This is a genomic window from Nocardia sp. CA-129566 (genome assembly GCF_050956075.1).
Taxonomy (GTDB): Bacteria; Actinomycetota; Actinomycetes; order Mycobacteriales; family Mycobacteriaceae; genus Nocardia.
The window spans coordinates 3,675,013-3,732,683 of the sequence record NZ_CP192085.1 but is presented as its reverse complement, the minus strand read 5'-3'; the positions used below and the strand labels follow the sequence as shown (position 1 = coordinate 3,732,683).

Genomic DNA, 57,671 nt, shown 5'->3' with positions numbered 1-57,671 from the left:
AATCCGCCTACCGCCGCCCCGCCGATATCACCGCCGACCTCGTGCGCGATCCGGTCACCGCGACCGCGCGCATCCTGGTCTCCTCGGGAGTCGCCACCCCGGCCGAAATCCTCGAACGCTACGACGATATCGGCGCGCGGGTCACCGCCACGGCCGAATCGGTCTGGCGCGAACCGAAACTGACATCCGCGGCCGACATCATGGCACCGTTGGCGCAGCTACACCCGGACCTGGTGCGCGCCGACGTCTTCCGTCGAGGTTCGCTCCGGTCCGATATTCCCAACGGTGCGCGGCCCGGCCAGCGCGACGAAAGGCCGCGCGGCAATGGACAACCGGGCACCGCCACGCCGGTCGCCGACGTCACCGCCAGGGAAACGACGCGGGACCGCACGAATACTCGCGACACGGCAGGCACCACCGCAGGCACTCGCGACACCACAGCCGCAGACGACACCGGAAGCGACAACACGTCCGCCCATGACACGATGGAACAACCGACGGCCATTGGTGATCCGGTGACCTTTGCGCAGGCTGTCAATCAAACGCTCGCGGACCTGTTGGCGCGAGCCTGCGATGTGCTCGTGTTCGGCGAGGATGTCGGGCACAAGGGTGGCGTGTACGGCGTCACCAAAGGGCTGCGGAAGCAGTTCGGAGCGCGACGGGTATTCGATACGCTGCTCGATGAACAGAGTGTGCTCGGAACGGCTTTGGGGGCAGGACTCGCCGGATTCGTACCGATTCCGGAGATTCAATACCTCGCCTACGTGCACAATGCCGCCGACCAGTTGCGCGGGGAAGCAGCAACCCTGTCGTACTTTTCGCAGGGGCGATACCGGAATCCGATGGTCGTCCGGATTGCCGGATATGGTTATCAGAAGGGGTTCGGCGGTCACTTCCACAATGACAATTCCATTGCGGCACTGCGCGATATCCCGGGTCTGATCATCGCCTCCCCCGCCCGCGCCGATGATGCCGCCGCCATGCTCCGCACCTGTGTCTCCGCCGCCCGTGTCGACGGCCGGGTCTGCGTCTACCTCGAACCCATCGCCCTATACCACTCCCGCGACCTGTACCGCTCAGGTGACAACGCCTGGCTCGCACCAACTTCCGAGACCGATCACATCGCCATCGGCAGCGCCCGCATCTACGGCGACGGCCGCGACCTCACCATCGTCACCTTCGCCAACGGCGTTCCCATGAGTCTGCGCGTGGCGCAACGCCTCTCAACGCAAGGCATCGATGCCCGAGTTCTCGACCTGCGCTGGCTCAACCCCCTGCCCGTCGACGACCTCATTCATCACGCCCGCGCCACCGGCCGCGTGCTCATCGCCGATGAAACCCGCCGCACCGGCGGCATCTCCGAATCCATCTGCGCCGCCCTGATAGACGCGGGCTTCGACGGCCCCATCACCCGCGTGACCAGTCAAGACAGCTTCATCCCCCTTGGCCCCGCCGCCACCACCGTCCTCTTGGACGAACCCCAAATCGAGTCGGCCGCCACCAAACTGCTGACCGCCCGCTGAACCGCCCTTGCCCGTGTTTGCGGGACGGCATGGGCCGTCAATTTCCGCGGACCCGACGAATCGGACACCGGCGGATCCGACACGCGCAAGCCCCACTTCCGGTGAATCGGATTCGGCGGCGCCCATGGGGAAATACAGTGGAACCTACGGTGACCAGCAGCGGAAGGGCACGGCTATGACGATGATGTCCATGCTCGGCGAGGTACGACCCGAACATGATCGGGCGATCGACGGGGAGCTCGTGCTCCTGCACTTTCTCCGATCCTTCCGGATGCCCGTACTCGACGTATGGTCCGCCTGCACCGAACGCCGCCAGCTCGACCGCTGGTTCGGTGCGGTATCCGGCGGCAATGGCAATCTGACCATCGAACCGACCGACGGCCCGGTCCCCGGCCCGATCGCGATTCGCGTCGACGACTGCCGCGCACCGCACGATCTGGTCATCCACATCGATGGCGGCATTCTCGAACTGCATATGACCCAGGTCGGCGTCATTACCAATGTCGAACTGATCCGCCGCCACGTCTGCCCGACCGACGCGTGTTCCGTCGGACCCCGCTGGCAATACCTGCTCGACCGCGTCACTGCCTACCTCGAGCGCCGCCCCCTGCCGTCCTGGGCCGACTACCCCGAACTCACCAACGAATACCGCTGACCCGACGGCCGCGCGCGAGTTCGGACGGGAGGGGTCCGCCGCCGATGCCAGTGGCGGTTACGCGCCGACGTCCGCGGAGTTCGGGACCAGATCGCGCAAGTGGTCGAGGATCAGCGTATTGACCTCGTCGGTGCGTTCCAGCTGGACCAGATGTCCCGCGTCCGCCACCTTGGTGACGGCGCGCAGATCGGTGACGTTGGCGCGCAGGGTGGCCAGTGGGTCCCGGCCGCTGAAGCCCTCCATATCCGGATCCCGGTCGCCGTAGAGGAAATAGGTGGGGACGGCGATCTGGGCGTCGGCGAATTCGGCGGTCAGTTCCCAGTTCCGGTCGAGGGCGCGGTACCAGTTGAGGCCGCCGGTAAAGCCCGTGTGCTCGAAATCCTGTGCCAGAGTGTCGAATTCGGCGATCGAGAGCCAACGCCACGGCAGCAGTGGCGCTTCGGGGAGTACGTCGAGGTAGCCGGTCCCATCGGCGGGGAAACGCCAGGTGTCGAGATAGTGATAGTCGGCGCTCAGGGAAAAGTAGACGCGCGCCAGGAATTCCCTTGTGCGGCCGCCGAGTTCGGCATCGGCAATACCGGGCCGCTGAAAATAGTCGAGGTGCAGGAAGTGGCGTTCGGCGGCCTTGGCCCACAGCCGCGATGGCGCACGCGGCGGGCGCGGGGCATACGGATTATTGAGCACGATGACGGCGCTGACCCGTTCCGGTGCGCGCAGCGCCAGCTCCCACACCAGGGCCGCCCCGAAGTCCAAGCCAACGAAAACCGCTTGTTCGGCTCCGATGTCATCGAGCAGGCCGAGCAGATCGCCGATTACGGCCCGGTTGGTGTAGTCGTCGATATCGGCAGGCACCTCTGTGCGCCCATAGCCGCGCAAATCGGGCGCGATGGCCCGGTAACCCGCCGCGGCGATGGCCTCGAGCTGGCGATGCCACATGAACCAGGTATGCGGGAAGCCGTGACAGAAGATCACCGGATGCCCCTCGCCCTGCTCGGCGACGTGCATGCGGATGCCGCCACCCGTCACGAACCGATGAATCAAGTCCACAACGACCTCCAAAACCTAGAACGCGTTCTTGTTTCACGGTAGTGTCCCAGGATCGTGGACGGAATACCTCAGGTTCTCCGCGACAAGGTCGCGGTGGTGACCGGCGCGAGCCGCGGGATCGGCAAGGGCATCGCGCTGGAATTGGGCGCGGCGGGCGCGACGGTGTACGTCACCGGACGCTCGGCCACCCCCGGACGTCTGCCGGGGACCGTGCACGCGAGCGCTGCGGAGATCGACGCGCTCGGCGGCACGGGCATTCCGGTCGTCTGCGATCACCGAGACGACGATGCGGTCGAGCGCCTCTTCGAGCGGATCCGCACCGAGCACGGCCGGCTGGACGTGCTGGTGAACAATGTCTACAACTCCCCCGCCGCCGCACGCTGGCTCGGCAAACCGTTCTGGGAGGTGCCGCCGACGGCCTGGGACGAAACCTTCGACGTCGGCGTCCGCTCGCATTACACGGCAAGCTTTTTCGCGGCCCCCCTGCTGATCGAATCGGCGGGACTGATCGCCAATATCTCATCCCCGGGCGCGGAGCGGTACATGCACAACGCGGTGTACGGCGTCGCCAAAGCCGCGTTGGACCGCCTCACCTCTGATATGGCCGACGATCTCGCCGACACCGGCGTCACCGTGGTATCGCTATGGCCGGGCATCGTCGATACCGAACTGCTGCAACTGGTTCCACTCAATGCGGACGGCCGTCGCATCGTCACCCTTCCTGGCGAGGGCACCTTCGACCTCGACGCCGCCGAATCCCCGCGCTTTCCCGGCCGCGCCGTCGTCGCACTGGCCGCCGATCCGAATCGCTGTGATCGTTCCGGATCAGCTTGGCGCATAGCGGATCTCGCCGACGAATACGGTTTCACCGACGTCGATGGGCGTATCCCACGCAGCGACTGACACCGTTCACGCGACGCCGAGGAAGCGCTGTACCGAACGCAAGGGCGTCGGCTTCACCCGCCAGGTCAGATAGATATGCGACCGTGGGGCATCCACAATGTCGACATAGACCACGCCCGGATGCGGCGCACGGGTGCGCGCCAGCGCGGGCACGATTCCGATACCGCGTTCGGCCGCGACGAGTTCGATCCACTCGTCGAAATTCGTGCAGGTAATGACGGTCCGGTTCGGATCGGGCGGATTCCACGATTCGGCGTTGGTGGTGCCGGAGACGGTATTGGCCACCAACGGACAGTGCGCGAGCTGGGCCCAGCGCACCGCACCCGCATGCGCCAGCGGCGAGTGCACCGAAACCGCCAATACCCGCTGCTCGGAACCGATTTCGCGGGATTCGAGGTGGTGCGGCAGCCAGATATCGTTGCGGTGGATGGCGATATCGATCGACCGGTCGTCCAGTGCCGCCATCGGATCCTCGACCCGGCGCAGCGAAATCCGACCCCCGAGGGCCTCGTATCGGGTGCGGGTCGCGGTGAACCAAGCATCGGGCAGCAGCCAGGAGAACCCGACCTCGATCGTGGCGCGCCTGCGCAGATCCGCCTGGACGGTGTCGATATCGCCGATGATCCGCCTGCTGTGCTCCAGCAATTCCTCCCCCTCTTCGGTCAGCTGGAAGCGCCGAGAGGTCCGTTCGATCAACCGACATTCGACGAGGCGCTCCAATTGCTGAATCGTTCGAGTCAGCGCGGGCTGGCTGAGGTGCAGCCGGGCGGCGGCGCGGGTGTAGTTCGTTTCCTCACAAAGTGCGAGGTACGCCCGTAGGTGCCGCAGCTCGATATCCATGCGTCGAGCGTATACATCGTGCACAGAAAGCATTTCACAGCCTTGCCGACGAACCATACCGTCGGTGCTTGTGACCGGATCAGCCCTGCTCGACACCCCGCGCCGCACCCTCGGACCAGCGCTCGCCGCCGGCACTGGCCTCGCCGCAGCCGTCGGTGTCGGCCGCTTCGCCTACACACCCCTGCTGCCCGCGATGGTGGATGCGCACCGCATCGACGCCCATGACGGCGCGCTCATCGCCGCCGCCAACTACGCGGGCTATCTCGCCGGCGCGGTACTGCTCGCGCGGCGACCGAATCTCAACAGCCGCATGTCTTTTCGCGTTGCGGCCGGAGCACTGGTGGTCAGTGAGGCGCTGGTCGTGCTGCCGAGTCCCACCCTGATTCCGACACTGCTGCGACTGATCGCGGGCGTGGCCAGCGCGGTGATATTCGTCGGCTGTGCAAGTGCGATCGCGCAGCTCGGCGGGCACCGGGCGGGTATCGCCTTCGGTGGGGTCGGCTTCGGTATCGCTCTCACCGGGTTGCTGGCGTTGCTCGCGCGGCCGGTGCTGTCCTGGCAGGGGCTGTGGCTCGGCGCCGCCGGACTGACCGCGGTATTGCTGCTCCCGGCATTCCGACTCGATATCCACGGTATTCGGACTGCCGAGGTGGTCGGCACCGATCGACCGAGCACAGCCTGGCGGGCGCTGCTCATCGCATATTCGCTCGAGGGTGTCGGCTATATCGTGATCGGCACATTCCTGGTCGCCGCCGTAGGCGCGCACAGTGCGGCGCTCGGCTCGGCGATATGGGTGATCGTCGGGGTGGCCGCCGCACCGGCGGTGCTCTGGGGCTTGATCGCGCGCCGCTGGTCGCCGGCGACCGCCCTCGTTCTCGGACTACTCGCGCAGTGCGCGGCGGCGGCGCTGCTCGCCGGGTCGAGGACCACCTGGCCCGCGATTGTCGCGGCGGCGCTGTTCGGTGGCACGTTCATGGGCATCACCATGGTGGCGATCCGGCTCGGCACCGAACTGACCGGCCAGCGGGCCGCGGCCACCCTCACCGCGGGCTACGGCGCGGGGCAGACGCTGGGTCCCCTGGTAGTCGCACCGGTAATCGGCGACGGTTATGCGCTGGCGTTCGGGGTCGCGACCGCCGTGCTGGCGGCAGCGACGGTGGCGGCCGTCATGGTGTGCTCGCGATTCGCGCGAAAAGATATCGCGCGGCAACTCAAGCGAACTTGATCTCCAGGCCGATGCCGAGGATGGCGATGAGCCAGATCAGGCCGGTGAAGATGGTGATGCGGTCGAGGTTCTTCTCGACGACGGTGGAACCGGACAGGCTGGACTGCACGCCGCCACCAAACAAGCTGGACAGACCTCCACCCTTGGCGCGGTGCAGCAGCACCAGCAGCACCAGCAGCACGCTGGTGATGATCAGGAGGATATCCAGGAACATCCGCATGCCGGACAGTCTATGGGTGTGCATCCGTACCTGCATAATCACCCCGGCTGGAGACGACCTACGGAGTCTGCACCGCGACGAGGTGGGTGGTGGTGTCTCGGCCGATCATGAACTCCGCGACGGCGCGTTCCCGCAGTTGATCTTGGGCGGTGAGCCGCACCTGATGCTGGTGCATATGCTCCGACCAGGAGCGCACCACGAAGGCCTCCACGTAGCGGTCGACCACGCCGACATCCCGATACAACCGCCATTCCATCGCACCGGTGCGCTGCATGGACCGTCCGACGAACACCATGGCGGCCAGATATTCCTCGACCTTCTCCGGCGGAACGTCGTAGGTGCGCAGCACCAGCACCGGACCGTCCTCGGGATCCGGTTCGACGACCAGTTGCGGTTCGGGCCAAAACGCGCTCGGGCTCAGGTCCAGTTCCTCCGCGTTATGGCGGATCGGCAGCCAGACCGAACTCAGCGCGGATCCGGCCAACAGCACCGCGGCGGCGAGCAGCGCCGTCACCGGCCCCACCGCGCCTGCGACCAGACCCCACACCAGCGACCCGAGCGCTTGGCCGCCCATGAACACCAGCATGTACACCGACAACCCGCGTGCCCGTACCCATGCGGGCAGCAGTAGCTGCATGGTCGAGTTCATCGTCGACATCGCCAGCAGCCACGCGAATCCGGCTCCGACCAGCAGCACCATGACGACCGGCACACTGCGCAGCACCGCGGCACCCACCGAGGCCGTGCCGAACAGGAGCGCGGCCGCGGTCAACCGCTGGGTGGGTGTCAGCAGGGCGCGGACCCGCGACAAACCGACCGCACCTGTCACCGCGCCGAGTCCGAGCGCACCGAGCAGCAGACCGTAGCCCGATGAGGACAGCCCGAGTTCGTCGCGGGCGATGACCGGCAGCAGCGCCCACACCGCGCTCGCCGGAGCGATGAACAGGATCGAACGCAGCAGCACCCGGCGGATCGCCGGGGCGGCCCGAATGAATCGGGTACCCGCCTGCAATGCCGCCAGCGGCCGCTCACTGGGCAGCTTCCGTTCCTTGGCCGGCCTGCGCCAGCTGAGCAGGACCGTGACGATGCCGACGAACGACACCGCGTTCAGCGCGAACACCAGGGTCGGCCCCGACAGCGAGACCAGCACACCCGCGATCGCGGGTCCGACGGCCCGCCCGATATTGATATTCATGCTGCCCAGCGCCGCTGCGGACGGAATCTGCTCGCGCGCAACGAGTTCCGGTTGAATCGCCTGCCACGCCGGCGCGGTCAGCGCCTGCCCGCAGCCGAGCAGGAACAGCAAAGTCAACAACACACCGGGGGTGGTATGCCCGGTCGCCGTCGACACCGCGAGCACCGCCGCCAGTACCGCCATGGCCGACTGCGCCCCGAGCAACAACCTGCGTCGATCCAACAGATCCGCGAGCACACCCGATGGAATCGACAACAGCATCACCGGCAAGGTGGTCGCCGTCTGCACAAATGCCACCAGCGTCGCGGCATTCGGCGCATCGACCAGAATCCACTGCGCCCCAACCGTCTGCATCCAGGTTCCGAGATTCGACACCAACTGCGCGGTCCACAGCGCCCGATAGATCCGCGACCGCAACGGCGCCCAGGTCGATAGCGGAGCATGGGCATCAACAGTGGTCACGCGGCCGAGCATAGTAGCGGCGACTCACCGCACTTCACCATCGCTGAACGCATCCATCCCGGCCACGCACAGCTGAGCAGGCCCGCGACCGATTCGATCATCAAGATCGAAAAGCACCCCGCCGTGTTCTTGACGAAGAACAGCACGAGTCCCAGGACCCCCGCGATGGTGCCCAATGCGCGCCACCGATGATGCCCAGCCAACCGGCGATCTCGCTGCGGCGTGACCTTCCGACCCCACGCGCCCCCACTTCCGGGGAACCAACTGGCGGCAGCATACGCTCGCGAGCACTGCCCACCACTGTCTGAGGCGCAGGCACCGAGTATTTCGCATCGGCAGTGCCGAGCCCTGTCGCGCGTAGACACGGTGATCTCGCGCAGGGCCTGGCTGGAGGATTGGGCTCGCGCAGGAAGCGCAGTGCGGTATCGAGTGAATCATCCTGGGCGCCAAGGTGTTCCATGAGCGTACGGTAGGCCGCTGGTCGGCGGGCGAAACCTCCTCGGAGGTGCGGACAACCAGATCCCGTTCGACCAGGCCCGGCGGATCCCGGGTTACACCGTTTCCACAGACAGCCGCCGTACCATCGGCTACATGTCAGCTACAACGGTGCGCGTCGGAATCATCCTGGCCATCGCGGCGGGGCTGCTGGCCGGTTGCTCGAGCGAGGACAAGACGGGACACAATTCGGCGGCCACGCCGATGGGCCACACCTTCGTCTCGATCGGAGTCGAGGGTCAGCAGATACCGGGTGGTGGACCGATGACGCTCACCTTCGCCGAAGGCAAGATCACGGCCAGTTCGGGCTGCAATACCGCCACCGGGACGGTCGACCTGGCCGAGGGCATTCTGCACGTCGACACCCTCTCCAGCACCCTGATGGCCTGTCCGGATGAGCGCAGCCAGGCCGACAGCTGGCAGGAAAACGTGCTCACCTCGCTGCCGAAATGGCGACTCGACGATGCGACACTGACGCTGACCGGGAAGGACACAACCGTCACCTTGCTGGACAAGAAGGTCGCGCAGCCCGATCAGCCGCTCATCGGCACCACCTGGATCGTCAGCGCCCTGCTGACGCCCAACGCGCAGATCCGGTCACAGACCTTGGACGAGGTGAAACCGACACTCACCGTCGCACCTGACGGCGCGGTGTCCGGCAGCGCCGGATGCAACCGCATGACCGGACACGCCACACCGTCGCCCGCCGGCAATGGGTCCGATGTCACCTTCCAGATCGACGCCACCAAGACGATGTGCGCTCCGGAGATCATGGAGGTGGAGCAGGCCGTACTGAAGGCACTCGACGGCAAGACAACGGCCACCATCGACGCGGACATCCTGACCCTGCGCAATACCAACGGCTTCGGCCTGACACTACGCGCGGCCTAACCGTGGTCGAGTACCGAAACAATTCCCGCACACCAGGTTTCCGCCGTCCGGTCGGCCGCACCTGGCAGGTCGAAGTCGGCCCGTGGCCGGATCTCCCGTCGGCCCATATCGAGAAGCTGCCCGCGCCGCCGTCATCGGTGACGCTCATCCGCTACGTCGAGCTCTATACCGCCGCCGGACTCATCCGCCGCGACGAATCCGGCCACTGGGATGCGGACACCATCGCGGCGCTACTCGCCGAGCGAGACGAATTCCTGCACACCACCTTCTCTTTGGGCTATATCGACGCCGATGGCGCACTCCTGGCCGAATGCTCGGTCGGCATCTCCGATACCGTGGCCAAGCTGTACGTCGTGCACGCCACCGAGCAGCCCGCCGAACTGGCCCACCTGCTCCGCGGCACCCTGTACCGACTGCATGCGCACTACCCGGACGTGCGGACCGCCGAAGTCACGATGGACCCGCGCGACGAGCCGTTCGAGCTGGCACTCACCGCCACCGGCTTCACGGTGCACAACCACACCGCCTGATCCCGAATGCCGATGTCCGGCACGCGATGACATCGACTACTTGCGCGTCAGGATCACCCGGTCCGCGATTCGCTCGGCCTCCCCTGGCGGCGCGAAGTAGATCTCCATGGTCGCCCGATCGGCCGACTCCAGCTTGATCTCCGTTCGCATCGGAATCGTCTTGCCGACGAACTGCGGGCCCAGCACACCCGGATCGGTGAACTCCCCCACCATCACGATATCGGCAGCACCGCCGCTGGCCTTTGTGCCCTTGTAGGTCATCATCATCGGCGTCACGCTGTCCACCGTCGACCATTCGTAGCGGTCGTCGGTCGGCGAATAGCCGAGTGTGCCCAGTCGGTAGTACGGCTTGCCGCCGAAGCTGCCCTCTGCCTCCTCCTGCATGAAGTTATTGCCCGTCTTGCCGATCCAGTGCCACCGCGAGGTGATATCGCTCTTGATCGGATTGTCCGCGGTACCACCGGCGATGAATGTCGACTTCGCACCATTCCACTCACCGACCAGCTGATCCAGCTTCCGATGCCCGCCATCCTGCTGAGCCGGACTCGCCTCGGCACTCGTGGAGACCTGCGAGGAGGAGGAATCGCTGGAGCATCCGGCCCCGAATGCGGTGAACGCCATCAGCGCAACCGTGACCAGTGCGCGCGCCTTAGTTGATCTCACGGGAAAATCCTTGTCGGCCTTGCTGATCAGAGACCCGAACAGCATCGCATCCCGGCGCTGGGACGGCTCGCCCCGAGCGGGAAGTCCGAACCGACCACCAACGCGAATCAGCCCGGCACCACGCGATCACACGTGATACCGGGCTGATCAAGCATGCACCCGTCAGGGCAGCGGACCACCCGCGGCAATAGCGGACAGCGTCGCGAATTCGTCGCCCTTGAGCGACGCACCGCCGACCAGCGCGCCGTCGATATCGGTCTGCGCGACCAACTCGGCGACGTTCTTGGCATTCACCGAACCGCCGTAGAGCACCCGCACACCCGCGGCAACCTCGGGCGACGCCAATGCCGCCAGCTCCGCGCGAATCGCACCGCAGACCTCCTGCGCATCGGCAGGCGTGGCGACCTTACCGGTGCCGATGGCCCAGACCGGCTCGTAGGCGATGACGATCTTCGAAATCTCTTCGGCCGTCAGACCTTTGAGCGAACCGCGCAACTGCTCGAGGTTGTATTCCACGTGGGTCTTCGCTTCGCGGACATTGAGCCCCTCGCCGATGCACACGATCGGGGTGATCCCGTACTTCAGCGCCTGCTTGGCCTTGGCCAGCACGGTGGCGTCGTCCTCGGAGTGGTACTGCCGCCGCTCCGAATGGCCGACCACCGCGAAGGTGCAACCCAGTTTGGCCAGCATGGCACCGCTGATCTCACCGGTGTAGGCGCCCTCGTCGTGAGTCGACACATCCTGCGCACCATAGGTGATCAGCAGCTTGTCGCCCTCGACGAGGGTCTGCACGCTGCGGATGTCGGTGAACGGCGGGATGACCGCGACATCGACCTTCGCGAAGTACTTCTCCGGCAGCGCGAATGCGATCTTCTGCACCAGGGCGATGGCCTCGAGGTGATTGAGGTTCATCTTCCAGTTGCCCGCGATGAGCGGTTTGCGTGCCATGGTTCAGTCCTCCAATACCGCGATACCGGGCAGTTCCTTGCCCTCGAGGTATTCCAGCGACGCACCGCCACCGGTCGAGATGTGCGAGAAGCCGTCCTCGGGCAGGCCGAGCGCACGCACGGCCGCGGCCGAATCGCCACCGCCGACAACGGTGAACGCACCCTTACCGGTCGCGGTCACGATCGCCTCGGCGACACCACGGGTGCCCGCGGCGAAGTTCTCGAACTCGAACACACCCATCGGGCCGTTCCAGAACACCGTCTTGGCCTCGGTGAGCAGTGCCGCGAACCGGTTCACCGACTCGGGACCGATGTCCAGCCCCAGCCAGCCGTCCGGAATCTCGTTGGCGGGCACCACCTTCGAGTCCGCGTCGGCCGCGAACTTGTTCGCGACGACGATATCGCGCGGCAGGTGGATGACGTCCGCGTAGCGCTCCAGCAGCCCCTTGCAGGTCTCGATCATCTCCTCCTGGAGCAGCGAGCTGCCCACCGGGAGGCCCTGTGCGGCGAGGAAGGTGAAGCACATGCCGCCGCCGATCACCAGGGTGTCGACCTTGGGGGCCAGTGCCTCGATGACGGCCAGCTTGTCGGAGACCTTGGAACCACCGAGCACGACCGCGTACGGGCGTTCCGGATTCTCGGTCAGCTTCGCCAGCACGTCGACCTCGGCCGCGACCAGCGTGCCCGCGTAATGCGGCAGCAGCTCGGCCACGTCATAGACCGAGGCCTGCTTGCGGTGCACGACACCGAAGCCGTCGGAGACGAACGCACCGTCCTCGCCGACCAGCTCGACCAGCGCCGCGGCCAGCTTGGCCCGCTCCGCATCGTCCTTGCTGGTCTCGCGCGCATCGAAACGCACATTCTCGAGCAGCAGCACGTCGCCGTCGGTGAGGCCCTCCGAGCGCGAGAGCGCGTCGTAGCCGACGACGTCACCGGCCAGCTGGACATTGCGGTCCAGCAGCTCGGCCAGCTTCGCCGCGACCGGCGCGAGGGAGAACTTCGGATCCGGCTCACCCTTCGGGCGGCCCAGATGCGCCGTGACGACCACCTTGGCACCGGCCTCGACCAGCGCCCGCAGCGTGGGCACCGAGGCGATGATCCGACCGGGGTCGGTGATCTGGCCGCTGTCGTCGAGGGGGACGTTCAGGTCGGAGCGCACCAGCACGCCCCGACCCTCGACACCCTCGTTCAGCAGATCCTGGAGTGTCTTGACTGCCATGCGCGTCAGAGCGACTTGCCGACGAGGCCGATGAGGTCGGCGAGGCGGTTGGAGTAGCCCCACTCGTTGTCGTACCAGCCGACGACCTTCACCTGGTCATCGATGGTCTTGATCAGCGGCGCGTCGTAGATGCACGAGTGCGGGTCGGTGACGATGTCGCTGGAGACGATCGGGTCCACGTTGTACTTCAGAATGCCCTTCAGCGCACCTTCGGCGGCGGCCTTGTAGGCGGCGTTGATGTCGGCGATCGAGGCCGACTTGCTCAGGGTCACGGTGAGGTCGGTGACCGAGCCCGTCGGGACCGGGACGCGCAGCGCGTAGCCGTCGAGCTTGCCGTTGAGCTCCGGGAGCACCAGGCCGATGGCCTTCGCGGCGCCGGTGCCGGTGGGCACGATGTTCAGCGCGGCGGCGCGGGCGCGGCGCAGGTCGCTGTGCGGGCCGTCCTGCAGGTTCTGGTCCTGGGTGTAAGCGTGGATGGTGGTCATCAGACCACGCTCGATGCCGAAGCTGTCGTTGAGCACCTTCGCCAGCGGGCCGAGGCAGTTGGTGGTGCAGGACGCGTTGGAGATGATGTTCTGGCTGCCGTCGTACTTGTCGTCGTTGACGCCCATGACGACGGTCAGGTCCTCACCCTTGGCGGGCGCGGAGATGACGACCTTCTTGGCGCCCGCGGCGATGTGGCCCTTCGCCTTGGTCGCGTCGGTGAAGATGCCGGTGGATTCGACGACTACGTCGACGCCGAGGTCGCCCCACGGCAGGGCGGACGGGCCCTCCTTGATGGCCAGCGCCTTGATCCGCTGGTCGCCGACCACGATGGTGTCGTCGCCGTCCAGTGATACGTCCTGCGGCAAGCGGCCCAGGATCGAGTCGTACTTGAGCAGAGTGGCCAGCGTCGCGTTGTCGGTGAGGTCGTTGACCGCGACGATCTCGATGTCGGTGGTGCCGAGCGCCTTCTGCGCCTCCACCGCCCGGAAGAAGTTACGTCCGATACGACCGAAGCCGTTGATGCCTACCCGGACAGTCACGTTATCGCTCCTCAGCTTTCAAGCGGATTCATTCCGATGCCACAACCACAGTAGTGCCCGACCGTAATCTCTCCGACACGCACCTGGCATTCCTGAGTACGCGGGACCTGCGCAGACGTCGGCGCGCATGGTTTCGGGGCACAAATCCGCGGTCGGTGCTCTTGTTTCGGCTCACCATGGAATCCGGTGCTCACCCCGGCCACATACGCCCTAGCGGGTCCCGATACCCGCCATCGCGCCGAACTTCGGAAACGTTCAGCCGGGTGGACAGCCCGGCCGGGGGGAAGAACGAATCGCCGCCCCGCTGGGCGGCGATTCGGCTCACGCTTCGTCGAGCAGTTCGGCGGTGACGGCCGATTCGGTATCCGGCACCCCCAGTTCCTTGGCGCGGCGGTCGGCCATCGACAACAATCGCCGAATCCGGCCTGCCACAGCGTCTTTCGTCATCGGTGGATCGGCGAGCTGGCCCAACTCCTCCAGCGACGCCTGGCGGTGCTGCACTCGCAGTTTGCCCGCCGCGGCCAAATGGTCGGGCACCTCATCGCCCAGGATCTCCAGTGCGCGTTCGACTCTCGCCGCCGCGGCGACCGCGGCGCGGGCCGAGCGGCGCAGATTCGCATCGTCGAAATTGGCGAGGCGGTTCGCGGTGGCCCGCACCTCGCGGCGCAGCCGGCGCTCCTCCCAGACGATCCGGGTGTCCTGCGCACCCATGCGGGTCAGCAGTGCGCCGATCGCCTCGCCGTCGCGCACTACGACCCGATCGGTGCCGCGCACCTCACGCGCCTTGGCGGTGATGCCGAGCCGACGAGCCGCGCCGACGAGCGCGAGCGCCGCCTCCGGACCGGGGCAGCTGACCTCGAGTGCCGATGAGCGACCCGGTTCGGTGAGCGAGCCGTGTGCGAGAAACGCTCCGCGCCAAGCCGCTTCGGCATCGCCGATACTGCCGCCGACGACCTGCGCCGGCAGTCCGCGCACCGGACGGCCGCGCACATCGAGCAGACCGGTCTGTCTGGCCAGCGCCTCACCCTCCTTGGACACCCGCACCACATACCGCGAGGTCTTGCGCAGGCCGCCCGCGCCGAGCACGTGCACATCGGAGCCGTAGCCGTATAACTCGAAGATCTCCCGGCGCAGTCGGCGCGCGATGGAGCCCATATCCACCTCGGCCTCGACGATCACCCGCCCGCCGACGATGTGCAGGCCGCCCGCAAACCGCAGCAGCGCAGACAGTTCCGCCTTGCGAGAACTCACCTGCGAGACCGTGAGCCTGCTCAGCTCGTCCTTCACTTCGGCTGTCATCGCCACGAGACGCGCTCCTTTCCACCCAACCCGGAACGCACATCCTGACCCATGTGCCGTCCCTCGACTCGAAGCCCTGCCATATGTGGCCGAGGTTGCCGGATCAGCTGATCCAGTGCGGCGGCAAGCTTTCCGGGGTGATGCCGGTCGGTGCCCGCTTCGGCGACATCGGAAAAGGTTACTCGTGCCCGCAATTGTTCGGCAGCCCTGGCCACATGTTCTCTTTCGCGACCTTCCGGCACCGACCCGGAATCGACCAGTACCTCGTCGACCACGAATTCCGGTGCGTGCTGGGACAATACATGCAGATGGCGCTCCGCGGAGAAACCCGCCGTTTCTCCGGGCTCAGCGGCGAGATTCAACACCAGCACCTTGCGCGCCCTGGTATAGACCAGTGCGTCACGCAATTCGGGCACGAGCACATGCGGAATCACACTGGTAAACCAGGAACCCGGGCCGAGCACAACGACGTCGGCGTGTTCGATGGCCCAGGTCGCCTCCGGGCTGGCGGGCGGATCGGACGGAATCAGCCGCACGCGCCGCACCTTACCCGGTGTGGTCGCGATGGCAACCTGGCCGCGAATGCATCGGCTCACGCGCGGATCCGCTTCCAGCCCAGACACATCCGCCTCGATATCCAGTGCGATGGGCGACATGGGCAGCACGCGACCGGTGATTCGCAACAGCTTGGCGACCTCGTCGAGCGCGGCGACGGGATCGCCGAGCACCTCGGTCAGACCCGCGAGGATCAGATTGCCGACCGAATGCCCGGCCAGCGCACCGGTACCGCCGAAGCGATGCTGCACGGTGCGGGTCCAGACGTCCTCGCCGTCCGCGGCCAGCGCCGCCAGGGCCATGCGCAGATCACCGGGCGGTGGCACACCGAGTTCGGACCGTAGCCTGCCCGAGGAACCGCCATCGTCGGCGACGGTGACCACGGCGCAGATCTTCCTCGTAAGCCGTCGCACCGCGGTGAGCGTCGCGTACAGGCCGTGCCCGCCACCGAGCGCAACAATGGCGGGATCCGATTCCCACCCCGTCATTCGCGCCCCAGATCCCGATGCACGACCCGCACGACGTCGGCGGGACCGGATTCGGCGGTCTGTGATCCGATGAGTTCGCCGAGCGCTTCGGCTATCGCCACGCTGCGGTGTTTGCCTCCGGTGCAGCCCACTGCCACCGTCATGTATCGCTTCCCCTCTTGGCGGTAACCATTCGTCGTCAGGTCGACCAGGTGGTGGCAAGTGCTCAAGTAATCGGCCGCGCCGGGACGCGACAATACATACTCGCTGACCACGGTCTCCTGTCCCGAATGTTCGCGGAGTTCCGGTATCCAATGCGGATTGGGTAGAAAACGCACATCCAACACCATGTCCGCATCGAGTGGAACCCCGTACTTGAATCCGAACGACTGCACCGTCAACTGCAGCGCGGTGGGCGCGCCGCCGCCATAGGCCTCCTCCAACTTGCGGTGCAACTGATGGATCGACAGCTCCGTGGTGTCGATGACCAGGTCGGCCGCCGTTTTTACGGCGGAGAGGCGAATCCGTTCGGCAGCGATGCCCGCCGAGAGCGTACCGTCGGCGCTCTCGCTCTGCAGCGGATGACGGCGGCGAGCGAAGCCGAAACGCCGGATCAGCACGTCATCGGAGGCTTCCAGGAACAGGATCCTGGTGCGCACCCCCGAGGATCGCAGCTGCTCGGTGACGGCCGAGAGATCGCCGGTGAAGAATCGACTTCGCACGTCCATGACCAGGGCGAGCCTGCGGATCGGCGGTTCGGCGGAGGCGCCCAGCTCGACCATCCGCCCGATCAGCTCCGGCGGCAGGTTATCGGTGACATACCAGCCGAGATCCTCGAGCACGCGGGCCGCGGTGCCGCGGCCCGCGCCGGATAGGCCGGTCACGATCACCACTTCGACCTGCGGCTGGGGCGGATTGCCGTCGCCACGTTCGACAGGTGCGCCGAGGGAGCCCGCGGGGCCGGTCCGCCCAGCGGTCGACCGCGGGCTGCCCGCACTGTTGTTCGATTCGACGCGTGTCATGTCCTACCGGATCTGTGTCAGGGTGCCTGTCGATCATCCCGCACCGGTTCCGGTATCGGGCGCAGACACACAACGTAGGTGTCTTATTCCTCCCGCAACGCGGCCAAAACGGCCTTCGCGGTGGCCACACCGATGCCGGGCACCTCGGTGATCTGCTCGACCGTGGCCTCCTTCAGTTTGGCCACCGACCCGAAGTGGGTGACAAGCGCGGTCCGGCGGGACTCGCCGAGTCCGCGCACCGAGTCCAGTGCGGACGCGGTCATCCTTCGGGAGCGTTTGCTGCGATGGAAGGTGATGGCGAAGCGGTGCGCCTCATCGCGCACCCGTTGCAATAGATATAGCGACTCGCTATTACGCGGCATGATCACCGGATCGCTCTCCCCCGGCACCCACACCTCCTCGAGTCGTTTGGCCAGGCCGATCACCGCGACATCGGTGATGCCGAGTTCGTCGAGGACCTCCGCGGCAGCCGCGACCTGGGGTGCGCCGCCGTCCACAACATAGAGGTTCGGCGGGTAGGCGAACTTCCGTGGGCGGCCGGTGCGCGGGTCGATGCCGGGGCGGGAGGTGACTTCGAGGTCCTCGTCGCCGGAGCCGATCTCTTCGGCCGCGACGTCCTCGGCCACGACCTCGTCGCGTTCGCGGCGCAATCGGTAGAACCGCCGCCTGGTCACCTCCGCGATGCTGCCGACATCGTCGGAGCGGCCTTCGCCCGCGGCCTCCTTGATCGCGTAGTGGCGATACTCGGACTTGCGCGGCAGGCCGTCCTCGAACACCACCAGCGAGGCCACCACATCGGTGCCCTGCACGTGGCTGATATCCACACATTCGATTCGTAGCGGTGCGCTGTCCAGATCGAGGGCATCTTGAATGTCTTGCAGTGCAGCGGATCTCGATGTCAGATCGCCCGCGCGCTTGAGCTTGTGCTGGGCCAGCGCCTCCATCGCATTGCGCTGCACGGTTTCGGCGAGTGCCTTCTTGTCACCGCGCTGCGGTACCCGCAGCCGCACCGCCGACCCGCGCAGTGTGCTCAGCCACTCCTGAACCTGTTCGGCGTCGGCGGGCAGTTCCGGCACCAGCACCTCGCGCGGCACCACCGTGGCCGGTTGTTCGTCGCCCCCTTGTTCGGCCTGCGCCACCTGCTCGCCGTAGAACTGGGTCAGGAACTGCTCGACCAGCGCGGCGACCTCGCCACCGGCCGCCTGGCCGTCGATGGCGTCGCCGGATTTGTCCACCACCCAGCCGCGCTGGCCGCGCACCCGGCCGTCGCGGACGTGGAAGACCTGTACCGCCACCTCCAACTCGTCGGTGGCGAAGGCGATCACATCGGCGTCGGTGCCGGTCCCGAGCACAACGGCCTGCTTCTCCAGTGCCCGCCGCAGCGCCTGGACATCGTCGCGCAACCGGGCGGCGGTCTCGAAATCCAACTCCTCGGCAGCGTCGTGCATCCGGCGCTCCAGGTCGCGCACCATGCGATCGGTGCGCCCGGCCAGGAAGTCGCAGAAGTCCTCGACGATCCGCCGATGCTCATCGGCATCGACCCGCCCGATACACGGGGCCGAGCATTTGTCGATATAGCCGAGCAGGCACGGACGTCCGATCTGGTTGTGCCGCTTGAAGACTCCATTGGAACAGGTGCGCGCGGGGAATACCCGCAGCAGCAGATCCAGGGTCTCCCGAATGGCCCAGGCGTGCGCGTAGGGCCCGAAGTAGCGCACCCCCTTCTTGCGTGCACCGCGATAGACGAACAGCCGCGGGTACTCCTCGTTCAGGGTGACCGCGAGCACCGGGTACGACTTGTCGTCGCGATAGCGCACATTGAATCGCGGATCGAACTCCTTGATCCAGTTGTATTCCAGCTGAAGGGCTTCCACCTCGGTGGAGACCACGGTCCACTCGACACTCGCCGCCGTCGTGACCATCTGCCTGGTACGCGGATGCAGCGAAGCCACATCGGCGAAGTACGAATTCAGCCTGCTCCGCAGGCTCTTCGCCTTGCCGACATAGATCACACGCCCGTGTGCGTCCCGGAATTTGTAGACACCGGGTTCAACGGGAATCGTGCCCGGCTTCGGCCGGTAGGTCGCGGGATCTGCCACGAATCCAAGCCTATCGACCGCCCCCGACACATCCACACGGGTGCGCCGGTCGCCGTGGCTCGGCTCAGGCGAAGCGACGCGCACTGGCGGTAATGGCGTCGCACAGCGCCTGCTGCGGCGGTGACGGACGGGCGTGACGGCGCATCAGGACGAATTCGAGTTCGCCGAGATCCGGCAGACGGTGCGCGGGCAGGACGACGAGGCCGTCCGGTAGCAGCGTTCCGGCGTGCACGATGACGCCGAGACCGGCGAGGACGGCGGCGCGCAGGCCGAGTTGGCTGTCGCTGGTGCAGGTCACCCGCCAGGTGCGGGCGTCACGTTCGAGGGCCCGCAGCGCGACGCGGCGGGTGAGGCTGGGCGGCGGATAGGTGACCAGCGGCACCGGATCGTCGAATTCCATTGCGGCCGAACGGCCCGCCCACACCAGGCGGTCGCGCCAGAGCAGTTCGCCGTGGCGTTCACCCGGCAGCCGCTTGCCGACGACGAGGTCGAGTTCGCCGGTCTCCATCCGGGTTTTGAGGTTTTCGCTCAGGCCGACGGTCAGCTCCAGATCGATGCCGGGATGGGTGCGCTGGAATTCGAACAATACGTCGGGCAGCTCGCGGGCCATCACGTCATCGGAGGCGCCGAGGCGGATCAGGCCGGTGAGGGTCGAGTCGGAGAAGTAACGCTCGGCCTGGCTCTGGGCATCGAGGATGGTGCGGGCGAAGCCGACCATGGCCGCGCCGTCGGCGGTCAGGGCGAGGTTGCGGGTGTCGCGGCGGAGTAGTTCGCGTCCGGCCGCCTTCTCCAAGCGGGCGATATGGCCGCTGACGGTGGACTGACGCAGGCCCAGGATGCGACCGGCCGCGGTGAAACCACCCGCACGTTCGACGGCGAGGAAGGTCCGCAGCAGTTCGGGTTCGAACACACCGCTAATTATCACCGATCGCGTTTACAGATATCGAACCCAACGCCTGTCGCGATCAGTCGCGAGCGTCATACCGTCGACAGGTGAGGTTCTTCGCCAAACTACGGATCGACGCGTTCATGCTCGGCATTCTGGTCAGCCTGGTGGTGGCGATATTCCTGCCTGCGCGCGATGCCTCGGCCGATGCGCTGGACTGGATCACCAAGATCGCGATCGGCCTGCTCTTCTTCCTCTACGGCGCTCGGCTCGCGCCCCGCGACGCGCTGGCCGGGTTGCGGCATTGGCGGCTGCACTCGTCGGTTTTGGCCGTGACCTATCTGATCTTCCCGCTGATCGGTCTGGCACTGCGCTTCCTTGCGCCGTCGGTGCTGACCGATGACCTCTACACCGGCGTGCTGTTCCTCTGCCTGGTGCCCTCGACCGTGCAGTCATCGATCGCCTTCACCTCTATTGCCCGCGGCAATGTCGCCGGTGCGGTGGTCAGTGCGTCGCTGTCGAATCTGATCGGCGTCTTCGCGACGCCGCTGCTGGTGATGCTGCTGATGGACACCACCGGCAATGCCACTGTCACCCCCGCCGCGATTCTCGCGATCGTGGTTCAGCTGCTGCTGCCGTTTCTGGTGGGTCAGCTGCTGCGGTCCAGGATGGCCCGGCTGCTGCGGCATGCCGCACTGACCAGGGCGATCGATCGCGGTTCGGTGTATCTCGTCGTCTATGCCGCCTTCAGCGCGGGGATGGTCGAACACAGCTGGAGCGGTATTTCGCCGCGGGCGCTGCTGGCGACTATCGCGGTGTGTGCCGCCATCCTCACCGTGGTCCTGACGATGACCACGTTCGGCAGCCGCTTCCTCGGCTTCTCCCGTCCGGACCAGATCGTTGTCGTGTTCTGCGGCTCGAAGAAGAGCCTGGCCACCGGCCTGCCCATGGCCTCGGTCCTGTTCGCGGGACATCCGGTCGGCCTGATCGTATTGCCGCTCATGATCTTTCACCAGATCCAGCTATTGACCTGCACGGTTCTCGCGCAGCGCTATGCGCGATCCGCGGCCGAGAACGCATCGGCCGATGCGACAGCCGAGGTTTCCGCACAACCGGTCTGATTCGATGTGGTCAGCCCTCGGCGTCGGTGACCCGAATATCGAACCAGGCCTTGGCTTCCGGCTGCCACAGCTGATGGACGATCGTCGCCGACGCGCCCAGCGTGAAGAGAATGACGACCAGCTCCGCCAACTCCGGGACGGCCTCGACATGCACCCGCAGCACCGCGACGGCCTGCAGAACCGCCAGCCCGATCGCGACCCGACGCACCAGCGGCCCACGACCGAAACAGTAGACGGTGATGGCGAGCAGCCAACTGCAACCGAATTGCAGGGCCGCGGATCCGGCCGCCTCATCCGTGGCGATCAGGCCCATGACGATCGGATAGGCGAGGCCGAAGCCCGCGAGTCCCGACACCGCCTCTCTGGCCTCCCGAACCGCTTCGGGCGGGCCCATCGGTCGCGTGGTTCGCACGGCCGATGATTCGAAATACGCCTCAGCATCCATGGCCACTCCCGTCGAGCCTGCACACCCGCGATGTGTTCGGCCTCACAGCAAGCTAATTCAGCGTGGGCGCATCGACATTCCAGACCAGTAGAGTGTGTCATAGGTCACAGAGCAAATGCTAGGTCAGTTCGTACTGCCGCAAGACGTCGAGCAGCCCTTCGGCACGATCCGCCGTCGGCACGGGATCGACCAGCGCGAAAGCGCAGCCCGCGGCCACGGCACCACCATCGGCCTCCGCGCTGTCGCCGACCATCAGCGCCGACTCGGGGCGCACGCCGAGCTGATCCAACGCGGCCAGGAAGATTCGCGGATCCGGCTTCACCGCGCCGACCTCGAACGACAGCGTATGCGCCGCGATGAGCCGATCCCAGCCGTTGGCGGCGAACGCCGGACGGATATCGAAGGCGATATTGCTCACCACCGCGACCGGGATATCTTGTGCCGCCAGGGTTTTGAGAACGGCACCAGTATCGGGATACGGCGTCCAGGACATCGGGTCGAGCACCCGGTCGTAGAAGCGCTCGATCAGCGTCGGCGTCGGCACCCCGGCTTGCCGCAGCACCTCGAAGTAGGCCGTGCGATGCATCGCCGGATCCAGATCCCGCCGCTCCCACGCGATCCGGCCCGCGGCGTCGAACCGTGCGCCAGCACCGACCGGCCTGGTCATCCGTTCCAGGATCGTGACTTGGTCCAGGGGCTCGCCATCGAGTCCGACCATGCCGTCCCAGGTCTCGTCGGGCTCCAGCCGGAACAGTGTGCCGGAGAAGTCGAACAGCACTGCCTCGATCGCCACTCGATCCAGCGTACCGAGCGTGCTCATCGGCGGGACTTCGCTCGAGCGAGCACCTGCGGAGAATGCTTGTCCGCGAAGCATTTTCGACACCTGTGCAGCGGACTTACCACGGCTGGGAGCCGACAGCGCCGGAATTCCCGCGAGGGTCGGCGATCGGCGATACAGTGCCGTCCATGAGTCGCACGCGAGGAACCTGGGTCAGCGCCGCGGCGGCGCTCACGCTCATCGTCGGTGTTGTCAGCGGATGTTCGGCCGAGGACAAACCGGCGAATGCGGCGTGTACGGCAACGCCTAACGGCACCCCGGTGGTCGCGACCTCGGCGGGTGCGGCGCCCGGCGCAACCAAGGATCTGAGCACCAATCCCGAGATCGCGACCGGCTACCGATCCGGGATGACGGCGGTGCGCACCAAGACCTATGCGGTCTCGACGGCCAATCCGCTCGCCACCAAGGCCGCCTGCGAGGTGCTGGGCAATGGCGGTACCGCCGCGGATGCGCTCATCTCGGCGCAGACGGTGCTCGGGTTGGTGGAACCGCAGGCCTCCGGCCTCGGCGGCGGCGCGTTCCTGCTCTATTACGATGCGGCGAGCAAGAGCGTGGAGGCCTACGACGGCCGGGAGGTCGCACCCGCCGCCGCGACCGAGAACTACCTGCGCTGGGTCAGCGATACCGATCGCACCGAGCCCAAGCCGAATGCGCGGGCGAGCGGGCGCTCGATCGGCGTGCCCGGCGTCGTGCGCATGCTGGAAATGGCGCATCACGACCACGGCAAGACCACATGGCGAGACCTGTTCACCCCGGCCATCGGCCTCGCCGATCAGGGCTTCCCGATCAGTCCGCGCCTGGCGGGCCAGATCGCCGAATCGGCCAAGGATCTGGCCGTTGACGAGGCCGCGAAGGCGTACTTCCTCAATCCGGACGGCACACCCAAGCGGGCCGATACGGTCCTGGCCAATCCGGCGATGTCCAAGACCCTCAATGCCATCGCCAGCGACGGTGCGAACGCCTTCTACACCGGCGCAATCGCCCATGACATCGTCGACGCGGCCGACTCCGCCGCGGGCGGGCGCACGCCCAGCCTGATGACCGTCGACGACCTCGCCGGATATCAGGCCAAGAAGCGGACCGCCCTGTGCACCAGCTATCGCACGCACGAGATCTGCGGTATGCCGAGTCCGTCCTCGGGCGGCATTACCGTCGCCGCCACTCTCGGCATCCTGGAGAACTACGACCTCGCGGCACTGCGCCCGGACAATATCGATCGCAACGGCGGCAAGCCGAAGGCCGATTCGGTGCACCTCATCTCCGAGGCCGAGCGGCTGGCCTACGCCGACCGCAACAAGTACGTCGCCGATACGGATTTCATTCCGCTGCCGGGCAATTCGCCGCAGACCCTGATCAATAAGGACTATCTCAGGCAGCGTGCGGGACGCATCGACCCCAACCACAGCATGGGCACCGCCCAACCCGGCGATTTCGGCCCGGTTCCGCTCGGTGTCGGCCCACAGCCGCCCGAGCACGGCACCAGCCATATTTCGATCGTCGACAAGTACGGCAATGCCGCCTCGATGACCACCACGGTCGAATCGGCCTTCGGATCATTCCATCTCGTCGACGGATTCGTGCTGAACAACCAGCTCACCGACTTCTCCGCCGACCCGCTCGGCACCGATGGCGCCCCCGTCGCCAACCGCGTGCAGCCGGGTAAGCGGCCGCGCAGCTCGATGAGCCCGACCCTGGTGTTCGACCACAATGCCGACGGCTCCCGTGGCGATCTGACCCAGGTCGTCGGATCCCCCGGCGGCTCGGTGATCATCCAGTTCGTCGTGAAAGCCCTGATCGGCGTGCTGGATTGGGGCCTGGACCCGCAGCAGGCCGTCTCCGGCGTCGCCTTCGGCGCCGGAAACAGTCCGGCGACCGGCGTCGGCGGCGAACATCCCGCCATCGACGCCGCCGATAACGGCGATCACGACCCGCTGGTGCTACGCCTGCGCGAACTGGGCCATCAGGTCTCGGTCGCACCCCAATCCAGCGGCCTCAGCGCACTGCAGCGCGACGGGTCCGACGGCTGGATCGGCGGCGCCGACCCGAGGCGCGAAGGCGCGGTCCTCGGCGACACCCGCTGACGTGCGGCTGCTCCATCCGATACCACACCATCGGATGGAGCAGCGCTCACTCCTGTGCGGCAGTGTATTTCGCGCCCAGCTCCCGCAGTTTGTCGAGGGCTTCGGCCGCGCGTTCCTTATCGTTGGAGCGGATCGCCATCAGTGGGACGTAATCGTCGTCGACGAGTTCGAGACGGGCCCAGGACTTTCGGTCCGGGAAAGAGACCCCGCGGATGTACTGCCAGGGGAATTCGGTGTCGCCCAGGATATTGCGCACCGAGACTCCGCGTTTGCCGACACGCACCCGCGGCCGGGTCAACAGCAGGACCGCCGCGGCGCCGAGGACGCCGATGCCGATCATGGCGAGCTGGTCCGCGAACCGGAAGTTCACGCCCGTCGAACCGTGGCGCAACCAGATGCCGCCCGCCGTGAAACCGGCCACGAGCAGCACCGCCACGATCCATGCAGTCCGTACCGCGCGATGGGGCCGCACCTCGAGCTCCCAATCGCCTTGTCCCGATGCGGCAGCCGAACCCGCCCCGTCGCCGGGGCGCCTACGCCAAATGCGCACGACCGGCATGGCCTAGGGCCGCAGCGCGCGCAGCGTCAACGCGGCGTCGAGCGCTGCCGCGGCGGCCTGTTCGCCCTTGTTCTCGGCGGAACCGGGCAATCCGGCTCGGTCCAGCGCCTCCTGCTCGTTATTGGTGGTGAGCACACCATTCGCGACCGGCGTGCCCGCATCCAGCGACACCCGGGTCAGACCGGCGGTCACCGCGTCACAGACGTATTCGAAATGCGGTGTGCCACCGCGGATCACCACGCCGAGCGCGACCACCGCGTCATGTGAGCGGGCCAATTCCTGGGCCACCACCGGCAATTCCATCGCGCCCGCGCACCGCACCACGGTGATGTGCTCGACGCCCGCGTCCTTGGCCACCTTCTCCGCGTTCGCGACCAGGGTGTCGCAGATCTGGGTGTGCCAGCGCGAGGCGACGATGCCGAGCTTGAGGTCCTTGGCATCCGACAGCTCGAAGCTGGGTACGCCGGTGCCGCTCATCGAATACCGCCTTTCCAGGCTGTGTCAGGGTGCGAATACTCGAGATAGGTGATCACTGCGCCGTCTCGCCCAGGTCGAGCTCATCCAGCCCGATCAGGTCGTGGCCCATCCGGTCCCGCTTGGTGCGCAGGTACCGCAGGTTCTCGGCATTGGCGCGCAACGGCATCGGCACCCGCTCGGTGATCTTGAGCCCGTAGCCGTCGAGTCCGACCCGCTTGGCCGGATTATTGGTGAGCAGGCGCATGGACCGGATGCCCAGATCCACCAGAATCTGCGCGCCGGTGCCGTAGTCGCGAGCGTCGGCGGGCAGGCCGAGCTCCAGATTCGCGTCGACGGTGTCGTGGCCGGAATCCTGCAGCTGGTAGGCCTGCAACTTGTGCATCAGCCCGATGCCGCGACCCTCGTGCCCACGCATATAGAGCACCACGCCGCGATCCTCCTGGGCCACCATCTCCAGCGCGGCGTCCAGCTGCGGACCGCAGTCGCAGCGCAGCGAGCCGAAGACATCGCCGGTGAGGCATTCCGAGTGCACCCGGACCAGCACATCGTCGCCGTCTTCGATATCACCGCGCACCAGGGCGACATGTTCGACATCGTCGTAGATGCTCTGATAGCCGACGGCCTTGAATTCGCCGTGCGCCGTGGGGATCCTGGCCTCGGCGACCCGGATGACCTGCTTCTCGTGCTTGCGCCGCCAGGCGATCATCTCGGCGATGGAGATCAGGGCCAGGTTGTGCTCGTCGGCGAAGACGCGCAGCTCCTCGGTGCGGGCCATATGGCCCTCATCCTTCTGGCTGACGATCTCGCAGATGACACCCGCGGGCTGCAGTCCGGCCATCCGAGCCAGATCGACCGCGGCCTCGGTATGGCCGGGACGGCGCAGCACGCCACCGTCCTTGGCGCGCAATGGCACAACGTGACCGGGCCGGGTCAGATCGTCGGCCTTGGCATTCGGGTCGGCGAGCAGTCGCATGGTGGTGGCGCGGTCGGCACCGGAAATACCGGTGGTGACGCCCTCCCTGGCATCGACCGAGACGGTGTAGGCGGTGCCGTGCTTGTCCTGGTTCTGCGCGTACATCGGCGGCAGGCCGAGACGATCGCAGTCATCACCCGTGAGCGGCACGCAGATATAACCAGAGGTGTAGCGAATCATGAAGGCGACCAGTTCGGGGGTCGCCTTTTCTGCCGCAAAGATGAGGTCGCCCTCGTTCTCGCGGTCCTCGTCGTCGACGACGACGACCGCCTTACCGGCGGCGATATCGGCGACTGCGCGCTCGATGCTGTCGAACCTGGTCACGTCTGCTGTGCTCCATCTCGAAATAGGTGCCTCACTACACTACTGTGTTGAATTTGCAGCGCGGCGCTGCGTGTTCGCGGCCGCTCGCAAGACGCGCTCCGTGGTCGTCGCCGGAGCGAGAACGCCAGATCCAGCACAGCGTTTACCCGCAGCTCACCCGCGCTGTTGCAGGCGCTCCACGTACTTGGCGATGACGTCGACCTCCAGGTTCACCTTGGTACCGACGGCGGCGGTGCCGAGGTTCGTCATGGACAGGGTGGTCGGGATCAGCGAGACCTCGAACCAGTCGCGATTGCCGTCGGCGGCGGGGGCGTCGGCGATGCCGAGACCCGAGACGGTCAGCGAGATGCCGTCGACGGTGATCGAGCCCTTCTCCACTACATATCGAGCGATCGCGTCCGGCAGCGAGATCCGCACGACCTCCCAGTTCTCCGAGGGCGTGCGCGCCAGCACGGTGCCGGTGCCGTCGACATGGCCCTGCACCAGGTGGCCGCCGAGCCTGCTATTCAATGCGGCCGCGCGTTCGAGATTGACCCGCGAACCCGCACCGAGTCCGCCGATGCTGGAGCGGTTCAACGTCTCCTGCATGACGTCGACGGTGAACGAATCGCCGTCGACCACGTCGACCACGGTCAGGCAGACGCCGTTGACGGCGATCGAATCACCGTGGCCGGCATCGGAGGTCACCAGCTTGCCCCGGATCGTCAAACGAGCGGCATCGGCCAGCTCCTCGGTGGCGACGATCTCGCCGAGTTCCTCGACGATGCCTGTGAACATGCCTTGACTCCCTGTCGCGTCGTTTCTACGGTTGCCGAACAGCCGGGGTCCGGCGACTATTCCCGTCGTACCGGTCCATGCCCAGCGTAACGACGCCGGGTCGTAGAAGACAGCGCGGTTCCGTCCAGCGGCCAGTCGAAACCGCGGCTTCGCAACTCGGGCCGGAAGCGGACCTCAGGGCACCCCGGGACGCATCGAACCAGCATCAATTATCTTTCGAACCGAAATAATGTACGGCCGTGCGGAAAATATTTCCGTTTACCCGCCGACGATAATTGTTCATTCCTATTTCTGGAACTGCGCGGCGCGATTTCATCCGTCGCGCATAGTGTCGAACCAGACGTTGTACCCACTGGCGACACAGTTACACCGAAACCTTGCGCGGGCGAGAAAACGGTCGCAATATTGTTACGCAGCTGATTCCTATCGTTCAACTTCGACCCGAGCAGTTCAGTGCGGAACGGTTCACCCCGGGCCCGCGATGCGGTCCGGCGAGTTCGACCAGGAAATCCACCACTCGAGGAAGCCAGGAAACAGCACCGTGGGTCAAAACAAGTTCGACACCAATGGGGGTGCTGCGTGACCACGCTTGTCGATTCGACGCTGGAAGTTCGCTGTGTGCAGTACCGGCGAGAATTTCATATGCCCGCATCGATCGACCCGACGTCGCGGCGCATTCTACTTCATATCGGTACCCATTACGGCGCCATCACGATGCCCGCCGATCTCGGTGAACAGGTACAGCGGCAGCTGGCACAGGCGCAGATCGCCGCGCCGGTGGTGCACCACCCGAGGGCGCGACGCTGGACCTTCATTACCGGCCCGGCCCGGCCCGACACCCTCAGCGCGGCCGTCTCAGCGGAGTTGTTCCGGCTCTATGCGACCGTCGCCTGCACCGGCAGCCAGGTTGTGCTCCCCTCACCGGATGATGAGCGCACCGGCTATCGCACCTGGATCCAGCCGCCAGAGGACGCGACGACCCTGCCACCGCTCAGCGCGGTGATCGAGGCCACGCGAGCGCTCGGCAGCCGGAAAGCGCCCGCCCGCTAGGAGATTCGGCCCGCCAGGGCTTCAGACCGCGCGCAGTGCCGCGGCCCGCTGCCGCAGTTTCTCGACGGTCGCCGCCGGGTCGTCGGTGTTGTAGACCGCCGATCCCGCAACGAAACAATCGATACCCGCCTCCGCGGCCGCCTCGATCGTATCGGCATTGATACCGCCGTCGATCTCCACGATCAAACGCAGTTCACCGGCGTCCACCAGCCGACGCACGATCCGCGCCTTCTCCAGCACGTGCGGAATGAACGATTGTCCGCCGAAGCCGGGTTCCACGCTCATCACCAGCAGTGTGTCGAAATCGCGCAGGATTTCCAGATATGGCTCGATCGGCGTATTCGGCTTCACCGAAAGTCCCGCCTTGGCACCGGCCGCGCGAATATCGCGCGCCACCGCGATCGGATCGTCGGTCGCCTCGGCGTGGAAAGTGACATTATGCGCACCCGCCTCCGCATACGGCGGCGCCCAGCGGCCCGGATCTTCGATCATCAGGTGGCAGTCGAGCGGAATGTCGGTGGCCTTCAACAGACTTTCGACCACCGGAAGTCCGAGGGTGAGATTCGGCACGAAGTGTGCGTCCATCACATCGACGTGCAACCAATCGGCGCCGTGCACGGCTTTCGCCTCGTCGGCGAGGTGCGCGAAGTCGGCGGACAGGATGGATGGGGCGATCATCGGCGTGGTCGGGCGCTTAAACGTCGAAGTGGACACATTGCGGGAGCTTACCGGTACCTAGGGTTGCTCCGGCCGAGAGTGGGTAGCCTGCATAGGGTGATCAACATTTCGGCGGAACAGGGGCTCTACAGCACCCCGGTGGAGATTCGGGTGGCGGCGTCGGTGACGCAGCTGCCGATCGTGCGTGGGCTCGCCGAAACACTGGTGCTGCTCAGCGATTTCACCCTGGACGAGGTGGCCGATATCCGGCTGGCCGTCGACGAGGTGTGCTCGACGCTGATCGCGGTCGCGGCGCCGGAGACGAGCCTGCACTGCCGGTTCACCGTCGGTGACACCGAACTACTCGTTCGGGTCAACGGGGTCGCCGCCACCGAGGGACTGCCGGATCAGCGCAGCTTCGGCTGGCATGTGCTGCGTACCCTCACCGATGACGTACAGGCAACACAGGATCCGTACGACGTGGCCGTTTCCGGATATCCGACGACGGTGGAGTTCCGTCGGGTCCGGGGGAAAGCGTAGTGGCGGACGAGAACACCGTGTCCGATGCCGAGCAGGACGATGATGTCGAACCCGTGCTGACCGAGGAAGCCGCAGAGGAAGTCGAAACCCTGCAGGCATCGGGCGCGGGCTACGACGATGTCGGTGCGCTGTTCGAGCAGCTCGCCGCCGCCAAACCGGGCACCGCACGGCACAGCGCGCTGCGCGCCGAGCTGATCAGCCGCTGCATTCCGCTCGCCGATCACATCGCCCGCAAATTCAGCGGTCGTGGTGAGCCGTTCGACGACCTCACCCAGGTGGCGCGGGTCGGGTTGGTGCACGCGGTCGACCGTTTCGATATTTCCCGCGGCTCGAACTTCCTGTCCTTCGCGGTGCCGACCATCATGGGCGAGGTGCGTCGCTACTTCCGCGACAACACCTGGGCCATGCGGGTGCCGAGACGGGTGAAGGAGACGCATCTGCGTATCGGCGCCGCCATCGACTCGCTTTCGCAAACCCTGGGCCGCTCCCCGACCGCGAAGGAGATCGCCGCCGAGCTCGATGTGGATCCCGACGAGGTGACCCAGGCCGTCATCGCGGGCAATGCCTACCAGCCGAGTTCGATCGACGCCGCCTCACTCGGCCGCGATACCGAGGCATCGCTGCTCGACACCCTCGGCGAGGAGGAGTCCCAATTCGACCGGGTGGAGGAATATGTCGCGATCCGTCCGCTGCTCGACGGACTTCCGGAACGCGAACGCCGCATCCTCACCATGCGCTTCTTCGAATCGATGACCCAGACCCAGATCGCCCAGCGCATGGGCATCTCGCAGATGCACGTCTCGCGCATTCTCGCGAAAACCCTTGCCCGCCTGCGCGAGCAGTCGGCGCGCGACTGAAACGCTGGCGTCGCAGCTTCGGCACCGTCGGAACGGGTGACCAGCGAACTAGCGTGCCCGCTGTTTTCGCAGTTTCGCCGGTGCCGACAGCCACCATGCGGCGTCGAGCATCTCGCGCAGTTGATCGGGCTCGATCCGGTCGAGATCAATGAGGATGTAGGGATATCCGTCGTAGTGCGGTGTGGTGTAGAAGGTGGGATCGCCCGAGGCGAGCAGTGCCTCCTTCTCCACCATCTCGCACACCAGCGCGAGCCCGCCCTCGGCCTCCGAGCGCAGCCGCGCGAACCCCTTACCACCCACCTTCAATGCGGGACTGCGCCACCATGTCGATTCCGCCACCTCGGGAAGTTCGGTCGCCAGGGCCACCACCTGCTGCCACGTCATCGCCATGGGGTCAGTTTGCGGCGTCGACCCGCCGAAGTCTTGGACGAATGTCGCTTCGGATGCGGCCGCGCCGGGTACACCGCCTACATTTCGCGCATTCCTTTGGGCGGCTGCTCAACACTCCGGCCGCCGCGGGGCACATGCTGCGGGACAGCACCGCCGTGGAACTCGGCGGGTGGATGCACCCGCGTCGAGTTCCGCGCAATTCCTCGGGACCGGTTGCTCAACACTTCAGCAGGCGGCGGTGCGGGCCAGGTGATGCGGACGGCACCGGCCCGCGGAATCGCCCGGCACCGCCCCGCCTTCAGCGGTGCCGGGAACGGTGTTATTCGACCGGTTTGCGCAATGCCGCGAGGAACATGGCGTCGGTGCCGTGGCGGTGCGGCCACAGTTGCGCGCTCGGTCCGTCGCCGATATCGGTGACGCCGGGGAGCAGGTCGCGGATGTCGAGTTGGATGGCGCCGGTGCGACGGGCGGCATCGGCGACGACCGCGACGGTCTCCGGGAGGTGGGGCGAGCAGGTCGAGTAGAGGACTACGCCGCCGGGGCGCAGCAGCTCCCATGCGGCGGCGAGGAGTTCGCGCTGCAGCACGACCAGTTCGGCGACATCCGCGGGGGTGCGGCGCCAGCGGGCCTCCGGACGGCGACGCAGCGCGCCGAGACCGGTGCAGGGGGCGTCGACCAGGATGCGATCGTAGCCGGGTGTGAGTCCGCTGGCGCGGCCGTCGGCGACGTGCACGTCGACGGGTAGGTCGTGGACCGCCTTGCGGACGAGTTCGGCGCGATGCTCGGCCGGCTCCACCGCGTCGACCCGGTGTCCATCGATCGCGGCGATGGCACCGAGCAGGGCCGCTTTACCACCGGGTCCGGCGCAGAGGTCGAGCCAGCGACCATTGTCCGGACCGTCCAGTTCCGCGCGGGTCAGGGCGAGTGCGACGAGCTGACTGCCCTCGTCCTGCACGGCCGCCATGCCTTCGCGGACGGGCTCCAGCTTGCCGGGATCACCGCCGCCATCGAGGTAGACCGCGTACGGCGACCATTTGCCCTCTTCGCCACCGGTCACCAGGGCCAATTCCTCGGCGGTGATATCGCCGGGACGGGCGACCAGATGCACAATGGGACGCGCGTCATCGGCTGCGAGCACATCCCGCAGTTCCCCGGCCCTGGCGCCGAGCGCGTCCGCGAACGCCTGCGCGATCCATACCGGATGGGCGAACTCGAAAGCCAACCGCCCCACCGGATCTCGCGGCGCGAGCTCGTCCACCCACTCATCGACGGACTTCTCCCCCGCCCGCCGCAGCACGGCATTCACGAAACCCGCCTTACCTGCCCCGAATTCCGTGCGCGCCAATGCCACCGAGGTGTCCACCGCCGCATGCGCCCCGATCCGCGTGCGCAGCAACTGGTACACGCCCAGCCGCAGCACATCCAGCAGCGGCCCATCGATCTCCTCTACCGACCGCCCCGCCCCCGCCGCGATCACGGCATCGAGCAATCCGAGCGAGCGGCAGGCGCCGTAGGTCAATTCGGTCGCCAAGGCCGCATCCCGCCCCGAGATCCGCCGCTCCCGAAGCAGCCCCGGCAGTACCAGATTCGCGTACGCCTCCCGCTCCCGCACCGCCCGCAGCACATCCCGGGCAACCAGCCGCACCGGATCCGCGGCCACAGCGGAATCCTTGTGCCGTCCATGGCCTTTCACCGAGTCACGCCGAGCCGAGCCACCCGCAGCGGCTCCGCCGCGCCCACCCGAAGTGGGACTCCCCGCACGATTCGACCGGCGGTCATCGCCGGCGGCCCGCTTGCCCGAAGTGCTCTCATGCCATCCCGACGCATCGGAATTCGCCGCATCCGGGCGGCTTCCCCGCCGCTGTTCGCCGGACGTCGCACCGCCCTTCCCCTGCGAACGGACGCTCCGGCTTGCCGAACTTCGGCCGCGTTCCCCGGCCGCCCCCTTGTCGTCCCGACCTTTGTGCCAGCCCGATGCTGCTGAACGGCTCCCACTCCGCGCCCCGCTCGCGGCCCCTGAGTCCTTCGCGCCGCGCTCCCGCCAGCCCGATGCCTCCTCGAAACTTTCTGTCCCCGAGCGGTTTTCGCGTCGATCGCTCTCGGAATGCCGCGTCGATGAAGTGTCGTCCCGGTCCGAGAACCGCCTCGTCGCATCGCCGCCACGCCCGGCCGGATTCCCTTGCCCGGCATTCGCGCGACTACCGCCACGATCGGCGCGCACGGCATCACCCTGCCGCCCGCCGCGGGCCGACCCCGTGCCCTGCGCCGACCCCTTGCGCTGTGAAGAACCGCCCCCTGGGGACTTACGCTGTTCGGTCATGTTCGGCCGCTCTGCTCGGGTCCGTGGCGCATTGCCGCGGAACTGGTCGGATTCGGAGTGCGAATTCTTCTGCTGTGCACCACTTTTCGCTGATGTCGCGCGGGCGAGCCAGCCCGAGTCGACGGATTTCCCACTGGATTTGCGGCTGCGCGAATCGGCGGCCGCGCTGCGACCGTGGGGGCGGCGCTCGGGCGTCGTCACTCGACCACCGCGCCGGGCTGCAGGCGGGCGCCGCGGGCCCAGTCGAGGGCGGCCATCATGCGCTTACCTTGCGGCTGTACCTGATCGAGGCGAACCGCGGTGGTGGCGGTGCCGACGAAGACCCCGGACTTGCGGACCTCGATGGTCCGCTCTGGCAATACCTCCTCGACCATCGCGACGGGGCCGAGTTTGAGGCGGGTGCCGTTGACCTCGGTCCAGGCACCGGGTGCCGGGGTGACCGCGCGGATGCGGCGGTTGATCGCCAGTGCGGGCTGGTCCCAGCGGATGTGCCCGGCCTCGACCGGCACCTTGGGCGCGTAGGAAACGCCGTCGTGGGACTGCTCGACCGCGTGCAGTGTCCCGTCTTCCACGCCGTCGAGCGTCTTCTCCAGCAGCATTGCCCCGGTATCGGCGAGCCGGTCGAGCAGTGCGCCCGCGGTATCGGTCACCGCGATCTTCTCGGTGACCACCCCGTACACCGGCCCGGTGTCCAGGCCCGCCTCGATCTGGAAGGTGGACGCGCCGGTGATCTCGTCACCCGCGTCGATGGCCGCCTGTACCGGCGCGGCGCCGCGCCAGGCGGGCAGCAGTGAGAAGTGCAGGTTGATCCAGCCGAAGCGGGGAATGTCGAGCACCGGCTCCGGCAGCAGCGCACCGTAGGCGACCACCGGACAGCAGTCGGGCGCCAATGCGGTGAGCTGCTCGATGAATTCGGGTTCGGCGGGACGCCGGGGCGTCAGAACCGGAATGCCATGGTCATCGGCGAGCCGCCCGACCGGCGACCGCTGCACCCTGCGCCCACGTCCGGCGATCGCGTCGGGCCGGGTCAGCACGGCGACCACCTCGTGCCGCGCCGAATCGATGAAACGTTGCAGCGATGGCACCGCAGGTTCCGGCGTGCCCGCGAAGACGATGCGCATCAGCGACCCCGTCCGAACGGTCCGGCCTGGCTCGACCCCAGCGCACGCGAACTGCGCACGGTGATACCCGCACTGAACCAATCGGATTCGCGAATGGTGCGCATCGCCTCCTTGCGCTGCGCGGGATCGAGCCGATCGATGAACAGCACACCGTCCAAATGATCGGTTTCGTGCTGAACGCAGCGGGCCAGCAGCCCCTCGGCCGCGAATTCGACCGGTTTACCGTCCACATCGACACCCGCGGCCCGCACCCGCAGCGCGCGCCGGGTGTCGTAACGCACCCCGGGAATCGACAGGCAGCCCTCGGGCCCGACCTGCTCCTCCACGCCGATCACCGCGTAGGTCGGATTGATCAGATGCCCCATGGCGTCCTCGGTGTCGTAGACGAAAACCCGCAATCCGACGCCGATCTGCGGCGCCGCCATCCCCACTCCGCCGTCATCGTGCATGGTGTCGATCAGATCGTTGACCAACTGCCGCAGCTCCCGATCGAATTCGGTGACTTCCGCCGCACGCGAACGCAGAATGGGATCGCCGAACAGGCGAACGGGCTGAATGGTCACGGTGGCGACTCCCGACAACGAGGAACACGGTCGATTCATTCTAGAGAGCGACGCCGTTCACACGGATCTCCCCGACCGAAGGCGCAAAAGCTGGTAAAAACTCCAGTGCGGTCCGGGCGGGGTGTCGATCCCCCCGCCCGGCCGCCCGGAAAAGACCTGGTCTACGACCTGTAGCCGCCCAGTCGCTGCCGCTCACTCGCCGATTCACAAGACGTCATCGCATTCCACGACCCGTTCGTGCTGGTGACACCGTCAACACCGCAGGTCGAAGCCTCCCCCGCGCCAGCACGGTTGACGACGTCACTACCCGTAGCTCGGCCCCTGGGTGCAACACCGTGCTCGCAGGCGTTCTGCTGCATACCGCAGCGCAGATCGAGGTGCCTACCACAGCAAAAGCCCAGGTCAGCAACCCGCTGAGCTGTCACACCGGTAAGTCTCCGGACTCGTCGGGGCTGACACGGGCCAACTGTTCTCCTGATCAGATAGCCACTATGAATCCCGTTCTTCTGCAAAGCCACTCGGAAGAACATCAACTGCATCGCGGATGGGGGCATTCGGAGCGACGTCGCGTTCGTGTGCCGAAATCGGTGCCCTGCGGCGATGATTCGACCGCTATTGCGCGGCGTACTTCCAGATGCGTCCGTTGCTGTGACGTCGAGGTCAGCGCGCGGCGCGCGTTGATGCCATGGTCGTGCGCTCGATCGAGCGTGGTGAGCGCTGGCAACCCGCTGCACTATCCGCCAGAGAAGCGCTTCATCGTCGACAACATGAGGACGCACGCCGACCTCGATGAGGTACTGCCCGGCCTGCGGGCGCCGAAACCATTCGACTCAGATGGGCGGTGCAACAGTAGCCGGGCCGCACGGCATACACGCGCCCAGACGGCGTCGCTGAGTCCCCTCGCCGCTAGTGCGTCGCGTCTGACCACGGCAAAGCGGTATCCGTGATAGCCGGATATGTGGTGTCGGTCTTACGCGCGGGCTATTTTGAGTGGGCGGGTTACAACGGCGCGTCGGTACCAGCTACGTCGTTTTCCATCGTGAATCGGGGTAATGCCGCTGTGGTCGAGGTTGTCGACTATCGTGCTCTGTTCGAGGCGGCACCGGGTCTTTATCTGGTGCTCGATCCTTCGTTGCGTATTGTCGCGGTATCCGAGGCATACATGCAGGCCACGATGACCGAGCGGCCGGATATCCTGGGTCGAGATATTTTCGAGGTCTTCCCCGACAATCCGAACGACCCGGACGCCGAGGGTGCGCGCAATCTGCGGGTCTCCCTGGAACGGGTCCTACACGACCGCGTCGCCGATGCCATGCCGGTACAACGCTACGATATTCGCCGCCACGATGGTTCCTTCGAGCAGCGGTTCTGGAGTCCCATCAACTCCGCGGTGCTCGATGAAACCGGTCGGCTGCGATACATCATCCATCGGGTCGAAGACGTCACCGAATTCATGCGGTTACAGGCCGCGGACCTAGCGCAACAGGCCGAGACCTCCGCGTTGCGCGCATCGGCGCGAGAAATGGAGCAGGAGGTATTCGCCAGAGCCCGCGAGGTGGCCGAGACCAGTCGCCAACTCAAGGAGGCCAATGCCGAACTCGCACGAATGTACGCGCGAGCAAAGGAACTCGACAATCTCAAGAGCCAGTTCTTCGCCAATGTCAGCCACGAGTTGCGCACACCGCTGATGCTCGTCCTGGCACCGGCGCGGAAGCTGCTCGAGCAAGCCGCACTCGATGCCTCCTCGCATAAGGATCTCGAGGTGATCGTGCGCAACGCGCAGCTGCTGCTGGGCCAGGTCAACGATCTACTCGATGCCGCACAGCTCGAGGCGGGGGCGATGCGACCGCAATACGCCCATGTCGACGTGACCGATCTGGTGCGGCTATGCGCGGGATTCTTCGAAACGATCGCCTTGGACCGGGGAATCGAGTTCCGGGTCGAGACAGCAGTGCAGCCGGTATGGGCCGATTTGGATCCCGAGCATGTACAGCGGATCGTGGTCAATCTGCTGTCGAACGCCTTCAAGTTCACCCCGCCCGGCGGCCGGGTCCGCTGCACGATCGGCGGTGGTGATGACCGTATCGTTATCGAGATCGCCGATAGCGGACCCGGCATACCACTCGCGCAGCGCGACGCCGTCTTCGAACGATTCCGTCAGATCGACGGGGGCGCGAATCGCTCGATCGGTGGCACCGGGCTGGGACTGAGCATCGTCCGAGACCTGGCCCAACTGCACGCAGGTTCGGTCGCCATCGCCGATGCCCCCGAGCGCGGCGCACTTGTGGTCGTCGAACTACCGCGCACCGCCCCGGCGGGTACGCGCGTGCTCGAGACCGCAGCCCCGACGGACACAGTCGTCGCCGCGGCGAAGGTGCTCGCCGCGGCGGCGACCCCGGATACCGACACACCCGTCACCGCGGTGAGCCGACCGGCCCTGGCCACCGAGCAGCGGCCCTCGATCCTGGTGATCGAGGACAATCCCGACCTGAACACACTTGTCCGCGAATCGCTGTCCGACAGCTACGCAGTGGCCTCCGCCTTCGACGGAGAATCCGGGCTGGAACTAGCGAAATCCAGCAGACCGCAACTGATCGTGTGCGACATCATGATGCCGCGGATGAGCGGAGACCAGGTGGTGGATCGAGTACGGTGCGACCCCGATCTTGCCAACACCCCGATACTGATCATCACCGCCCGCGCCGATGACCAGTCACGACTGCAACTGGTACGCGCCGGCGCCAACGACTATCTCCAAAAACCGTTCCAAGTCACCGAACTACGTGCCCGCGTCGACAACCTGGTGCGGTTACGACGAGCCGAAGACCGAGCACGGACCGTGCGGTTGATCGACGAACGCGAACGCATCGCTCGAAAACTACACAAAACGGTACTGCACCGGCTGTTCGACATCAGTCTGAAACTGGGAGCGGTTCGCCCCCTCGCCCGCGTGGACCCCGTCGCCTCCCGCATCGACGCGACCATCACCGCACTCGATGCCGTGATGGCACAGATCCGCGCGACCGTCGCCGGACTCGAAGCCCAACCCGACACACCCGACGACTTCCGGGTACAGGTACAAGACATCATCGGCGATACCGCCGACGAATTGGCAGTGTCATCTCAGGTCACCTTCGACGGCCCCACCGACCGAGTCGAGCCAGCAGTCGTCGATGTCAGCCTGGCAGCGCTGAGCGCGATCCTGACCACCATCACCACCCGCGCAGTAGCCCACGAAATCGAGGTCACGGTCACCACGAACAACGACCTACACATCACCGTATGCGAAACAGCAATCACACCAACAGCTTCCCCGCAACCCCCCGACGAATTCACCGCACTCGCCGCGAAACTACCCAGCCACTCCGTAGCATTGACCACCACATCACCCACACCGAACCAACACATCTGGACCTGGACCGTAGCCGGACCACCGCTCGACTCCCCCGACCGCGGCGAAATCACCGCATGAGACGGCCGAAAACCCCTGCGAGGGCGTTCGTTTCGGGGACGATCACCGGATCAACGATCACGGCGACGCCGAGGGTATCCGCGTAGAGCAGGACCGCGAATATGGAGACCTACGGCACGACCAGTGCCCAACTCGGACATATCGCTGTCGCACAACGCGCCTGGACAGCGCTGAATCCGCTTGCGCAGTGCGTGATCCGATCACACTGGCCGACCACCAGAACTCACGATGGATCGCCGAGCCGCTGCATCTGCTGGACTGCTGCCTCGTCTCCAATGGCGGCGCGGCGGTGGTCGTGACAACCGCCGAACGGGAACGTCATCTGGCACAGCCGCAGGTGGACATCCTCGGCTGGGACAGGGCCCACCCCGGTCAGCTGCCCGAACGGGGTCGGAATTCGGATTGCGCACGGGCGCAGCGATTTCCGTACCGACCGCACTGAGGATAACCAGCGTCTGCGTCGACGACGCCGATCAGCTCGAACTCTACGACTGCTACACCTTCACCGTCCTGATCATATTGGAGGACTACGGTTCCTGCGCCAAGGGCGAGGGCGGCGCCGCTCGGCAGGGACAAACCGTCAGACCGTGGCGCGCGAGTAGACCAGCCGGACGAACTCCTCCAGCACGGCGGCGAAGTCGTCACGATGCCCGGCCGCCGCGAGTTGCTGGAACCCGACCAGCATCGCCATGCCGAGCGAAGTGATGACCCGGGCGTTCTCCGTATCGCCGGTGACGCCGTAGACGGCCTTCTGCACGGTCTTGCGCCGGGCATCGTCGACGCGACGCTGCGCGGTGCGGACCGATTCGTCGTTCGCGCCCCAGGCCCGGATGGCCGCCTCGGCCCCGTGCTGCAGCCCCAGGGTCAGTTCGCGCAGCTTCTCGATATCGGAATCCGGTGTGCCGGAACCGAATTCCATCTCCTTCAGGATCACCACCTGCCGGTTCTCCCAAAATTCGAGCAGCGCGTCGACATAGCCCTGCCAGCTGCGGAAATGGTGATAGAACGAGCCGCTGGTGACGCCCAATCCGTTGACGAGAACGCGGATGTTGAGCCCCTTGAAACCGGACTGGGCCAGGACCCCGAGCCCGTACTCGAAGTACTGCTCCTTGTTCACCACACGTGACATGTCATCACCGTACCGTAGCTCATCGTACTGTCGGCCTTTCGATACCGTGCAGGCGGAGACCGGCAAATCACGCAATAGCCCACTTGAGGAAACCCTCGATATCGCCGGAACCGCAATGTATTTCGGACGGAACGCACCGCGATTCCCGGCTCCGCGTCGACGTACAGGTGCGATCCCGCTCGCCACCCACACCTGGGAATTGCGCCAGCCCAAGGGCGTTGTCGCGATCATCTCGCGGTGGATCTACCCGCTGTCCCGCACAACGACACCGAATACGGACTCACTGTGAGCAGCTGGACCCGCGGCACCGGCCGCGCACACCGCATCGCGCGTCAGATCCGTTGCGACACAGTCGATATCAATGAGTGACACGGCTCAGCCTACGCCTCCAACGACGCCCCGATGGGCGGTATGAAGGCATCCGGCCAAGGCCGACGATACGCCGAACACGGACTGCTCGAGTACACCGAACTCCAGACCGTGGCCAGCCAGCGCCTCATCGGCTTCGACCAACAGCCCGGCATCAGTGTCGAGACCAACGCCCGCCTGCTCACCGCCATGTACAAGGCCATGAGGCCGCTGCGCATCAAGTAATCAATGCGGGCAAATCCCGTCATGGCATACCCAGTAGCGAGCTCACCGGTAGCAGCGCCGCGTTGACCGGAACGACACGTGCAAGGTATCGGCCGGGCTGCCGAACGCTTCGATCTAAGTGCGACTCGCGTCCGATCCCGCGCTGACATCGCTTGTCAAGGTTATTTCTGGGGTGTTTCCATGCCCTGCTCCCCGTCGACCGCATCGCCGAACCGACGTAGCGTCGAAGGGGTGATTGTTCCAGAGCACCTGCCAACGACCGTGGGGGAACTGCGCGCTGGCGGCCATGTGCCGCGCAGCGTGAAGACCGAGATGCGCGAGAACCTGCTGTCCTGCTTGGGTTCCGGCGACGATCCCTGGCCGGGCATCGTCGGCTTCGATCGGACCGTTCTGCCACAGTTGGAACGGGCGCTGCTGGCCGGCCATGACGTCGTACTGCTCGGTGAACGCGGCCAGGGCAAGACCCGGCTGTTGCGCACCATGGTCGGCCTCCTCGACGAGTGGACGCCCGTCATGGCCGGCACCGAATTGGGCGAGCACCCGCTCGAACCGATCAGCCCGGCGGGCCGCCGACTGGCCGAGGAGTTGGGCGACGACCTGCCGGTCACCTGGCGGCACCGCTCACAGCGTTATGCGGAGAAGCTGGCCACGCCGGATACCTCGGTCGGTGACTTGATCGGTGACGTCGACCCGGTCAAGGTCGCCGAGGGCCGCAGCCTCGGTGATCCCGAGACCATCCACTTCGGGCTGGTGCCGCGCGCCCACCGCGGCATCGTCGCGATCAACGAACTGCCCGATCTCGCCGAACGCATCCAGGTCGCACTGCTGAATGTAATGGAGGAACGCGATATCCAGGTCCGCGGCTACACCCTGCGCCTGCCGCTCGACGTACTACTCGTCGCCACGGCCAACCCCGAGGACTACACCAATCGCGGCCGGATCATCACACCGCTGAAGGACCGGTTCGGCGCGGAGATCCGCACCCATTACCCGCTCAGCGTCACGGCCGAGGTGGCGCTGGTACGGCAGGAGGCCGAACTGGTGGCCGAGGTGGGCGATCCGCTGATCGAGGTACTCGCCCGATTCGTCCGGCACCTGCGTGAATCGTCCGCGATCGATCAGCGCTCCGGTGTGTCCGCTCGATTCGCGGTCGCCGCCGCCGAAACGGTGGCCGCCGCGGCACTGCGCCGCTCGGCGCTCACCGGCGAGCGCCCCGCCGTCGCGCGGCCCGTCGACCTCGAATCCGTGCCCGCGGTCTTGCGGGGCAAGCTGGAGTTCGAGTCCGGTGAGGAAGGCCGTGAGCAAGAGCATCTGACCCACCTGTTGCGACGCTCATTCGCCGAGACGGCGAGTGCGCTGCTCGGTGGACTGAACCTGCGGCCGTTGGCAGAGGCGGTCGGCGACGGCCACCTGGTCACCACCGGCGAGCGCGTGCCGGGCCAGGATGTCCTTTCGGCGCTGCCGGAACTGCCCGTCCTGCACGAGGTGGCGCATCGGCTCGGCGTCGGCGCCACCGAACCACCGACCCGCATCGCATCGGCGGTCGAATTCGCCTTGGAAGCGCTCTATTTGGCCCGGCAGGTCGCCAAGGACTCCGACGACGGCATCGCGGTGTACGGCTCATGACCGCCGAAGTAGCTCGTCCGGGTACGCCGTCATGACGATCCCCGACCGCTATGCCTACGGCCCCTATCACGACGGGCCCGATCCACTGGCGCCTCCGCTCGATCTGCGGGAGGCGCTGGACCAGATCGGGCGCGATGTGATGGAGGGCAGCTCGCCCCGCACCGCACTGGAGGAGCTGCTGCGACGCGGTATGCGCGAAATGCGCGGGCTCGATGAGCTCACCCGGCGGGTGTGGCAGCGCCGCGCGGAGATCGCTCGACGACATCGGCTCGACGGCACCCTGCAACAAGTCCGTGAACTGCTGGAGCAGGCCCTGGAAGCCGAGCGCCGCGAGCTGTTTCCGGATCCCTCCGACGACGCCAGATTCGCCGAAGCACAGCTGGACGCCTTGCCGCCGAGCACCGCGGCCGCCGTCAACGAGCTGGCCGAGTACCGGTGGCGATCCGAAACCGGCAGGGAGAACTATCAGAAGATCCGCGACCTGCTCGGTCAGGAACTGCTCGAATCCCGGTTCCAGGGCATGAAACAGGCCTTGGAGAACACCACCCCCGAGGATGTCGAACGGGTCGGACGAATGCTGTCCGACCTGAACGACCTGCTCGCGGCGCATGCGCGGGGTGAGAACACCGAACAGCAGTTCGCCGAATTCATGGCCGAACACGGCGAATTCTTCCCGGAGAATCCGCGCGATACCGACGAACTGATCGACGCGCTCGCCGCCAGGTCCGCCGCCGCACAACGCATGGTGAACTCGATGTCCGCCGAGCAGCAGGCCGAACTGGCCGAGCTGATCGGACAGGCATTCGGCGATCCGCGCATTGCCCAGCAGGTCGCCGCCCTCGACGCCGCCCTGCGGGCGCTGCGGCCGGGTGAGGACTGGGACTCGGCCCAGCGGTTCCGCGGCAACGACCCGTTGGGCCTCGGTGCGGGCGCGCAAGCCCTGCAGGATCTCGCCGAACTGGACGCGCTCGCCGAGCAGCTCAGCCAGTCCTATCCGGGAGCCAGCCTCGAGGATATCGATCTGGACGCCCTGGCCCGCCAACTCGGCGACGACGCGGGCGTGGACGCCGCTCGGCTGGCCGAATTGGAACGCGAGCTGCGCAGGCAGGGTGTATTCGAACGGGCGCAGGACGGCTCGCTTCGATTGACACCCAAGGCTTTACGGCGGCTCGGCGAGACCGCGCTGCGAGCTGTCATCGGGCAGTTGCGGTCGCGGCGCGGCGAGCGGGATACCCGGTTGGCGGGTGCGGCGGGCGAGCCGACGGGCGCCACCCGGGCATGGCAGTTCGGCGATACCGAACCGTGGGACGTGGCGAAGACCGTGCGCAATGCGGTGCTGCGGTCGATGTCGGTGGGCCGTCGCAGCGTCGCGCTGGACGTATCCGATGTCGAGATCATGGAAACCGAGCAGCGGTCGCGGGCGGCCGTGGCGCTCTGCGTCGACACATCGTGGTCGATGGTGCAGGAAGGCAGGTGGTTGCCGATGAAGCGCACCGCCCTCGCGGTGCATCAGTTGATCAGCACCCGTTTCCGCTCCGACGCGCTGAGCCTGATCACCTTCGGCCGACACGCCACGACCGTCGATATCGGCGAACTGACTGCGCTGGAAGGCGTTTGGGAGCAGGGCACCAATCTGCACCATGCGCTATTGCTCGCCGGACGGCACCTGCGCAGGCATCCGGATGCCGTACCCGTGGTGCTCGTGGTGACCGATGGCGAGCCAACGGCGCACCTGGAACCGGACGGCACGGCCTACTTCAACTGGCCGCCGCAGCGGCGCACCCTCGCGGCGACGATGGCCCAGGTCGACGCTCTGGCCAAGCTGGGCGCGTCGGTCACGGTATTCATGCTCGGCGACGACCCCAGCCTGGCCGCCTTCGTCGACCTGGTGGCCCGCCGCAGCGGCGGTCGCGTGGTGGCGCCGGATCTGGACGGTCTCGGCGCCGCCGTGGTCAGCGACTATCTGCGCGGCAGACGCGGCTGAATTCGACGCGTTAGTCGGTCACCACGACCACCTTTCCCGTGGCATGGCCTTGCTCCTGGTACCGCACGGCCGTCGGGATGTCGGCGAAGGGATAGGTCCGGTCGATGACCGGGGTGACCTTCCCGTCCTCGATGAACTCGGTAAGCGCGATGAGGTTGTCCTTGTTCCGAGTACATCGGGTCACCTCCGCCATCGCGATGCGCTGCGAGACGAACGGCGCCGCCGCCAACGCCGCGAACATCCGGCCAGCGGGTTGTAGCCACCGACCCGCTGGCCCGCCGACGGCCACGTAGGTGCCCTTGGACGTCAACACGCGGCGGCATGCCGACACCGGGCGACTTCCCGCGATATCCACCAACAGCTCATAGCGCTGGCCGTTCCGGGTGAAATCCGCTGCGGTGTAGTCGATTACCGCATCCGCGCCGAGTCCGCGAACCAGGTCCACATTCCTCGTGCCACAGACACCGGTGACCACCGCGCCGAACGCGTGCGCGAGCTGTACCGCGAACGTGCCGACACCACCCGACGCGCCATTGACCAGCACCCGCTGCCCGGGTTGGATCCGTCCCTCATCACGCAGCGCCACCAGCGCGGTATTGGCCGCCAGCGGCACCGCGGCCGCCTGCTCGAACGACAGGTTCCTCGGTTTCGGGGCCAGCTCGCTTTCCCGGACACACACGTACTCGGCGAAGCCACCCCCGGTGATCATCGCGAATACCTCATCGCCGGGCCGGAATCCCGTCACCGCCTTGCCGACAGCCTCGACCACCCCCGCCACATCGGCGCCCAGGATGGCGATGGACGGCTTGCGCAACCCGACACCGCCACCCATCAGCCGCGCGATATACGGCTCACCGCGCATGAAATGCCAGTCATACGGCTGAACCGAGGTGGCGCGCACCCGGATCAGCACCTCATCGGCGGCCGGCACCGGCTGGTCGATGTCCATGAGAGTCAGCTGCTCCGGCGGACCGAATGAGCGAAGGACATAGGCCTTCATCGTGTTCTCCTCAGATCTCGGCACCGAGCCGCCTCCCGCGCTCATGAGCCTTACGTCGTAAGGTACCCTTACGACGTAAGGCAGTCAATGGCCGCGGCGAGTTACCTCCGCTGCGACCGAAGTCGCTACGGATCAGGCAGTCTCACGCAGACGGTCGAGACCGTCGAGGATCAGATCGAGCGCGAACTCGAATTCGAACTGGTCATCACACCAACCCAAGGTCGAGTCCGGATCGTCGTGTGCGACCTCCCGCAGCATCCCGACCAGATTCGGGAGCGCCTCGGACATTGCGTCGAGCGCGGCCATGGCTTCGGCATCGACCGGTCCGTCGCCGGGATCGAACAATTCCTGGGTGAAACCCAGTGCCCGACTGCCCAACACATGCAATGCGTGATGGGTCTGATCGTAGGAGAAGCCGCCTTCGCGCATCAGCCCCAGCAGGCCGTCGTAGTAGCGCAGGACCGCCTGGCTCGTATTGGTCCGCGTCTGGATTACACCGGGCGCCCACTTGTGGCGGAGCAGCACCTCGCGGGCCGCCAGAATCCGTCGCCGCACGGCCTGCTGCCACGCGGCCCCCGCAGCGGACACATCGATGCGGCCCACAACCTCGTTGATCTCCCCCACGATGACATCGACGACGCCATCCAGCACATCTTCCTTATTGGCGACGTGGTGATAGAGCGACATCGCCTCGACGCCGAGCAATTCCGCCAACCGGCGCATCGTCAGCGATTCGATACCACCCTCGTCGGCCAGACCGATCGCCGTGGAAAGTACTCGTATCCGACTCAAGGGGATTCGAGGCTCGACTTCGGCGGCCACTTGCGCAAACCCCTTCCTCCGGACTCCTGCGCATACAGCGTAAGTCCAGCCTGCCACGGGCAGCGGAACCGGGCGGAGTGTCCATGCCTGCGCCCGGTCGCGACCCTCGGCGATCAGGAATGTCCGGCGATGATGACCTCGGGAATGCCGGTGCCGAGCGGCACCGCGCGGCATGTCGGCGCGGGCGCGTGCACGGGATCCAGCGTCTGCAGCAGCAGTTCCTGGACGAACGGGTCGTAGACCATGTGGAAGTGACCGGTCTGGTCGACCGCGCACATATCCTGCAGTGCGATGTTCTCGACGCTCGGACCGTGCAGCGCGATATTGCTGAACGGCTGGATCATCTCGTCGACCCGACTGCCGATGGTCACGTAATGCGGGCCGGGCACGGTGTCACCGTCCGCATTGAGGTCGACCATTACCGGCGACCCCTGCGCCTGCTGTACCGCCGCGAGCGAGGTGACCATCGAGAAGGCCTGCAGCGCACCCGGAATCGCCTCCACCACCGGCACCAGCCCGTACATCACGCCGCCGTAGCTCGGGGACGCCAGACCGATCCACTGACCGGTCTTCGGCGCTCCACCGAGCTTGTTCACGTAGTAGCGAGTCACATTGGCGCCCTGGGAAAACCCGACGATATCGACCTGCTTGGCACCGGTGGCGGCCAGTACCTGGTCGACGAACGCACCGACCTGGTAGGCGCTCACCACGATGTCCTCGGTGCCGTAGCTGTCCTTACCGGGCGCACCACCGTAGTTGAGGGCGAAGACGCAGAAACCGAGCGCCGAAATCTGCGGCCCGATGGCCGACCAGTCGGAGTAGGCCGTGGAATCGGTGCCGTGCGCCAGGATGACCGGGCGAGGATGTTCCGCGGTCGGCTTACAGTCGAAGTTGTTGACACCGAACGGGACCGCGTTCTTGTGCGTCTTCTGATAGGTCGCGGCAGCCAGATGGTCCGGCTGGGCTGGACCGGGTCGGGTGGGGATATCCGGCGGACGGTAACCCACGATCTGCGCAGTCACCGGCGCGGCATCGACCGGTTCGGCGCCGGCGATCGGCGCCGTGCCGGAGCCGAAAACCACAGCTCCGGCGACGATACCGGCGCAGACCACACGCCGGAACTGTGAACTACCCCAACCCCACGAACCAATCGGCTGTTCCATATCACAATGATGTACCCGATCGACTCGAAAAGTGCACGCCCGGGCGATGTTTCACACTGCCCTCACTTTTCGGGGGCGTCATCCTCGGCGAGAATGCGGTATAGCGATTTGCGCGCCTCGGTCAGCACCTCCGCAGCCCGGGTCGCCTGCTGCGGCGTACCCGCCGCCGCGACCTGAGCGGCCGCACCCATCAACTGTCCGATGAGCGCCCGCAGATCCATCGCCTGAGTGCCGACGTCTTCCTTGACATCCGCCCAGGGATCGCCGAGGTCGTCGCGATTCTCGGCGACATAGGTCTCGCCCGCGTCGGTGAGCTTCGCGGTCTTGCGACCGGCGACCTTCTCGATGAGCACCAAACCCTCATCCTCGAGCTGTGCGAGCGCGGGGTAGATGGATCCCGGACTCGGGCGCCAGACATCGTCGCTGCGCTCCCTGATCTGCTGGATCAGTTCGTAGCCGTGCATCGGGCGTTCGGTGAGCAGCAACAGCACCGCCGCACGCACGTCACCGCGCCTGCCCCGGCCGCCGCGACCGCGTCCACGTCCGAAACCCGGACCGAAGCCGGGGCCGAAACCAGGGCCGAAGCCCGGCCCGAACTCGGGTCCGAAACCGTGCCGCCCGCCGCGGCGATGCTGCCGACGACCTGCGTCACCCTCGTCGCGGCCCGGCTTCCGCCAGCGGCCACGACCTCTGAATTCTCCGTATTCGATGTTTTCCATGTCAGCCTCCTTGGGCTCTTGTATATATCTCACGTTATCGACGATATATCGGCAATGCCTCACATGCAAGAGTGATGGACGACACGAACCGACCAGTCGCCACAATGCGCACGGGCCGCACATCGGTCGATGTGCGGCCCGTGCAGCGATCTCGGCCAGTTCGGCGACGTGATGGAAACCGTTATGGCGCAAGCGAATCGATCCAGCGCTCCAACCGGCGGCCTTCGGTCACCATGAGCCCGGGATCACGGAAGGTATTGGCGAGCAATGAGATCCCCTGATACGCCGCGAACAGCGCAATGGCGAGTTCTCCCGAATCCGTGCGCCCCATAGCCGTGAACTGCTGCTCGATCCAGTCGAGCAAGGTGCGAATATTCGCCGCCGACGCCCGATCCAGCCCGTCGCCACGTTTGCCCAGCTCCGAGGCCAAGGTGCCGGTGGGGCAGCCGAATTGCACGGCCATGTCGCGCTGATCGACCCAACCGCGCACCAGCGCCCGCAACCGCTCCCGCGGTGCGTCGAAACGTTCGAGGGCGGCGATCAACTCCTGCAAGGTCTGCTCGTGCGCGCCGAGTGCGGCCTCGACCAGCTGATCCTTCGTCTTGAAGTAGTAGTACACATTGCCGACCGGCACCTCGGCGACCCGCGCGATATCGGCGATCGTCGTCTTCTCGACGCCCTGCTCATGGAACACCTGAGCGGCCGCGGCGGCGAGCCGTTCCCGCTTGCCCGCCTTGGCCGTCATACGCCGACCTTCGACCGAGTTAGTCATACAACTAACTATAGACAAACCGACGACGCATCGGCTACGTTCATTTAAGTCAGCCAACTAACTCAGGAGTGAACGTGATCGTAGTGACCGGAGCGACCGGCAATATCGGACGCACCCTCGTGCAGCAGCTCGTCGCCGCGGGCGAGCAGGTGACGGCCGTATCCCGCGGCAATCAGGACATCGCTCTGCCGGACGGCGTCCAGCATCGGCAAGCCGACCTCGCCGATCCCGAAAGCCTCTCCCCCGCGGTCGAAAACGCCGACGCCCTCTTCCTGCTCCTGACCGGACCACAGCTGGTGACCGGACCCGATCCGGCGCGATTCGTCGAGGTCGCCGCGGCAGGCGGAGTCAAGAAGCTGGTATTGCTCTCGTCCCAGGCGACCGGTACCCGGCCCGGACTCGCCTCACACGCGCGACTGCATGCGTTCGAGTCGGCCCTGCGGCAATCCGACCTGAACTGGACGATTCTGCGGCCCACCGGATTCTTCTCCAATACCTATGCGTGGATCGAGTCGATCCGGACCGAAGGGGTGATCGCCGCACCGTTCGCGGATGTGGCGTTGCCCGCGATCGACCCCGCCGATATCGCCGAGGTCGCGGCGCATGTGCTTCGCACAGAGGGACATTCGGGCACCACCTACGAGCTGACCGGGCCCGCCGCGATCAGTCCACGTGAGCAAGCGGACATCGTCGCGGCGGCCCTGGATACTTCGCTGCGGTTCGTCGAGTTGACTCGAGAGCAGGCGAGGGTGGGAATGCTGCGGTTCATGCCCGCCGACGTTGCCGATGGCACGCTGGACATCATCGGCGCGCCGACACCGGGCGAGCAGGAAGTCGGTTCGGATGTGGAGCGGGTCATCGGGCGACCGGCGACCTCGTATGCCGAATGGGTCCAGCGCAACCGCGCGCTCTTCGCCTGATCGGCGTCGGCGGCGCTCGACACGGCCCGACGGGGCGATCGGGGGACCACACCACGTGGCGCTGTCCCCCGATCGCCGGTCGGGTCAGTTCGAAAGGTTGACGATCCGAATCTGCTGCTCACCCTTACGATCTCGGACGTCGACACCGAGCGCCAGCAGCTTTTCGTCCAACTCCTCCACCACGAGCGGCTTCCTATCGGCCACCGCGCGCCGTCTGGCCCGCATCAGCGCATCGATAGCCTCGCCGGTTTCGGGTCACCCGTCGGTCCAACGCAGAAATTCCGAGCCGTAGGGATCGTTTTCGTCGCCCCACGGAAAGCCGTGCTGCCGAAATGCACAGCCGGTCGGCAGAGGCCATGCGACGGCTCCCGCAAACTGTTCAGCTGCGGCGCACAAGCCCCACCCTATGCGCGACATGCGCGAGCACCAACACTGGCGCGCCAGACCGACACGCCTGCCGTCTCTAGACCGTCAGCGGCGACACCACACCGGCTCCCGCACACAGTTCAACTACGGCGCACAAGCCCCACCCCATGCGCGACATGCGCTGGATATGCGCGAGCACAACACTGGTGCGCGGCGAACGGACACGCCTGTCATCTCGAGACCGATCAGCGGCGGCACCACTGGGCTCCCGCACACGGTTCAACTGCGACGCACAGGCTGCAGAGGCTGTTGCCGAATTGTGGGTGCCGGTCGAGTTGGTTGGTGATCGTGATCGTGGTTGCGGGCCATCGGCCCGGGACCACGATCAGGTGGCGGGTGCGGTGGCTTGGTGGGTTTGGTAGCGCAGGATGTTGGTGGCGATGGCGGCGAGTTTGAGTTCAGCAGCGCACGCGGCCAAGCCGCGGCGGGTGAATCGCCGGAGTCCTCGCCGGTCTTTGAGGTGTGCGTTGACCGGTTCGACGATTGCGCCGCGGCGGCTGTATATCCCTTGTCCAGCAGAGGTTTTCAGTCGTTCGGCCATGGCGGTGAGGATGGGGCCGGTGTAGATGCGTCCCTGGTCGGGATGGTTGCCGCGTTGGTGACGGTCGCCGGCCACGGCGATGAGACGGTCTGGTCCGGGTGTGCGGTGTGGGTCGATGTTGTCGATCGAGCAGTAGCCGGAGTCGGCGGTAATAACTCCGATCGTGCGGGGTTGCCCCGCCGCGGCAAGAGCGGCCAGCTCGGTACGGGTGTGTGCGAGCATCGGGGCGAACTGGTGGGCGTCGGCGGGTTCGTCGGTGAGGGCGCAGGCGATGATCACATGATCTTGCGACACCACGAGTTGGGCGTTGTATCCCTGGATGAATCCGGTGCGGGTCTTCATGATCCGGGATTCGACATCGGTGAGATTGCGTTTCTTGACCGGTTGTTTGGCTAGTTTGGCCGCCATCGCAGCCTCGGCCGCGTCCACCCGAGCAGCCAGCGCCTTGATGCGGGTGGTCTGCTGCGGCGGCTTGCGTAACCGGCCATTGACCTTGCCGCCGGCCGACAGGATCTGCTGCTGAGCCAGCCACGCCTGCTGCCCGGTGGCAAGTGTCCGCTCATAGGTTGCGCGCACGGTGTCCAGGCGCCGCTGCGAGAACCGCGTCGCCTGCGAGGGCTTCTCGACGCGTTCGGCCTCGATCGAGGCCAACGCCGCCCGGATCGTGTCCCGCCGCCGCGCCCCACGCATCCCCTCCGGTGGCTGGTCACCGCCACCGTCGGTGCGGCCTTCGGCCTCATCGAGAGCCCTGGCCTCGGCGACGATCCCCGTGGCGGTCCGCGCGGCCATCTCACGCAGGGTGTCCTCGGTCCGGTTGGCGAACATACTCGCGTTCGCCGCGATCTTGGTGCCATCGACCGCGACGACCCCCACCTGCACCATCCCCGCTCGCGCGCACAACAACAACACCTGCGAGAACAGGCCGGTGAACGCGGCCTCGTGCTCAGCGCGGAACCGCGCGATCACCGTGTGATCAGGGATATCACCCGCGCACACGATCCGGAACGCGACATCGGTCCGACAAGCGCGTTCGATCGCCCGCGACGAACGCACCCCCACACAGTAGGCATACAACAACAACCCCAACAGCATGTCCGGGTCGTAACCACGCTGCCCAGCAACAGATTTCACCGTCACCCGCCGCGACCGGCGACGATGCAACACCGAGGTATCCAACTCGGCGACGATATCGAGCAACTGCCACACCAAATGATCGCCATCCAGCCACTCCCGCATATCCGGCGGCAACAAAAACTGCTGATCCCGCACCACCGGCCGATACGACCTCGCCACCGACCCATCCTCCTCGAGACCGCCCCAATTCGGCAACAGCCTCTGCACCCTATGCGCGGCAATCATTGGATATGCGCGAGTACGGCGGGTAGCTGGGGAATGGTGTGTGGGAATGTGGCGTGTCGCGGGATGCTGGTTCAGCTGGTGAAGAAGTCGAAGAGGGGGGTGGTGGCGGCATGTAGTTCGCAGGTGTTGCCGAAGGTCTTCTGCCACTGGAAGTTTCGGCCGTGCCAGGTACCGGCGGCCGTCGCGGTGACCGGGGCGTAGATCTTCGGGCAGAGGACGCCGGGAGAGCCCGCGATCTTGTCGATGACGCCACCGGCGAGGGTCAGTGCTGCGCACGCCTCGCTGGCCGCGGGGTGGTTGCCGCCCGCCGGATCGCACGTCAGCGTGACCTGCTCCGCTCCAGAACTCTGCGCATCACCATTGCTGACGCTCAGCGATAGCTCGGACTGCTCGGGATCCGCGCCTGCCGGTGCCGCCGACAATACGGTGGCGGCGACCGCGAGGCAGAGGATGGCGATGGTACGAAGCGAGTTGGTCATCATCGGCCCACTCAACCACAGCCCACACGGCACCACGGTCGGTCGGCACAAGTCGGCACGTCGGCGATGATTCGCGCGGCGAAGTGGGCCGAGTGTCAGCCGATGTCGACCGGGTCGATTTGGACGCGGAGGGGGGCGTCGGAGCGGTGGGTGCTGCGGATGGCTTGGGCCGCGGTGAGGGCGCGGGCCAGGGCGGCCCCGGAGGTGCGGTCGACGCGCAGGAGCATGCGCTCGACTTCGGCAGGAGAATCGCCGCTGTCGAAGGGTTTGCGGGCGCCGGGTGGGAGTGGCACCGGGCCGAGGCGGTCGACATTGTCCGGAAGCTTTGCGGCGGAGAGCAATTCGGCGATGGAGTCAGAAGTGCCGTCGATGGCGGCCATGCGGACGGCGGGCGGGAAGCCGACCTCGGCGCGGCTCGCCACCTCGGCGCGGGCATGGCCGACCGGATCCCAGCGCAGCAACGCCTGCACGGTCGGCAGCGAGGGTTCGGCCATCACAATGACCTGGCCGTGGTTGCGGACCAGCGTCGCCGCGGACATCCACCGGCGCAGCGTGTCCTCGGCGGCGCGCAGGTCCGCGCGGCTGAGCAGGGCCCAGCCGTCGAGGAGCAGCGCGACACCGTAGCCGCCGGGCAGTACCGGTTCGGCGCCGACGGTCGCGACGATCACCTGCGGGCCCGGTTCCACCGTATCGAGGATCGCGCCGCCGCTGGATGCGCGAATCGGCACGCCGGGAAAGGCGCGACCGAGTTCCTCAGCGGTACGTGCCGCGCCGATCACCACCGCGCGCAGCGCCCTGGAAGCGCAGGCGGGACAACGGAACGCAGCCTCGGTGATTCCGCACCACCGGCATGCCGGACTGTGCGCGGTCTCGCCGCGATGCCCGGCTCGCCCATCCGGCAGGGAAAGTGGGCCGTTACAGTGCCGACATCGTGCGGGCGTACGGCATTTCGCGCAGGCGAGCGCCGGAATGTACCCGCGCCGCGGCACCTGCACCAGCACCGCCGCCCCCTCCTTCAGAGCCGATCGTGCGGCGGCATACCCCACCGCGGGAATGCGAACGGCCCGCGCGACGGGATCGCGCTCCATCGCGATATCGGAGTCACCCGGTCCACTGATCCGCGGCGAAAACTTGCGCACCACGGCACGATCGGCGGTCAGATCGTGTGCCCACCCCGAATCGACCACGGCCTGGATCTCCGCCGTTCGCGCAAATCCCCCCGCGACGAATGCCGCCCCGGTCTCATGCGCCCGCAACATCGCGACCTCCCGCGCATGCGGATACGGCGCGCGCGGCTCGGCATAGGTGTCGTCGCCGTCATCCCAGATCGCGATCAACCCCAGATCATGAGCGGGCGCGAATACCGCACTCCGCGTCCCGACGATCACCCGCGCGGTCCCCCGCAATGCCGCCAGCCACCGCCGATACCGCGCCGCCGGACCCAACCCGGCCGCCAATCCCACCGCCGAATCCCCCACCAGCCGAACACATTCCGCCAACACCCGATCCAGATCCCGCTGGTCCGGCACCATCAGAATCGCACTGCGCCCCCGCCCCGCGACCACCGCCGCCAACTCGGCCAACCGGCGCGCCCAATCCTCCCCCGGCACCGCCTGCCACCCCGCCCGCACCCCCTTCCCCTGCCCGAGCGCACCGACAAACGCCCTCCCGTGGACATACCGCTCCCACGCATCCAGATTCACCGCAACAGCTCCGGACAGTCCCCCCAATTCGCCGCGATCACCAGCACCCGGTTCCACACGGCCCCCCACACTGGTGCCGGCAGCTGCGTTGGACGAATGATGCCCACTGGGCGCTTTCCCGCCACCCGCCCCCGGCGCATACGCCGAATCGGTCACCGCCACTACCGCATTCACCGGCGTGGCGGACTCGCTCACCTCCGCCGACGCGCCCACAGCCTCAGCCGCCAGCGGCGCATCGAACGATTCCGCGACCATAGCTGCGACATCTACCCCTGCGGTGCAGTGAGCCGCTTCCGTCCCCGCTGCCCTGGACGCTGGGCCGCCCGCCACCAAGACATCCGGCGAATCAGCAAGCGCCGCTTTCACCGACGCAGGGGACTCACTCACATCCGCCGGAGCACCTTCTCCGTCAACCACCGGCCGCCCTTCGACTGAATCAGCGACCGCCGCTGCCGCATCTACCCCCACAACTGTGGCGGCAGAGTCGGCCTCCACCGCCCCGGATGCTGGACCGCTCGCCGGTGCATCCAGCGAACCAGCCGACGCCGCTCCCGCATTCACCGATGCAGCGGACTCGCTCACATTCGCTGATGCGCCTCCTGCATCAGCCGCCGGCCGCGCATCGAATGAATCAGCAACCACCGCTGCAGCATCTACCCCCACGCCGGAGTCGGTCCCCTGCGCCCCCAGTGCCGGGCCGCTCGCCTGTGCATTCGGCGAACCAGCCAGCGCCGCTCCCGCATTCACCGATGCGGCGGACTCGCTCACATTCGCTGATGCGCCTCCCGCCACAGGGGCCCCAAGTGCATCGAATGAATCAGCAACCGCCGCTACAGCATCTACCCCCGCAACTTTGGCGGCAGAGTCGGTCCCCGCCGCCCCGAGCGTCGGCGCATCCAGCGAATCAGCTAGCGCTGCAGCCACATTCACCCGCGTAACAGGCTTGCCGACATCCGCCGACGAGCCCAGTGTGTCACCCGTTGGCGGCGCATCGAATGAATCAGCAACCGCCGCTGCAGCATCTACCCCCGCAACTTTGGCGGCAGAGTCGGTCCCCGCCGCGCCGAGCGTCGGCGCATCCAGCGAATCAGCTAGCGCTGCAGCCACATTCACCTGCGTAACAGGCTTGCTGACATCCGCCGACGAGCCCAGTGTGTCACCCGTTGGCGGCGCATCGATTGAATCAGCGACCGCCGCTGCGGCATCTCCCCTCGCGCTTGAGTCGGTCCCTGGCGTCCCCGATGCTGAGCCGCTCGCTGGGGTATCCGGCGAACCTTCCAGCGCCGCTACCGCATTCGCCGCCGTAGCGGATTCCATCGCATCCGCTGATGCACCTTCGCCGTCAGCCGCCAGCGTCGCATCGAGTGAATCAGTGACCGCGGCTGGTGCGTCTATTCCAACGGCGGCGGGTGCCCCTGCTGCCTCTGGTGACCCTGAACTGGAGGACGCCCGTTGTGGAGCGGCATCCAACGAAGCGGCGCGTCGGGCAGCGGCGGGTGGCGCATCGGGGACGGATGCCGTCGGTTCTGCGGGATCGTCGGCGAGTTCGCTGTCGAACGGCGCGCGCAAGGTGGCGGATTTGGGGGCTCGGCGCGGAGGCTTGGTCGAATCTTGCTGCGGCTCTTTGGATTCCGACTTCTTCGGGCCGCCGTTCTCGGTGCGTGCATGGCGGGGTGGGATGGCGAGGCGCAGGACGTCCGCGCGGGTGCCCGCGTAGCGGGCGGCTACGGAGGTGGCCAGCCGAAGGATTTCCGGGGTCAGGACGCGTTCGGCGGACACCACACGTTCGAGTTTGACCATTTTGCCGGTGTGGTCGCTGTGCGACAGACGGGCCAGGATGTAGCCGTCGACGAGGCGGCCAGCGAAGCGGACGCGGACTCGAACGCCAGGCTGGGCCAGTTCATCCAGCTCCGGGGGCACCAGGTAGTCGAAGTCGCGGTCCAGGTGCGCAGGCGACAACAGCGGGAGCACCCGTGCGATCGGATGTCCCGCTGCTGTCGAATCGTGCGTCGCCATGACTGCGGCACCGGCGTCGGCGGAAGCCATGGCGGAAGGGTCCGCTGTGGGTTCGCGCACGCGGACCCCGATGTGCCTAAAGGCCGACGGCCGCGCGCAGCTTGTCTGCGCGCATCAGACGGAGCCTCCCAGGGCAGGTCGGCGCATCCATGTCGGCCACTCCTACAGTCCTACGGCCGCGCGCAGCTTGTCTGCGCGGTCGGTGTGCTCCCAGGGCAGGTCGATGTCGGTGCGGCCGAAGTGGCCGTACGCGGCGGTCGGCGCATAGATCGGCCGCAGCAGGTCCAGATCGCGGATGATCGCACCGGGCCGCAGGTCGAAGACCTCGGTGATGGCCGTGGTAATGCGCGCCGGGTCGACCTTCTCGGTGCCGAAGGTCTCGACGAACAGACCGACCGGTGCGGCCTTACCGATGGCATAGGCAACCTGCACCTCGACCCGGTCGGAGAGTCCGGCTGCGACGACATTCTTGGCAACCCAGCGCATGGCGTAGGCGGCCGAGCGGTCCACCTTCGACGGATCCTTACCGGAGAACGCGCCGCCACCGTGGCGGGCCATGCCACCGTAGGTGTCGACGATGATCTTGCGGCCGGTCAGACCGGCATCACCCATCGGACCACCGAGTACGAACTTGCCGGTGGGGTTCACCAGCAGGCGAATATTGGAGACATCCAGCGGCGCGGGCAGGTCGAGATCGGCGAGCACCGCGTCGACGACCTTCTCGCGGATATCGGGTGCCAGCAGGTTGTCCAGGTCGATATCAGCGGCATGCTGAGTGGAGATCACGACCGTATCGAGGCGGACCGGGCGGTCGCCGTCGTATTCGATGGTGACCTGGGTCTTGCCGTCGGGACGCAGGTACGGCAGCACACCGGACTTGCGAACCTCGGTCAGCCGACGCGAGAGCCGGTGCGCGAGCGCGATCGGCAGCGGCATCAGCTCGGGGGTGTCGGTGTTGGCGTAGCCGAACATCAGGCCCTGGTCACCAGCGCCCTGCCGCTCGATCTCGTCATGGGTTCCTGCGGTACGCGCCTCGTGCGAAGTGTCGACGCCCTGCGCGATATCCGGCGACTGCGCGCCGATCGCGATATTCACACCGCAGGAATTACCGTCGAATCCTTTTGCGGATGAGTCATATCCGATTTCCAGGACCTTTTCGCGGACAATTTTGGGAATATCCGCATAGGCCGAAGTGGTGACCTCACCCGCGACGTGAACCTGACCGGTGGTGACGAGTGTTTCCACGGCGACCCGGCTGCGCGGGTCTTCCGCGAGCAGTGCGTCGAGGATGGAATCGCTGATGGCGTCACAGATCTTGTCCGGATGACCTTCGGTCACGGACTCACTGGTGAAAAGGCGGCTGCCGGACGTGGGCACAGTTCTTCCCTCTCCCTCAACGGGTTGTTCATATCGAATTGCGACGGCAACGCGATGCGTTAACCTCACAACCCTTCATCTCAGACTATTCCAAACCACCGACACGATGGAGCAGACGACAGGCAACTGTCTCAGACTATTGATTCCGTCAACGTGTCGGGCCGGGGCTCCAGCCTCCAACACCTCGACCAGTCCGGGTTGCGGTCGACCACCAGCCTAACCATGCATCGGCGGCGCTTCCACCGAAGGTACTCCGTCCGCGTCGCTCCAAGCGCCGCAACGGATCTCAGCGCAGCAGCGGACCGAGC

The 57,671-nt window shown here is 66.5% G+C and carries 53 protein-coding genes and 3 pseudogenes (2 of these 56 only partly in view); 19 read left to right on the top strand and 37 right to left on the bottom strand.

The features are described from left to right. On the top strand, positions 1–1,523 hold the 3' portion of the coding sequence (locus ACQP0C_RS16180; protein ID WP_433733704.1) for a thiamine pyrophosphate-dependent enzyme. The gene continues 889 nt to the left of window position 1, outside the view; 1,523 of the gene's 2,412 nt are visible here — the last part of the coding sequence; its start codon lies off the left edge, out of view; its stop codon occupies positions 1,521–1,523. A gap of 124 nt (positions 1,524–1,647) precedes the next feature. After that, complete coding sequence (locus tag ACQP0C_RS16175) at positions 1,648–2,178, top strand: hypothetical protein (RefSeq protein WP_433733703.1); 531 nt, start codon at positions 1,648–1,650, stop codon at positions 2,176–2,178. Positions 2,179–2,235: 57 nt separating this feature from the next. Here ACQP0C_RS16175 and ACQP0C_RS16170 read toward each other — a convergent pair whose 3' ends face one another. Then, a complete protein-coding gene (locus ACQP0C_RS16170; RefSeq protein WP_433733702.1) occupies positions 2,236–3,225 on the bottom strand; it encodes an alpha/beta fold hydrolase in 990 nt (329 codons plus the stop codon). Positions 3,226–3,279: 54 nt separating this feature from the next. Between ACQP0C_RS16170 and ACQP0C_RS16165 the strand changes: the two genes are divergently transcribed. Beyond that, on the top strand, positions 3,280–4,128 hold the full coding sequence (locus ACQP0C_RS16165) for an SDR family NAD(P)-dependent oxidoreductase (protein ID WP_433733701.1): 849 nt from the start codon (positions 3,280–3,282) through the stop codon (positions 4,126–4,128). A 6-nt stretch (positions 4,129–4,134) separates the two neighbouring features. On the opposite strand, the gene ACQP0C_RS16160 is transcribed toward ACQP0C_RS16165, so the two are convergent. Next, complete coding sequence (locus tag ACQP0C_RS16160) at positions 4,135–4,968, bottom strand: LysR family transcriptional regulator (RefSeq protein ID WP_433733700.1); 834 nt, start codon at positions 4,966–4,968, stop codon at positions 4,135–4,137. Between the two features lie 70 nt (positions 4,969–5,038). Between ACQP0C_RS16160 and ACQP0C_RS16155 the strand changes: the two genes are divergently transcribed. Further along, complete coding sequence (locus ACQP0C_RS16155; RefSeq protein ID WP_433733699.1) at positions 5,039–6,193, top strand: YbfB/YjiJ family MFS transporter; 1,155 nt, start codon at positions 5,039–5,041, stop codon at positions 6,191–6,193. Here the strand turns inward: ACQP0C_RS16155 and secG are convergent. Beyond that, entirely contained in the window at positions 6,180–6,413 is a 234-nt protein-coding gene (secG, locus tag ACQP0C_RS16150) for a preprotein translocase subunit SecG (protein WP_062991810.1), read from the bottom strand. The two genes, ACQP0C_RS16155 and secG, sit on opposite strands and share 14 nt — an antisense overlap. A 58-nt stretch (positions 6,414–6,471) precedes the next feature. Next, positions 6,472–8,082 (bottom strand): MFS transporter, encoded by a 1,611-nt coding sequence (locus ACQP0C_RS16145; RefSeq protein WP_433733698.1) that lies wholly within the window; start codon positions 8,080–8,082, stop codon positions 6,472–6,474. Positions 8,083–8,661: 579 nt separating this feature from the next. Here ACQP0C_RS16145 and ACQP0C_RS16140 point away from each other — a divergent pair. Together ACQP0C_RS16140 and ACQP0C_RS16135 are read left to right on the top strand one after the other, a co-directional pair. Continuing rightward, positions 8,662–9,456 (top strand): META domain-containing protein, encoded by a 795-nt coding sequence (locus tag ACQP0C_RS16140; RefSeq protein WP_433733697.1) that lies wholly within the window; start codon positions 8,662–8,664, stop codon positions 9,454–9,456. A 2-nt stretch (positions 9,457–9,458) separates the two neighbouring features. Further along, positions 9,459–9,986 carry a hypothetical protein gene (locus ACQP0C_RS16135; RefSeq protein WP_433733696.1) on the top strand — a complete coding sequence of 176 codons (528 nt, stop codon included), beginning with the start codon at positions 9,459–9,461 and terminating at the stop codon, positions 9,984–9,986. Between the two features lie 36 nt (positions 9,987–10,022). Here the strand turns inward: ACQP0C_RS16135 and ACQP0C_RS16130 are convergent, their stop codons facing one another. From ACQP0C_RS16130 to ACQP0C_RS16090, 9 genes are all read right to left on the bottom strand, one after another. Beyond that, on the bottom strand, positions 10,023–10,649 hold the full coding sequence (locus ACQP0C_RS16130; protein ID WP_433733695.1) for a DUF1579 family protein: 627 nt from the start codon (positions 10,647–10,649) through the stop codon (positions 10,023–10,025). Positions 10,650–10,811: 162 nt separating this feature from the next. Further along, positions 10,812–11,597, bottom strand: a complete 786-nt coding sequence (tpiA, locus tag ACQP0C_RS16125; RefSeq protein ID WP_433733694.1) for a triose-phosphate isomerase — start codon at positions 11,595–11,597, stop codon at positions 10,812–10,814. A gap of 3 nt (positions 11,598–11,600) precedes the next feature. After that, entirely contained in the window at positions 11,601–12,815 is a 1,215-nt protein-coding gene (locus ACQP0C_RS16120) for a phosphoglycerate kinase (RefSeq protein WP_433733693.1), read from the bottom strand. 5 nt (positions 12,816–12,820) lie between these two features. Next, complete coding sequence (gap, locus tag ACQP0C_RS16115) at positions 12,821–13,840, bottom strand: type I glyceraldehyde-3-phosphate dehydrogenase (RefSeq protein WP_433733692.1); 1,020 nt, start codon at positions 13,838–13,840, stop codon at positions 12,821–12,823. Positions 13,841–14,161: 321 nt separating this feature from the next. Next, entirely contained in the window at positions 14,162–15,145 is a 984-nt protein-coding gene (whiA, locus tag ACQP0C_RS16110) for a DNA-binding protein WhiA (protein WP_040692075.1), read from the bottom strand. Further along, positions 15,136–16,182: a gluconeogenesis factor YvcK family protein gene (locus ACQP0C_RS16105; RefSeq protein WP_433733691.1), complete on the bottom strand. Its 1,047-nt coding sequence runs from the start codon at positions 16,180–16,182 to the stop codon at positions 15,136–15,138. The genes whiA and ACQP0C_RS16105 overlap by 10 nt, the downstream gene beginning before the upstream one ends. Beyond that, entirely contained in the window at positions 16,179–17,183 is a 1,005-nt protein-coding gene (rapZ, locus tag ACQP0C_RS16100) for an RNase adapter RapZ (RefSeq protein WP_433733690.1), read from the bottom strand. Before rapZ ends, ACQP0C_RS16105 begins: the two co-directional genes overlap by 4 nt. An 83-nt stretch (positions 17,184–17,266) precedes the next feature. Beyond that, a complete protein-coding gene (gene uvrC, locus ACQP0C_RS16095; protein WP_433733689.1) occupies positions 17,267–19,282 on the bottom strand; it encodes an excinuclease ABC subunit UvrC in 2,016 nt (671 codons plus the stop codon). A gap of 64 nt (positions 19,283–19,346) precedes the next feature. Further along, complete coding sequence (locus ACQP0C_RS16090; protein WP_433733688.1) at positions 19,347–20,192, bottom strand: LysR family transcriptional regulator; 846 nt, start codon at positions 20,190–20,192, stop codon at positions 19,347–19,349. 83 nt (positions 20,193–20,275) lie between these two features. On the opposite strand from ACQP0C_RS16090, the gene ACQP0C_RS16085 reads away from it, so the two are divergent. Next, positions 20,276–21,289, top strand: a complete 1,014-nt coding sequence (locus tag ACQP0C_RS16085) for a bile acid:sodium symporter family protein (RefSeq protein WP_433733687.1) — start codon at positions 20,276–20,278, stop codon at positions 21,287–21,289. Between the two features lie 10 nt (positions 21,290–21,299). Here ACQP0C_RS16085 and ACQP0C_RS16080 read toward each other — a convergent pair whose 3' ends face one another. Then, on the bottom strand, positions 21,300–21,734 hold the full coding sequence (locus tag ACQP0C_RS16080; RefSeq protein ID WP_433733686.1) for a hypothetical protein: 435 nt from the start codon (positions 21,732–21,734) through the stop codon (positions 21,300–21,302). 118 nt (positions 21,735–21,852) lie between these two features. Then, entirely contained in the window at positions 21,853–22,554 is a 702-nt protein-coding gene (locus ACQP0C_RS16075; RefSeq protein ID WP_433733685.1) for an HAD family hydrolase, read from the bottom strand. Positions 22,555–22,700: 146 nt separating this feature from the next. Between ACQP0C_RS16075 and ACQP0C_RS16070 the strand changes: the two genes are divergently transcribed. Then, a complete protein-coding gene (locus ACQP0C_RS16070; protein ID WP_433733684.1) occupies positions 22,701–24,653 on the top strand; it encodes a gamma-glutamyltransferase family protein in 1,953 nt (650 codons plus the stop codon). A gap of 46 nt (positions 24,654–24,699) precedes the next feature. Here the strand turns inward: ACQP0C_RS16070 and ACQP0C_RS16065 are convergent, their stop codons facing one another. The 4 genes from ACQP0C_RS16065 to ACQP0C_RS16050 all read right to left on the bottom strand — a co-directional run bounded on the left by ACQP0C_RS16065 (position 24,700) and on the right by ACQP0C_RS16050 (position 27,763). Continuing rightward, a complete protein-coding gene (locus tag ACQP0C_RS16065; protein ID WP_433733683.1) occupies positions 24,700–25,089 on the bottom strand; it encodes a PH domain-containing protein in 390 nt (129 codons plus the stop codon). Positions 25,090–25,215: 126 nt separating this feature from the next. Further along, entirely contained in the window at positions 25,216–25,689 is a 474-nt protein-coding gene (gene ribH / locus ACQP0C_RS16060; RefSeq protein ID WP_354960190.1) for a 6,7-dimethyl-8-ribityllumazine synthase, read from the bottom strand. A 52-nt stretch (positions 25,690–25,741) separates the two neighbouring features. Further along, positions 25,742–26,986 (bottom strand): bifunctional 3,4-dihydroxy-2-butanone-4-phosphate synthase/GTP cyclohydrolase II, encoded by a 1,245-nt coding sequence (locus ACQP0C_RS16055; protein ID WP_433684370.1) that lies wholly within the window; start codon positions 26,984–26,986, stop codon positions 25,742–25,744. 153 nt (positions 26,987–27,139) lie between these two features. Then, positions 27,140–27,763 (bottom strand): riboflavin synthase, encoded by a 624-nt coding sequence (locus tag ACQP0C_RS16050; protein ID WP_433733682.1) that lies wholly within the window; start codon positions 27,761–27,763, stop codon positions 27,140–27,142. Between the two features lie 579 nt (positions 27,764–28,342). On the opposite strand from ACQP0C_RS16050, the gene ACQP0C_RS16045 reads away from it, so the two are divergent. Then, the gene (locus tag ACQP0C_RS16045) at positions 28,343–28,813 is read left to right on the top strand and encodes a hypothetical protein (protein WP_433733681.1); all 471 of its coding nucleotides are present in this window, start codon (positions 28,343–28,345) and stop codon (positions 28,811–28,813) included. Between the two features lie 21 nt (positions 28,814–28,834). Here the strand turns inward: ACQP0C_RS16045 and rpe are convergent, their stop codons facing one another. Continuing rightward, positions 28,835–29,491, bottom strand: a complete 657-nt coding sequence (gene rpe / locus ACQP0C_RS16040; protein WP_433734568.1) for a ribulose-phosphate 3-epimerase — start codon at positions 29,489–29,491, stop codon at positions 28,835–28,837. Between the two features lie 96 nt (positions 29,492–29,587). Here rpe and ACQP0C_RS16035 point away from each other — a divergent pair, with 96 nt between their 5' ends. Together ACQP0C_RS16035 and ACQP0C_RS16030 are read left to right on the top strand one after the other, a co-directional pair. Beyond that, positions 29,588–30,010, top strand: a complete 423-nt coding sequence (locus tag ACQP0C_RS16035; protein WP_433733680.1) for an ATP-binding protein — start codon at positions 29,588–29,590, stop codon at positions 30,008–30,010. Continuing rightward, on the top strand, positions 30,010–30,867 hold the full coding sequence (locus ACQP0C_RS16030; protein ID WP_433733679.1) for an RNA polymerase sigma factor SigF: 858 nt from the start codon (positions 30,010–30,012) through the stop codon (positions 30,865–30,867). Before ACQP0C_RS16035 ends, ACQP0C_RS16030 begins: the two co-directional genes overlap by 1 nt. 48 nt (positions 30,868–30,915) lie before the next feature. On the opposite strand, the gene ACQP0C_RS16025 is transcribed toward ACQP0C_RS16030, so the two are convergent. From ACQP0C_RS16025 to def, 4 genes are all read right to left on the bottom strand, one after another. Next, on the bottom strand, positions 30,916–31,257 hold the full coding sequence (locus tag ACQP0C_RS16025; protein WP_433733678.1) for an MmcQ/YjbR family DNA-binding protein: 342 nt from the start codon (positions 31,255–31,257) through the stop codon (positions 30,916–30,918). Between the two features lie 319 nt (positions 31,258–31,576). After that, positions 31,577–32,950 (bottom strand): RsmB/NOP family class I SAM-dependent RNA methyltransferase, encoded by a 1,374-nt coding sequence (locus ACQP0C_RS16020; RefSeq protein WP_433733677.1) that lies wholly within the window; start codon positions 32,948–32,950, stop codon positions 31,577–31,579. 824 nt (positions 32,951–33,774) lie between these two features. After that, positions 33,775–34,698: a methionyl-tRNA formyltransferase gene (gene fmt / locus ACQP0C_RS16015; RefSeq protein WP_433733676.1), complete on the bottom strand. Its 924-nt coding sequence runs from the start codon at positions 34,696–34,698 to the stop codon at positions 33,775–33,777. Continuing rightward, positions 34,698–35,261, bottom strand: coding sequence for a peptide deformylase (def, locus tag ACQP0C_RS16010; RefSeq protein ID WP_433733675.1), 564 nt, complete (start codon positions 35,259–35,261; stop codon positions 34,698–34,700). Before def ends, fmt begins: the two co-directional genes overlap by 1 nt. 1,039 nt (positions 35,262–36,300) lie before the next feature. Here def and ACQP0C_RS16005 point away from each other — a divergent pair. From ACQP0C_RS16005 to ACQP0C_RS15995, 3 genes and pseudogenes are all read left to right on the top strand, one after another. After that, on the top strand, positions 36,301–38,733 hold the full coding sequence (locus tag ACQP0C_RS16005) for an ATP-binding protein (RefSeq protein ID WP_433733674.1): 2,433 nt from the start codon (positions 36,301–36,303) through the stop codon (positions 38,731–38,733). Positions 38,734–38,920: 187 nt separating this feature from the next. Continuing rightward, positions 38,921–39,175 carry a hypothetical protein gene (locus ACQP0C_RS16000; RefSeq protein WP_433733673.1) on the top strand — a complete coding sequence of 85 codons (255 nt, stop codon included), beginning with the start codon at positions 38,921–38,923 and terminating at the stop codon, positions 39,173–39,175. Beyond that, positions 39,136–39,261, top strand: a pseudogene (locus ACQP0C_RS15995) (thiolase family protein); the annotation flags it as partial. The gene ACQP0C_RS16000 and the pseudogene ACQP0C_RS15995, both read left to right, overlap by 40 nt. 52 nt (positions 39,262–39,313) lie before the next feature. Here ACQP0C_RS15995 and ACQP0C_RS15990 read toward each other — a convergent pair. Then, positions 39,314–39,862: a TetR/AcrR family transcriptional regulator gene (locus ACQP0C_RS15990; RefSeq protein ID WP_433733672.1), complete on the bottom strand. Its 549-nt coding sequence runs from the start codon at positions 39,860–39,862 to the stop codon at positions 39,314–39,316. A 237-nt stretch (positions 39,863–40,099) separates the two neighbouring features. Between ACQP0C_RS15990 and ACQP0C_RS15985 the strand changes: the two genes are divergently transcribed. The 4 genes from ACQP0C_RS15985 to ACQP0C_RS15970 all read left to right on the top strand — a co-directional run bounded on the left by ACQP0C_RS15985 (position 40,100) and on the right by ACQP0C_RS15970 (position 44,066). Then, the gene (locus ACQP0C_RS15985; RefSeq protein ID WP_433733671.1) at positions 40,100–40,231 is read left to right on the top strand and encodes an aldehyde dehydrogenase family protein; all 132 of its coding nucleotides are present in this window, start codon (positions 40,100–40,102) and stop codon (positions 40,229–40,231) included. A gap of 33 nt (positions 40,232–40,264) precedes the next feature. Continuing rightward, on the top strand, positions 40,265–40,456 hold the full coding sequence (locus ACQP0C_RS15980; RefSeq protein ID WP_433733670.1) for a hypothetical protein: 192 nt from the start codon (positions 40,265–40,267) through the stop codon (positions 40,454–40,456). A 231-nt stretch (positions 40,457–40,687) separates the two neighbouring features. Then, on the top strand, positions 40,688–42,082 hold the full coding sequence (locus tag ACQP0C_RS15975; protein ID WP_433733669.1) for an ATP-binding protein: 1,395 nt from the start codon (positions 40,688–40,690) through the stop codon (positions 42,080–42,082). A gap of 31 nt (positions 42,083–42,113) precedes the next feature. After that, positions 42,114–44,066: a hypothetical protein gene (locus tag ACQP0C_RS15970; RefSeq protein WP_433733668.1), complete on the top strand. Its 1,953-nt coding sequence runs from the start codon at positions 42,114–42,116 to the stop codon at positions 44,064–44,066. 10 nt (positions 44,067–44,076) lie between these two features. Here the strand turns inward: ACQP0C_RS15970 and ACQP0C_RS15965 are convergent, their stop codons facing one another. From ACQP0C_RS15965 to ACQP0C_RS15945, 5 genes are all read right to left on the bottom strand, one after another. After that, complete coding sequence (locus ACQP0C_RS15965) at positions 44,077–45,066, bottom strand: NAD(P)-dependent alcohol dehydrogenase (RefSeq protein ID WP_433733667.1); 990 nt, start codon at positions 45,064–45,066, stop codon at positions 44,077–44,079. Between the two features lie 132 nt (positions 45,067–45,198). Next, positions 45,199–45,858: a TetR/AcrR family transcriptional regulator C-terminal domain-containing protein gene (locus ACQP0C_RS15960; RefSeq protein ID WP_433733666.1), complete on the bottom strand. Its 660-nt coding sequence runs from the start codon at positions 45,856–45,858 to the stop codon at positions 45,199–45,201. A 143-nt stretch (positions 45,859–46,001) separates the two neighbouring features. Further along, a complete protein-coding gene (locus ACQP0C_RS15955; protein WP_433733665.1) occupies positions 46,002–47,051 on the bottom strand; it encodes an esterase/lipase family protein in 1,050 nt (349 codons plus the stop codon). 62 nt (positions 47,052–47,113) lie between these two features. Beyond that, positions 47,114–47,770 carry a PadR family transcriptional regulator gene (locus tag ACQP0C_RS15950; protein ID WP_433733664.1) on the bottom strand — a complete coding sequence of 219 codons (657 nt, stop codon included), beginning with the start codon at positions 47,768–47,770 and terminating at the stop codon, positions 47,114–47,116. A 181-nt stretch (positions 47,771–47,951) separates the two neighbouring features. After that, positions 47,952–48,542, bottom strand: a complete 591-nt coding sequence (locus ACQP0C_RS15945; protein WP_433733663.1) for a TetR/AcrR family transcriptional regulator — start codon at positions 48,540–48,542, stop codon at positions 47,952–47,954. Between the two features lie 74 nt (positions 48,543–48,616). Between ACQP0C_RS15945 and ACQP0C_RS15940 the strand changes: the two genes are divergently transcribed. Further along, on the top strand, positions 48,617–49,462 hold the full coding sequence (locus ACQP0C_RS15940) for an SDR family oxidoreductase (protein ID WP_433733662.1): 846 nt from the start codon (positions 48,617–48,619) through the stop codon (positions 49,460–49,462). 84 nt (positions 49,463–49,546) lie between these two features. Here ACQP0C_RS15940 and ACQP0C_RS15935 read toward each other — a convergent pair. The 7 genes and pseudogenes from ACQP0C_RS15935 to coaBC all read right to left on the bottom strand — a co-directional run. Then, positions 49,547–49,705, bottom strand: a pseudogene (locus ACQP0C_RS15935) (CysS/YqeB C-terminal domain-containing protein); the annotation flags it as partial. A gap of 508 nt (positions 49,706–50,213) precedes the next feature. Then, entirely contained in the window at positions 50,214–51,722 is a 1,509-nt protein-coding gene (locus ACQP0C_RS15930) for a transposase (RefSeq protein ID WP_433733661.1), read from the bottom strand. A gap of 137 nt (positions 51,723–51,859) precedes the next feature. Next, positions 51,860–52,270, bottom strand: coding sequence for an SSI family serine proteinase inhibitor (locus tag ACQP0C_RS15925; protein WP_433733660.1), 411 nt, complete (start codon positions 52,268–52,270; stop codon positions 51,860–51,862). Positions 52,271–52,362: 92 nt separating this feature from the next. Beyond that, positions 52,363–54,225, bottom strand: coding sequence for a primosomal protein N' (locus ACQP0C_RS15920; protein ID WP_433734567.1), 1,863 nt, complete (start codon positions 54,223–54,225; stop codon positions 52,363–52,365). A gap of 1,386 nt (positions 54,226–55,611) precedes the next feature. Beyond that, positions 55,612–55,986 (bottom strand): annotated as a pseudogene (locus tag ACQP0C_RS15915) (primosome assembly protein PriA); the annotation flags it as partial. Between the two features lie 162 nt (positions 55,987–56,148). Next, positions 56,149–57,363 (bottom strand): methionine adenosyltransferase, encoded by a 1,215-nt coding sequence (gene metK, locus ACQP0C_RS15910; RefSeq protein WP_433733659.1) that lies wholly within the window; start codon positions 57,361–57,363, stop codon positions 56,149–56,151. Positions 57,364–57,649: 286 nt separating this feature from the next. Next, positions 57,650–57,671 carry the 3' end of a bifunctional phosphopantothenoylcysteine decarboxylase/phosphopantothenate--cysteine ligase CoaBC gene (coaBC, locus tag ACQP0C_RS15905; RefSeq protein ID WP_433733658.1) on the bottom strand. Its footprint extends 1,202 nt past the window's final position, so 22 of the gene's 1,224 nt are visible here — the last part of the coding sequence; the start codon falls outside the window, past its right edge — the gene reads right to left on this strand; its stop codon occupies positions 57,650–57,652.

Excerpts from the sequence above, each read along its gene's own strand:
- ACQP0C_RS16175 (WP_433733703.1), top strand. The coding sequence starts at position 1,648 with ATGGGGAAATACAGTGGAACCTACGGTGACCAGCAGCGGAAGGGCACG.
- ACQP0C_RS16160 (WP_433733700.1), bottom strand. The coding sequence starts at position 4,968 with ATGGATATCGAGCTGCGGCACCTACGGGCGTACCTCGCACTTTGTGAG.
- secG (WP_062991810.1), bottom strand. The coding sequence starts at position 6,413 with ATGCGGATGTTCCTGGATATCCTCCTGATCATCACCAGCGTGCTGCTG.
- ACQP0C_RS16145 (WP_433733698.1), bottom strand. The coding sequence starts at position 8,082 with ATGCTCGGCCGCGTGACCACTGTTGATGCCCATGCTCCGCTATCGACC.
- ACQP0C_RS16140 (WP_433733697.1), top strand. The coding sequence starts at position 8,662 with ATGTCAGCTACAACGGTGCGCGTCGGAATCATCCTGGCCATCGCGGCG.
- tpiA (WP_433733694.1), bottom strand. The coding sequence starts at position 11,597 with ATGGCACGCAAACCGCTCATCGCGGGCAACTGGAAGATGAACCTCAAT.
- ACQP0C_RS16120 (WP_433733693.1), bottom strand. The coding sequence starts at position 12,815 with ATGGCAGTCAAGACACTCCAGGATCTGCTGAACGAGGGTGTCGAGGGT.
- ACQP0C_RS16105 (WP_433733691.1), bottom strand. The coding sequence starts at position 16,182 with ATGACGGGGTGGGAATCGGATCCCGCCATTGTTGCGCTCGGTGGCGGG.
- rapZ (WP_433733690.1), bottom strand. The coding sequence starts at position 17,183 with ATGACACGCGTCGAATCGAACAACAGTGCGGGCAGCCCGCGGTCGACC.
- ACQP0C_RS16080 (WP_433733686.1), bottom strand. The coding sequence starts at position 21,734 with ATGGATGCTGAGGCGTATTTCGAATCATCGGCCGTGCGAACCACGCGA.
- ACQP0C_RS16075 (WP_433733685.1), bottom strand. The coding sequence starts at position 22,554 with ATGAGCACGCTCGGTACGCTGGATCGAGTGGCGATCGAGGCAGTGCTG.
- ACQP0C_RS16070 (WP_433733684.1), top strand. The coding sequence starts at position 22,701 with ATGAGTCGCACGCGAGGAACCTGGGTCAGCGCCGCGGCGGCGCTCACG.
- ribH (WP_354960190.1), bottom strand. The coding sequence starts at position 25,689 with ATGAGCGGCACCGGCGTACCCAGCTTCGAGCTGTCGGATGCCAAGGAC.
- ACQP0C_RS16050 (WP_433733682.1), bottom strand. The coding sequence starts at position 27,763 with ATGTTCACAGGCATCGTCGAGGAACTCGGCGAGATCGTCGCCACCGAG.
- rpe (WP_433734568.1), bottom strand. The coding sequence starts at position 29,491 with ATGATCGCCCCATCCATCCTGTCCGCCGACTTCGCGCACCTCGCCGAC.
- ACQP0C_RS16025 (WP_433733678.1), bottom strand. The coding sequence starts at position 31,257 with ATGGCGATGACGTGGCAGCAGGTGGTGGCCCTGGCGACCGAACTTCCC.
- fmt (WP_433733676.1), bottom strand. The coding sequence starts at position 34,698 with ATGCGCATCGTCTTCGCGGGCACGCCGGAACCTGCGGTGCCATCGCTG.
- ACQP0C_RS15990 (WP_433733672.1), bottom strand. The coding sequence starts at position 39,862 with ATGTCACGTGTGGTGAACAAGGAGCAGTACTTCGAGTACGGGCTCGGG.
- ACQP0C_RS15980 (WP_433733670.1), top strand. The coding sequence starts at position 40,265 with ATGGGCGGTATGAAGGCATCCGGCCAAGGCCGACGATACGCCGAACAC.
- ACQP0C_RS15970 (WP_433733668.1), top strand. The coding sequence starts at position 42,114 with ATGACGATCCCCGACCGCTATGCCTACGGCCCCTATCACGACGGGCCC.
- ACQP0C_RS15965 (WP_433733667.1), bottom strand. The coding sequence starts at position 45,066 with ATGAAGGCCTATGTCCTTCGCTCATTCGGTCCGCCGGAGCAGCTGACT.
- ACQP0C_RS15955 (WP_433733665.1), bottom strand. The coding sequence starts at position 47,051 with ATGGAACAGCCGATTGGTTCGTGGGGTTGGGGTAGTTCACAGTTCCGG.
- ACQP0C_RS15950 (WP_433733664.1), bottom strand. The coding sequence starts at position 47,770 with ATGGAAAACATCGAATACGGAGAATTCAGAGGTCGTGGCCGCTGGCGG.
- ACQP0C_RS15945 (WP_433733663.1), bottom strand. The coding sequence starts at position 48,542 with ATGACTAACTCGGTCGAAGGTCGGCGTATGACGGCCAAGGCGGGCAAG.
- ACQP0C_RS15925 (WP_433733660.1), bottom strand. The coding sequence starts at position 52,270 with ATGATGACCAACTCGCTTCGTACCATCGCCATCCTCTGCCTCGCGGTC.
- ACQP0C_RS15920 (WP_433734567.1), bottom strand. The coding sequence starts at position 54,225 with ATGGTCGCGGAATCGTTCGATGCGCCGCTGGCGGCTGAGGCTGTGGGC.